The following is a 57,671-nucleotide window of genomic DNA, read 5'->3' on the forward strand; positions in this document are numbered from 1 at the left end:
ACATTGAAATTATCAATTTAATGATTAATATGGATGGGAAAGATTATTTAGATGATATGGGAGAAACGTTTGACCGTAATGCCTTCTTTGAAGCATTAAAAAATGGCGCAAGGGCAACGAGTTCTCAAGTTAATATTGGTACGTTTTTAGAAGTATTTAAAAAATATGTTGAAATAGGGCAACCTGTTCTATTTTTAGGACTATCTTCTGCATTAAGTGGCTCTTACAATAATGCTGTGACAGCTGTAGAGATGTTGAAAGAAGAATATGACCAAGTAAATATAACGATTGTAGACTCTAAAGCTGCTTGTTTAGGAGAAGGTCTTTTAGTGTATGAGGCGGTAAATCGAAAAAAAGAAGGTCAATCATTAGAAGAAGTAGTGGATTGGCTAGAAGAATATAAGATGAAACTTCATTCATGGGTAACAGTTGACGATATTAGACATCTTGAACGCAGTGGGAGAATATCTTCTGTTTCTGCAACACTTGGAAGTGTTCTAAATGTTAAACCGATTATCGTAATGAATGAAAAAGGTGGGTTAGTTCCCTCTGCTAAAGTGCGTGGAAGAAAAAAATCATTGCATTATTTAATCAATAAAACAGTTGAAGGTATGGTGGATCCTGAAAACCAAACGATTTTTATTGGGCACGTTGGTGTTCCCGAAGAAGCTGAATGGATCAAAAAAGAAATTGAATCAAAAATCAAAGTAAAAGATGTACAAATTTATCCTTATGGACCTACCATCGCAGCTCACACAGGATTTGGATCAGTGGCGTTATTTTCTTTTGGGAATGTAAGAAAATAAGCACTATTTTTATTTGAAGAAGTCTTAATAAGAAAAGATAAAATGCCGATATACTAATAAGAATACCTATTACTTTTTTTGTTCATCTGAGTATTTTTTTGTTAGATCTCTTCATAATAAGTCCATAATCAACGGTAGAAAAATATATCGAAAAACGCTTTAAAACGTTGATTATCAAGAGTTTGCGATTGACAATGAGAGAGAGAGATGTTAAAATATATTTAGTTAAATAAAAAAAAGGTTGGGCATTTGCTTTCAAGGATGAATTCTTCAAGGGGTGAGAAGAATAGTTCTTAAGTGATGCCTTTTTTTGTATTTTAAGGAGGTGTATGAATGAGCTTAGAAGCAATTGAATACGTTAAAGAAGCAGAAGAAAGAGCCCGACAAGTAGAAATTAATGGAGAAAAAAAAGTGAAAGAAATTAGTCAGTCCATTAAAAAAAGTATTCAAGAAAATGATCACAAAATGCAACAAGAACTCCATGATTATGAGACTAATCAACAAGAACTGTATCGTAATCGTTTAGCAAAAGAAAAGCAAACAGTTGATCAAGAATTATCTATTGAAATAAAAGCAATGCTTAAATCAGTAGAAGATAAGCAAAACAGTGTTGTTGATCATATTGTAAAGGAGGTAAGCACTCACTATGGCAATAGCTAAAATGAAACAAATGACACTTTTAGGTGAACAAGAAAATAAAGATTCTTTATTAAGAGCAGTTCAAGAATTGCAAAAACTTGAACTGGTTGAATTGTCTACTTTAGAAGAATCAGAATTTCTTGATTATTATTCAACAAATACAAAACCTCAGAAACGTGTTGAATATGAAGAAAAACTAAAAGAAAGTCAAGCAGCTTTAAGCTTTTTGAACCAGCATATTTCTCAACCAGGTATGATTGAAAAGCTGAAAAAGGGTCGTGAAGAGTATACTCTCGAAGAACTTGAAAAGCATGTTCTTCATTCCGATTTAGACCAAGTAATCGTTGAACTAGGTGACATTGAAAAAAGGCTAGTTGAGCTTGATCAGAGTAAAAAAAATCTCGGAGAAAAAGAAGACTTTCTTCGGAAATGGCAGAATATGGATTTTAATCCTAATGATTTAAAATCATTTCAATTGATGTCTGGAACAGTTGGAAGTATAGCTTCTAACAATGTAGAAAGTTTCGAAGAAAATGTTGAATCGATAGAAAATAGCTATTTAGAAAAAATATTTCATTACAAAGATGAAGCTTCTTATCTGATTTTGATTCCATCAAAATTGAACTCTCAATTGGACGAAGTTTTTGATCAATTTCAATTATCAAAACTGGTTTATCCATATAATCTGAAACCCAATGATGAGTTGAAGATAACGCTTAGAGAAATTGAAGACCTACAAAAAGAAGAAAATAAATTAAAGAATACAATAAAGACATTTAAAGAAAAAACAAGAGAGTTACAATTAGGTGAGGAATATTACTATAATCTAGTTGAAAGAGAAATTGGGAAAGATCTTTTATTAAATGGTAGCGATCTTTTTATTTTAACTGGTTGGCTTGAAGAGGAAAAAATTCCGGATTTAACGAGTCTGTTAGATGAACATGTTGGTAAAGAAAATTATGTCGTTATTGCAGATGAAATTAAATATAAGAATTACAGTAAGGTTCCAGTTGTTCTAAAGAACCACAAACTGGTTAAACCTTTTGAAAGCATTACAGAAATGTATAGTATGCCTAAGTACGATGATGTAGATCCTACTCCATTAATGATGCCTTTTTACTTTGTCTTTTTTGGAATGATGAGTGCAGATTTAGGGTATGGAATATTACTTTGGGTAGCAACTTTAGTTGGATCTAAAGTGTTCAAGTTTGATAAGGGAATGAAAAACTTTATCCAACTCTTTCACTATTTATCTTATTCAGTAATTGCTTGGGGATTTATTTATGGAAGTTTCTTTGGATACGACTTGCCCTTCCAATTGTTGTCAATTACAAACGATGTCATTACCATTTTGATTTTATCTGTAGTATTTGGTTTTATCCAGTTAGTTTATGGGTTACTTTTAAATGGTGGTATAAAATGGCGTAAACAACAAAGATCATCAAGTTATATTGATGGAACAGCTTGGGCTCTTATCTTATTAGGTATAGGTCTTTTAGTAATCAATATGGTACTTTGGAATAATGATCTTGTTCAAACCATTTCTTTAGTTGTCATCATTGCTAACGTCGTTGGAATTATATTGGTGACTATGTTGGCTTCTGATAATAAAGCTTTAGGGTTTGGCTTAGGACTATACAATATTTATGGAGCAACCAATTATGTTGGAGACTTAGTCAGCTATACTCGTTTAATGGCATTAGGAGTTTCTGGTGGGAGTATTGCGGTAGCGTTTAATTCTATCGTAGACATTTTCCCACCAGTAATGAAATTTACGATTGGTGCACTCCTTTTTATTGTTTTACACGCATTAAATATTTTCTTGACTTACTTAAGTGCTTATATTCATACAATAAGACTTCAGTATGTTGAATTTTTCGGTAAATTTTATGAAGGTGGAGGACGATCATTAAATCCTTTTAAAACCTTTGAAAAACATATTTATTTAAAAAATAGAACCAATAAATAAAAAACGAATTTAAATGGAGGAATTTTATAATGGAAACTTTTACAAGTTATTTAATTGAAAACGGCGGATTAGTATTTGCAGCTTTAGGTATAGCTTTTGCTACATTCTTTGCAGGAACAGGTTCTGCTAAAGGGGTAGGAATTGCAGGGGAAGCAGCAGCTGCCTTAACTACAGAACAACCTGAAAAATTTGGACAATCATTAATCTTAATGCTACTACCGGGAACACAAGGTTTGTACGGTTTCGTTATCGCGTTTTTAATTTTCTTGAATACTGGTTTAGATACAAGTTTAGCTGAAGGTATGTATATGTTTATGGCTTCTCTACCAATTGCATTTACTGGATTAACTTCTGGTGTTGCACAAGGACGTGTAGCTGCTGCAGGTATCCAAATTTTAGCTAAAAGACCAGAACATGCTACTAAAGGGATTGTATACGCAGCGATGGTTGAAACGTATGCAATTTTAGGATTTGTTATTTCATTCTTAATGATATTTAACGCTTAATTAAAACTAGTCCATTTGTAGTGAAAAAAGAAAGACTGGAGGCGTAAAGATGTCAGACTTAAAATTATTAACAGAACGTTTGATTGAAAATAAAAAAGCTGAAGTACAAGAAAAAATCAAAGAAGCCGAAGCTGAAAAAGCACAGTTGCTTGAAGAATCAGCTAGGAATCTAGCTGAAGAAAAAGCGAAACAAATCAGTTTAATTGATTCACGTTTGGCAAGAAAATTCGAACAAGATAAACATACGTTACAGATTAACAAGCGAAATCAAGTGCTTTTTGAAAAGCAAAAGGTATTAACAGTCGTTTTTAATGAGGCTGAAGAACAAATGAACCAGTGGACAAATTCAGAATTCCAACAGTTTTTATTAGCTGTTTTAACACAACATAAAGACAGTGACTCGATTGAATTGATTGTAGGACAAGAGTCGGTCAACAAAATAACAAACGACTGGATCAATAAAGTAGCCAAAGAAGTAGTAAATGTTCAGTTGTCTACTAAAACTATTTCTAAAAAGAATGGATTTGTTCTTAAAAAGAGCGGAATAGAATACAACTATCTTTTTGATGAATTGGTTAAAGATATTAAGGGACAACTTGTTTCATCAGTTTCAAAACAATTATTTGATTAAAAAGGAGAGGAAAAAATGAAATCAACAGACTTTGTTGGCGCAAATACACGCATTCGTGTATATGAAAGTAGTCTCCTTAGAAATGATCAATATGAACGGATGTTACAAGCAAGCAATTTTGAAGAAGCAGTGAATGTTTTAAAAGATACTCCTTATCGAAATGATGTTGAAGAGTTAAAGGAGACTAAAAATTACGATACGCTGTTGATGAATGAATTGCAGTCTGTCTATACTGATTTATTTAAAATTTCTCCTAATCCTAAGTTAATTGAGTTATTTTCATTGCGCTACTCTTATCATAATTTGAAAGTTTTATTAAAAGAAAAGGTTACTAAAAAAGATTTTGATTCATTGCTTATAAATATCGGTAAGGATTCTATATCAGCATTGAGACAGGCCGTTGATACAAAAAAATCGAGTGATTTAGATCAAGACTATTTAATCAGTATACAAGAGGCATCTGACTCATATGAAGAATATAAAGATAGTCAAGCCGTAGATATTATTCTTGATCGTCGGTTCTTCACTCATTTAAGACACATTGCTGAAAAAACGAATGATACAAAAATTTTAGACTTGGTGACTTTTTATATTGATATGAATAATTTGTCTACGTTAACAAGAGCTATTCGTCAAAAAAGAACGCGTAATTTTTTAACAACTATCCTATCTAGCTCTGGGACAATACCTAAAGATCAACTCGTTCAAATTGGGGCAGATAATTTGGTCAATGCAGGTAAAAAACTTGCAGAATCTAAATACAAAAACATTATACTAGCGTCAATTAATGATGAAACAAAAGAGTTATCCCCAGAAAAAATAGATTTAGAAACAGATAATGCTTTTATTAATCGTATAAAAGATGCTAAACTTGAAGTTTTTGGACCATTACCGATTGTCGCTTATCTCTACGCTAAAGAGAATGAAGTAAAAAACTTAAGACTTATTTTAGTGGGGAAAGAAAATAACTTTCCAGCTTCAGCTATCAGAGAAAGGATGCGAATGAACTATGGCTCATAAAATTGGTGTAGTAGGAGATAAAGATTCTATTTTGCCATTTAAAATGTTAGGTTTTGACGTTTTTTTCGCATCTGAGGCTAAAGAAGCCAGAAAAACGATTGATCGATTAGCAACAGAAAATTATGGCATTATTTACCTGACGGAACCTTTAGGCAAATTAATTCCAGATACTATAAAAAGATACGATGAAGAGATTTCATCGGCTATTATATTGATTCCAAACCATATGGGATCATTAGATATCGGGAAAAATCGTATTCAAGAGAATGTTGAAAAAGCAGTTGGTCAAAATATTTTATAGGAGGTCACGGGTTTGAAAATAGGGAAAATCGTTAGTGTTTCGGGTCCTTTAGTTACAGCTGAAGGAATGGAAGAAGCAAATATACAAGATATTTGCAAAGTCGGAAAACTAGGCCTAATTGGCGAAATTATTGAAATGCGCGGCAATGTAGCCTCTATTCAAGTTTATGAAGAAACATCCATGATTGGTCCTGGGGAACCAGTTGAAACAACAGGAGATGCATTATCTGTTGAATTGGCGCCAGGAATGATTGCACAAATGTTTGATGGAATCCAACGTCCATTAGATAAATTCATGGAAAAAACAGAAAGCAACTTCTTAGTTAGAGGAGTTAGCATCAAAGCATTAGATCGTACCAAAAAATGGGAATTTACACCGTCTGTTACAGTTGGACAAAAAGTTTCTACAGGAGATATTGTCGGTTCTGTTCCAGAGACAAAGGTTATTTCTCACAAAATTATGGTTCCACATGGTGTTGAAGGAACCATCAAATCAATTGAACAAGGTCAATTTGATATTAACGAAACGATTTATAGTATCGAAACAGATGATGGTGTAAAAGAATTTACGATGATGCAAAAATGGCCTGTGCGACATGGTCGTCCAACGGCTAAAAAATTGAATCCAGTTGAACCAATGGTAACAGGACAACGTGTTATTGATACATTGTTTCCAGTTGCTAAAGGTGGATCAGCAGCCGTGCCAGGTCCTTTTGGAGCAGGAAAAACAGTTGTTCAACACCAAATTGCTAAATGGGCAGATGTTGATTTAGTTGTTTATGTAGGTTGTGGTGAACGTGGAAATGAAATGACGGATGTAATCAATGAATTCCCTGAATTAATTGATCCAAATACTGGTGAATCGATTATGGAAAGAACGATCTTGATTGCTAATACATCGAATATGCCGGTTGCCGCTCGTGAAGCGTCAATTTATACTGGAATCACGATTGCGGAATACTTCCGTGATATGGGTTACAGTGTAGCTATTATGGCGGATTCTACTTCGCGTTGGGCTGAAGCATTGCGTGAAATGTCTGGTCGTTTAGAAGAAATGCCCGGAGATGAAGGTTACCCAGCTTATTTAGGTAGCCGTATCGCGGAATACTATGAACGTGCAGGTAAAGTGATTACTTTAGGATCGGAAGGCAGAGAAGGTAGTATAACAGCTATTGGAGCAGTATCCCCTCCTGGTGGAGACACATCTGAGCCAGTAACACAAAACACATTACGTGTAGTTAAAGTCTTTTGGAGTTTAGACAATCTATTAGCTCAAAAGCGTCATTTCCCATCCATTGATTGGCTAACTTCTTATTCGCTCTACTCAAATGAATTAAATGCATATGTCGGAAAGATCTTAGATAAAGACTGGGCAGGCATGGTCACAAGAACAAAGGCTTTATTACAAGATGAATCTGAGTTAGAAGAGATCGTGCGTCTAGTCGGAGTAGATTCTTTATCAGAAAAAGACCGCTTAAAATTAGAAACAGCTAAAATGATTCGTGAAGATTTTCTGCAACAAAATGCTTTTGATGATGTAGATACCTACACATCAAGAGAAAAACAATACGAAATGCTAGCTACTATTCTAAGCTTTGAGGATGAATCAAGAGCCGGAATGGAACTTGGTGCTTACTTTGCTGAAATTATGAAGGGTACATCAGCAGCTCGTGAACAAATTGCTAAGTCTAAATATTTCCCGGAAGAACAAATTAGCAAATTTGGAAAATTAAGAACTGATATTAAAACGGCGATTCATGAAGTTGTTTCAAAAGGAGGTATGGAATAAATGCTTAAAGAATATCGTACAATAAACGAAGTTGTTGGGCCACTAATGGCTGTTGAAGGTGTCGAAGGTGTTAAATTCGATGAGTTAGTTGAGATTCAGATGCAAAATGGCGAAAAAAGACGTGGACAAGTTCTTGAAATTGATGGCGATAAAGCTATGGTACAAATCTTTGAAGGGTCAAGCGGAATTAACTTGCAAGACACTAAAGTTCGCTTTCTTGGAAGACCATTATCTTTAGATGTTTCAGAAGATATGGTGGGACGAGTATTTGATGGAATGGGACGCGTGAACGACAATGGTCCAGATTTGATTCCTGAAAAAACATTAGATATTAATGGTGAAGCCATTAACCCAATGGCACGTGACTATCCAGATGAATTTATTCAAACGGGTATCTCTTCTATTGACCACTTGAATACATTAGTTCGTGGACAAAAGTTGCCTGTATTTTCAGGTTCCGGTTTGCCACACAAAGAATTAGCTGCACAAATTGCTAGACAAGCGACTGTTAAAAATTCAGATGAGAAGTTCGCGGTTGTCTTTGCAGCAATTGGAATTACTTTTGAAGAAGCAGAATTCTTTATGGAAGATTTCCGAAAAACAGGAGCAATCGACCGTTCTGTTATGTTTATTAACTTAGCGGATGATCCAGCTATTGAAAGAATCGCAACTCCAAAAATGGCTCTAACTGCAGCAGAATATTTAGCTTATGAAAAAGATATGCACGTATTGGTTATCATGACGGATATGACAAACTACTGTGAAGCGTTACGAGAAATCTCCGCTGCCAGACGTGAAGTTCCAGGTCGTCGTGGATATCCTGGGTATCTTTATACAAACTTAGCTACATTATATGAACGTGCAGGTCGTTTAGTAGGTGGAAAAGGTTCAGTGACGCAAATACCTATCCTAACCATGCCGGAAGATGACAAAACACATCCTATTCCAGATTTAACGGGTTATATTACAGAAGGTCAATTGATCTTATCACGCGAACTATACAATAGTGGTGTTCAACCTCCTATTGATGTATTGCCATCACTTTCTCGTCTGAAAGACAAAGGAACTGGAGAAGGTAAAACAAGAAAAGATCATGCGGCAACAATGAATCAATTATTCGCTGCTTACGCTCAAGGAAAACAAGCTAAAGAGTTAGCAGTTGTTTTAGGAGATTCTGCATTATCAGCAGAGGATAAAATGTTTGCAGAATTTGCAAATCGTTTTGAAAAAGAATATGTAAACCAAGGGAACTACACAAATCGTACAATTGAGGAAACATTGGACCTAGGATGGGAATTGTTATCTATCCTTCCAAGAACTGAATTGAAACGTATTAAAGACGATATGTTAGACGAATACCTGCCGAAAGGGGAGTAAGTCTAAATGGTGAAATTAAATGTAAATCCGACAAGGATGGAATTAGCGTCACTAAAAGGAAAGCTAAGTACAGCAAACCGTGGCCATAAATTATTAAAAGATAAGCAAGATGAACTTATGAGACAATTTATCTTGCTTATTCGTAAAAATAACGAGCTGCGTGCAGAAGTTGAAACAAAATTAACGAAGGCTATGCAATCTTTTGTAATGGCAAAAGCTTTACTGAACGAAAAATTTATTGAAGAATTAGTGGCTATCCCTCCAAGAAGTGTCAGCCTTAATTTACACGAAAAAAACATTATGAGTGTGAAAGTACCCGTAATGAATTTTAATTATACAGATAATGGGAAATCAGACGAATTGAGTTATGGCTACCTTAACTCCAATAGTGAGCTGGATACGTCAATTGAACAAATGGCTGACGTTATGGCGCAACTGTTAGAGTTATCTGAAATAGAAAAAACGTGTCAATTGATGGCAAATGAAATAGAAAAAACGCGTCGTCGAGTAAATGCTCTTGAATATATGACGATTCCTCGTTATGAAGAAACCATCTACTTTATTCAAATGAAATTAGATGAAAGTGAACGAGCAGCGATTACACGTTTGATGAAAGTTAAAGACATGGGTTAAGAAAGTAAACGTTAGATCAAGGATAGGATTCTTGATTTAACGTTTATTTTTAGCGTGAAAAATAAATTAGTATACACAGAAAATGGAAATGAGTAAGTGGAAAAATATGTTTTGCAAATAAAAAGCTATAAGAAAATGGCATTTTATGCTAAACTGGAGAATAAGTTATCTTTAACAGATAAAAATTAGAAGTAGCTAAAGATTGTTGAGGTGTTTATAAATGGAACAAAAATTTTCTTTTGAGATTGTTGAAGAATTAGCCGTACTTTCTGAGAATGCTAAAGGGTGGCGCAAAGAATTAAATTTAGTTTGTTGGAACGGAAACCCGCCTAAATTTGATATTCGTGAGTGGAGTCCTGACCACGACAAGATGGGAAAAGGCCTTACATTCACAAATGAAGAAATGGACACTCTTAAACAATTTTTAACAACTTAAACAAGTTGGAATTTGTTAGATTTTGATAATAGGCAACGAATAGTTGAACATTTTGATGATAGGAAGGATTTTGACATGACTGAACGTGGACTTTTAATTGTTCTTTCTGGACCATCTGGGGTAGGAAAAGGGACAGTAAGACAGGCAATATTTGAGAGCGGCGATAATGATTTTGATTATTCGATTTCAATGACAACTCGAAAGCAAAGAGCAGGAGAACGTGATGGAATAGATTACTTTTTCAGGACAAAAGAAGATTTTGAAGCCTTGATTGAAAGTGGAGGATTATTGGAATATGCTGAATATGTAGGAAATTATTATGGAACTCCTCTTGAATATGTTGAAAAAACGCTACAGAGCGGTAAAGACGTATTTTTAGAAATTGAAGTTCAAGGAGCTCTTCAAGTTCGCGAAAAAATGCCTGAAGGAATATTTATCTTTTTAACACCGCCAGATTTAAAAGAATTAAAATCACGTATTGTTGGTCGTGGAACAGATGAAATGGCTATAATCGAACAACGCATGACAAAAGCGATTGAAGAAATTGATTTAATGCGTTATTATGATTATGCGGTTGAAAACGATAAAGTTGAAAATGCTGTTAGGAAAGTCAAACAAATCATTGAAAGTGAACACTTAAAAGTTTCACGTGTTATACAGCGTTATAAAAAAATGATCGAGGAGTTGTAAAAATCATGATGTTAGAACCATCTATTGATAGCTTATTAGAAAAAATTGAATCTAAATATTCTTTGGTTACATTAGCAAGCAAACGTGCACATGAACTGGACGAAGGTTCTATGCCAATGCTAGAAAAATACCGTTCACACAAAAATGTTGGACGTGCATTAGAAGAAATTAATAATGGCGATTTAGTTATTGATCCAATAACAGTTGGACCAGAAGAATAAGCCACATAAACAAAAGTGCTTCAAAGTAATGGTTTTCTTACTTTGAAGCACTTTTGTTTTGAAATCCAGCTATATTAAACAGGATAGATTTATTAATACTAAGAATTGGTGGATAGTTAAGACAAATGCTTTTATTTCTAGTAAAATAAGAAAGAGAAGCAACATTAATTTCACGGTTTTGTCAGGAGGAATGCCAGTTGTTAAAAGGAAAAAAAGTTGCTGTATATGTTACCGGGGGTATTGCGGTTTATAAGGCTTGTGATTTGGTGAGACGTTTAATAAAAGTAGGAGCTACTGTTAGAGTAGCGATGACGGAATCTGCAACAGAATTTGTTACCCCTTTAACGTTTCAAATTCTAAGCAAGCACCATGTATATACAGATACATTTGATGAACGCGAAGGTGACAAAGTCAGTCATATTCATTTGGCGGACTGGTCAGATTTAGCCGTAATTGCTCCAGCAACAGCCAATACGATAGCGAAAATAGCATATGGCATTGGAGATAACTTTGTGACGACTGCATTATTGGCTACCACAGCACCTGTTTTTATTGTGCCTGCTATGAATGAGCATATGCTTAATAATGCAGCAACAATAAGAAATTTTCAATCGTTAGAAAACGATGGGCATTTCATTATGGAACCAGATACAGGTTTTCTAGCTGAAGGATACGAGGGAAAAGGCCGTTTTCCTGAACCAGAAAAGATTGTTGAAACCATTCAAGAATTTTTAATCAAAAAGGAAACCTATTTACCGTTAAAAAATAAAAAAGTTGTGATAACGGCTGGTGGAACTAAAGAAAGAATCGATCCTGTTCGGTACATTACAAATGATTCTTCAGGCAAAATGGGATACAGTTTAGCTCATGCTGCCCGTGATTTAGGAGCAGAAGTTTGTTTAATCTCCACTTCCAAGACACTAAAGACACCTTATGGGGTAGCGCTAGTATCTGTTGAGACTGCGGAACAAATGCATCAAGCAATAAATGCTGAATTTAAAGAGGCAGCAATCGTTATTATGGCAGCAGCAGTGTCTGACTATCGTCCAGATCATGTTGCGAATAAAAAAATCAAGAAAAGTGAACAAGAAATGACACTGACATTGGTCAAGAATACAGATATACTAGCTACCTTGGGGAGTCAGAAAAACGACCAATTTTTAATTGGATTTGCTGCTGAAACGCATAATGTTGAAGAGTATGCTCAAGGGAAATTAAAAAAGAAAAATGCAGATATGATCGTAGCCAATGATGTATCTAAACCCTATGCAGGATTTAATAAAGATACAAATGAAGTAACTATTTTTATGAAAGATGAACAGCCAATAGAATTGAAAGTAAAGAGTAAGCAAGCAATAGCGGAAGAAATTTTAGCAGTTGCTCTTACTAAAATGAAAAAATAAAGGTGTGAGAATGAGTGGTTTCAATTGCTAAAGTAATTGTGGATGTTCCAACAATGCAGACAAACAAACCTTATGACTATCGTATTCCTCCTGAATTCGAACAAGATATTGTTCAAGGAATGCGCGTGGCTGTTCCGTTTGGTCAAGGAACTAGGCAAGTCCAAGGCTTTGTTGTGGAGATTACTCACTCAACAGATTATGAAGGCGAGTTAAAACCCATTGTTGGTCTAATGGACCTAACAGCGGTACTTGATGAAGAAATGCTGTTGTTAGGTAAAGAAATGGCACGCAAAACGTATGCCTTTCAAATAACGTGTTACCAAACGATGTTGCCAGCCATATTGAAAGCAAAATACGGAAAAACAATTAGACTCATTGATGAGATTTCGGAAGACTTATTTTTCGATCTTTTCAAAGGAAAAAATGAAATCAAATGGGAAGAAGCGGAAGAAAGAGCTATATTACCGCAGCTGATTGAATTGAAGAAAAAAGATGCTGTTGAAGTGATATATGAAGTTAAAAACCAAGCAAAGACTAAGAAAAAAAGAATGGTTCGAGCGAATTTATCTTTTGAGCAATTTGAAGATGAAAAACTAACTTTAGGCAAACGTGGTCCAAAACAACACCTTCTTCTAGATGTATTGCAGTCCTTAAATGAGCAAACGGTCAGTGTGAATGAACTCACTAAAAGTACCGAACTTACAGCAACAGATATTCGAACAGGTGAAAAAAAAGGTTGGCTAAAGATTGAAGAAGTCGAAGTTTATCGTGATCCATTTAAAGATAAGACCTTTAGACAAACCGTATCCTTTCAACTGAATGAAGGACAAGAAAATGCTATTCAGCCTATTTTGAAAGCTGTAACAGAAGAAAGAACGGAAGTTTTCTTGCTGAAAGGGGTAACCGGAAGTGGGAAGACAGAAATTTATTTGCAGACTATTGCTCAGACACTTCAGAACAATAAAAGTGCGTTGATGCTTGTACCTGAAATAGCGCTGACTCCACAAATGGTGAATCATTTTAAAGGTCGATTTGGAGAAGAAGTAGCTGTTCTGCACAGTGGTTTGTCTGTTGGGGAAAAATACGATGAATGGCGAAAAATTGAACGTGGCGAAGCTCGAGTAGTCGTAGGAGCTCGCTCATCAATTTTTGCACCGGTTAAAAATATCGGAGTGATAATTATTGATGAAGAGCATGAGGCTACGTATAAACAAGATGAAAACCCTAGGTATCATGCTAGGGATGTAGCAATATGGAGAGCAAATTACCATAACTGTCCTGTTATTTTAGGAAGTGCTACTCCTTCATTAGAGTCGAGAGCAAGAGCGCAGAAAAAGGTTTATACATTGTTGGAGTTGCCAACACGAGTCAATCAAAAAGACTTACCTGAAGTTGAAGTTGTCGATATGAGAGAAGAATTGAAAAACGCTAATCGCAGCAGTTTCTCCATTCTTTTACAAGAAAAGATACAAGACCGAATAGCAAAAAAAGAACAAATCGTTTTGTTATTGAATAGACGAGGTTATTCTTCTTTTGTGATGTGTCGAGACTGTGGATTCGTCTTGCCTTGTCCCAATTGCGATATCTCCTTAACGTTGCACATGGATACAAAAACAATGAAATGCCATTATTGTGGTCATGAAGAAAATATTCCACATACTTGTCCAAGCTGCAGAGGAAGTAAGATACGCTATTATGGAACTGGAACACAGAAGATTGAAGAAGAATTAAGAGCTGTTTTGCCTGAAGCAAAAGTTATTCGTATGGATGTAGATACAACACGTAAAAAAGGGGCACATGAAAAGTTGTTAGCTTCTTTTGGAAATGGCGAAGCGGATATTTTATTGGGCACGCAAATGATTGCAAAAGGGTTAGATTTCCCCAATATTACTTTGGTGGGTGTTTTGAATGCAGATACTGGATTAGGCTTACCTGATTTTAGAGCGAGTGAGCGAACGTTCCAATTGCTGACACAAGTGAGCGGGCGGGCTGGAAGAGCTGAACTAACCGGTGAAGTAATTGTTCAAACTTTTAATCCTGAGCATTATGCGATTCAGCTAGCTAAAGAACACGATTACGATACATTCTATAAACAAGAAATGTTGTTACGACATCGTGGAAATTATCCGCCTTATTTCTATACAATTTTGATCACAACTAGTCATGAAGAAGAAATAAAAGCTGCCAAGAAAATGCACCAAATCGTTCAACAGATTAAGCCACAGTTACAACCGGAAACCATTGTTTTAGGACCAACGCCAAAAGCAGTTGCTCGTATGAACAATCGCTATTATTACCAAACGATTATTAAATACAAAAGCGAACCGCATTTGAAGGCTGTTTTACAAACGATCTTAGTGGAATCTCAAAGAGAAATGGCTAAAGGGTTACAGATTGCTATCGACTCAGAACCAATGAATTTTATCTAGCACCTGTGCTTTATAGCATTAAATAGTTTAAAAGAAAGAGGGTCAATCATGTCCGTATTACCAATAGTAACTTACCCAAATGCACTACTGACTACTCCAACAAAAGAAGTAGAGGAAATTACAGATGAAATTATCCAATTGTTAGACGATATGCATGATACCATGATTGCAAATGATGGTATTGGCATTGCAGCTCCACAAGTAAACAGCAACCTTAGATTAGCTTTAGTAGAAATTGACGAAGAATCAGGATTGTTTGAAATGATCAATCCAAAAATTGTGCAATCAGCTGGTGAAACGATTGATGTAGAAGGTTGTTTGAGTTTTCCTGAAGTATACGGGACAATAAAAAGAGCCGACACTATCGTATTAAGATTTTATGACCGTAATGGAGATGAATTTGAAGTGGAAGCTGATGATTATCTTGCACGTGCATTCCAGCATGAATTGGAACACTTAGATGGAAAGTTATTTACAGATAAGATTATTCAAAAAATTAAACCGGAAGACTTAGAAAGTTATATGGAGGCGAATCTAGAATGATAAAAATCGTATTTATGGGAACTCCTGCATTTTCCGTTCCAATTTTAGAAGCATTGATTGATTCAGAGTATGAAGTGGTTGCAGTAGTCACACAACCGGATAGACCAGTAGGGAGAAAGAAAATCTTAACAGCTTCACCTGTTAAGGCTGCTGCGGTCCAGCACGATTTACCCGTTTTTCAACCAGAAAAAATTTCAGGTTCTCCTGAAATGGAGACACTGATTGCACTTGAACCAGATCTGATCGTTACTGCAGCGTTTGGTCAATTTCTACCACAAAAATTATTATCTGTTCCTAAATATGGAGCAATCAATGTACATGCTTCTTTGTTGCCTAAGTATCGTGGTGGTGCTCCAGTCCACTATGCTCTTATGAAAGGCGAAAAAGAGACAGGTGTTTCTATTATGTATATGGAGAAAAAAATGGATGCAGGAGATATACTCGCACAAAAATCCTTAGATATTACCCGTAACGATGATGTTGGAACGTTATTTGATCGTTTAAGTGCTTTAGGTAAAGACTTATTAATGGACACTTTGCCTAAATTATTGGCTGGAGACATCACGCCAGTAAAACAAAACGAAGAGGAAGTTACTTATTCGCCAAATATTAAACGTGAAGAAGAATTAGTGGATTGGACTAAAACAGCAGCTGAAGTCGATTATCAAGTTCGTGGCTTGCGTCCTTGGCCAGTAGCGTATACTTTATTAGAAGGAAACAGACTTAAGTTATGGGATGTGACACCTACTGAAGAAAAAACAACAGCCGTTCCGGGAACCATTATACGGATTGAAAAAGAAGCAGTCTATATAGCTTGTGGAGATCAGACAGTTGTAAAAATAAATGAAGTTCAACCAGCTGGGAAAAGTAAAATGACTGTCATGGCTTTTTTAAGTGGAGTAGGCAGCCAACTAAAAGTTGGAGAAAAGGTAGGGTCAAATGGAAACTAATCAAACACCTGAAAAAAGAAATGTTAAGAAAACAAGTCGTTATTTAGCGATGTCGATTTTGGAACGAACAGATAAAACGGGTTCGTATTCGAATTTATTAATCAACGAAGCCATTCAAAAAAATAAACTAAGTGCAGCTGATGCGCGCTTATTAACAGAATTGGTATATGGTGTTCTGCAGCGTAAATTAACACTGGACTTTTACTTGTCTCCATTTTTAGATGAAGGCAAGAAAATTGATGTGTGGGTACGAAATCTACTAAGATTGTCCATTTATCAAATGATTTATTTAGATAAAATTCCAGTTCATGCCATTTTATTTGAAGCTGTTGAAGTAGCTAAGAAAAAAGGTCACGTTGGAATCAGTAAATTTATAAATGGAGTTCTAAGAAATGCTGACCGTAAAGGATTCCCTAGCGTTGAAAAAATCGCAGACCCAATTGAACGTTTAAGCATTGAATTGAGCATGCCAAGATGGCTAATAGAGAAATTCACTGCAGATATTGGATTAGAAGAAACGAGAAAAATGGGTGAGTCGTTACTCCGTCCGAGCCATTCAAGCGCACGAGTAAATAAGAAGTTTTTGACCGTTGAAGAAGCGTTAGAAGCTATGGAAGAAGAAGGATTCGATGTTCGTGAAAGTGTTATTTCTCCAGTTGGTATCATCAGTGATGGTGGGCACTTTGCTTCTTCACCATTGTTTCAATCTGGACAATTAACAATTCAAGATGAGTCTTCTCAATTAGTTGCACCAGCTTTACAACTTGAACCACATCATCAAGTATTAGATGCTTGTGCTGCTCCAGGTGGTAAAACAACCCATATCGCTTCTTACTTATCTGCTGAAGAAGGCGGAAAAGTAACGGCGCTTGATCTTCATGAACACAAAGTGGCTTTGATTACAGAAAATGCCAAAAGAATGCATGTAGAAGATGTAGTGACAGCAATGAAATTAGATGCCAGAAATGTAGATCAAGAGTTCTCAGACGAACAATTTGACCGTATACTAGTAGATGCGCCGTGTTCTGGTTTAGGTTTAATGAGACGTAAGCCTGATATCAAGTACACTAAAAAAGAAAAAGATATGTTGAATCTTCAAAAAATACAACTTGGTATTCTAGAACAAGTAGCTCCAAAACTAAAAGTAGGTGGACTTTTAGTTTACAGTACGTGTACAATAGCAAATGAGGAAAATAAAGAAACGGTTGAGAACTTTTTAGCGGCACATGCTGATTTTGAAAAAGTTCCTGTTAGAACTGAAGAATCACTATCAGGTTGCCTGAAAGACGGATTTCTTCAACTTTATCCGCATGATTTTGGAACAGACGGCTTTTTTATTAGCTGCTTAAGAAAAATACAGAACTAAACTTAGGTTAAATCAACGAGAATAAAACAACTAATATTGGGAATGAGAGAACAAATCTTTGGACTTGAATTAGTCGATACAGACTTTCTCTTTACTATTTCAGGGTAGGAGAGGTCTAAAACTGAAAAATGGTTAGTCGATCATTAAGATACAGGTTTGATATTTTCTTTCATTCCCTTTTGTGTTGTCTTTTTTATACTTGTTGTGTGTTTAAATTTCTGTATCATTTCACTAAGGCTTGCTTATTCAAGCCTTAGTGAAATGATACAGATCGTTGATGGTCAGTAAAAAATAATGGAATGATTTATTGAAAGGTATGTGGTGGAACAATGGAAGTTGTATTTCGCAGTGATACCGGCAAGAAGAGGAAAAACAATCAAGATTTCGCCGGTTATTTTATAAATAAACAAAATGTTACATTGGCAATTTTGTGTGATGGGATGGGTGGACATCGAGGTGGAGATGTGGCTAGTGAAATGGCCGTTTCGCATTTAGGTCATTCATGGGAAGAATCTGATGTTCAAAATGCTGAGCAGATCACACAATGGATGTTAACACGCATCAGTCGAGAAAATAAACGCATCCTTGAAAAATCACGCAAATTTTCTGATTTAGAAGGAATGGGAACAACACTTGTTGCTACAGCACTTGTAGAACAAGAATTTGTGATAGCGAATATTGGCGACAGTAGAGGGTACCACTATACTGGAGGGCGTTTAAGCCAAGTGACAGAAGACCATTCATTGGTCAATGAATTGCTTAAAAGTGGAGAAATCTCTTCAGAAGACGCTGAAAATCATCCTAGAAAGAATGTGTTGACTCGTTCTTTGGGTGTTACAGATGAGATAGATATTGATGTAACCATTTTACCAGCCTTACCTAACGACCAAATGTTGCTCTGTTCAGATGGATTGACAAATATGGTTGAAGATGAAGCGATAAAGGAAGTTTTAAGTACTCAAAAATCACTAGATGAAAAGGTTGAAACGCTAATTACTATGGCTAATGAGCATGGAGGTTATGACAATATAACCATTATATTAGTTCATACAAATGCAGAAGGGAGGGGTAGCATTCATGGAAATAGGTAAAAAATTAAACGGACGTTACAAAATAATTGGTACAGTCGGTTCAGGCGGTATGGCAAATGTTTATCTTGCAAGAGATTTGATTTTGGAAAGAGATGTAGCTGTTAAGGTCTTGCGTTTTGATTTCAGAGATGATCAAGATACCATTCGTCGCTTTAAACGAGAAGCACTAGCTGCGACCGAATTGATTCATCCTAATATTGTTAGTGTGTATGATGTCGGGGAAGAAGAAAATAACCAATACATTGTTATGGAATATATTAAAGGAATGGATTTGAAGCACTATATCCACAGCAACTTTCCTATTCCTTATCAAAAAGTTCTTGATATTATGAGACAAATTTTGGCAGCTGTAGCAGAAGCGCATAATAATAGAATCATTCATAGAGATCTTAAACCGCAAAATGTTTTGATCGATGAATCAGGCGTCGTAAAAATAACTGATTTTGGTATAGCAGTAGCGTTGTCACAAACATCGATCACTCAAACAAATTCTTTGTTAGGATCGGTCCATTACCTTTCTCCCGAACAAGCAAGAGGAGGAATGGCAACTAATCAATCCGATATCTATTCATTAGGGATTATTTTATATGAGTTGCTAACAGGAAATGTTCCATTTGAAGGCGAATCAGCTGTATCAATCGCATTAAAACATTTTCAAGAATCTCTCCCTTCAGTGAAGGATTTTGATCATCGAATTCCACAACCTTTAGAAAATGTTGTTCTTAAAGCTACAGCAAAAGAAACAATTGATAGATACCGTTCGGTGCAAGAAATGGCTTCTGATTTAGCGACCTCGTTATCGCCACAAAGAATCAATGAACCAAAATTTGCTCCAGCGAGTTTAATGGAAAAAACAAAAGTATTGGAACCGATTGTTCCAGTAGCCCCTACTAGTCTAGTAGAAGGTAAAAAACTAGAAGATAAAGAGCAACAAATGGATAAACCAAAAAATGAGACGATAAAAGAGAAAAAGCCTAAGAAGAAAAAGAGAAAAATTATTTGGCTGACACTATTATTGCTTTTATTGGTTGTTGCCGGTAGTGTGGTCGCATTTACACTTACAGCTCCAAAAGACGTCTCAGTCCCAGATGTAGTAGGTCTATCGGAAGATGAGGCTGAAGAGGTCCTTTTAGAAGCTAAATTACAAGTCAGTAAGACAATTGTAGAGACAAGTGAAGATGTTGAAGAAGGAATGGTCACTAGAACCGATCCTGAAACAGGTTCTAGTGTTAAAGAAGAGACCGATGTTAATCTATATATCAGTTCTGGAAAAGAGACGGTTTCTTTTAAAGACTATACAGGTGAGCCTTATGAAGAAGTTCGAGCAGAACTGATTGATCAAGGATTCAAAACTGAGCGAGTTGATGCCAGCAGCGATACTTACCCAGAAGGTACGATTATTGAACAAAGTGTAGCTGAAGATGAAGAAGTGGTTCCGAGTGAAACAACTGTGACATTGACTGTAAGTACCGGAGAAGCTATGATTGAAATGATAGATTTGGCTGGGTATTCTGAAAAAGGTGTACAAGTTTATGCTAGTGAAAATGGCTTAACGGTTACGATTAAGGAAGAGTATTCTGAAGAAACATTAGAAGGTCAAGTGATATCACAAAACCCTTCTGCAGGAACATTGTTATCGAACGGATCGTCATTCTCCGTAGTTATTTCGTTAGGAAAAACACCGGAACAAAAATTTTCTAAGACGGTAACCATACCGTATGCTGAACCAGAAACTGAACCAGAAGCAGAAGCAGAAAAAGAAAAATCTGATGAATCAAGTTCTGAAAGTAGTTCGCAAGAATCAAAACCCGTGCCGAATGAAATTGTTATTTATATCCAAGACAAAGAGCATTCTTTGGAAAATGAATTTCAAAAATTCACTATCACCGAAGATTTTGAAACAGTTATACCGTTTGTTCTTCAAGAGGGTGAAGTAGGTACGTATCGAATTGAACGTGATGGAAAAGTGATAGAAGAAAATACCAATGTAACAACACCAGAATAACCAAAAAAGGGCTTGAAAGACTGTTTTTTTCAGTTTTATAAGCCTTTTTTTGCTAGTCATGAAACCTATTAACTAGCATTAAAATCTTGCTTTCTTGGGTTTCATTCAGTAGAGTATAAAAGAGAACACATCATAGGAGGGGTTTTATTGCCGGAAGGTCAAATCAGAAAAGCGTTAAGTGGTTTTTATTATGTCTATTATCAAGGAGAAACCTATCAAACAAGGGGAAGAGGGAATTTTCGGAAAAGGGAACTAACGCCTTTGGTTGGTGACTATGTCTTGTTTGAAAGTGGCAATTTAAAAGAAGGTGTGGTACAGGAGCTCTTACCTAGAAAAAATGAATTGGTCCGTCCACCTGTAGCTAATGTGGACATCGGTATTGTAGTGATGTCAGCTATCGAACCTAGCTTTTCAACAAACTTATTGGATCGTTTTTTGGTCACTTTAGAGAGTAAAGGAATCCAAGCTATCATCTACATAAGTAAAATTGACTTGTTAACGGATGAACTACTGCAACAGCTAAAAGAAAAAGAGCGAGCCTATGAAAAAATTGGGTACCCCATTATCGTTCCTGAACAAACGGACAACAAGAAATCTTTAGAGGAATTAACTTCTTATTTCCCTAATAAATTATCTGTTTTCATGGGCCAATCTGGTGCAGGGAAATCGACATTACTGAACAGTATTGCACCTGATTTAGAACTGAAAACAGCTGAAATTTCAAATTCTCTTGGCAGAGGGAAGCATACGACTAGACACGTTGAATTGCTGCCTTTATACGGCGGATTAGTGGCAGATACTCCTGGTTTTAGTTCAATTGATTTTTTAGAACTAGAACCAGAAGAATTATCTGCATGCTTTCCTGACTTTGTTGAAGTTCAAGATGACTGTCGATTTAGAGGGTGTATGCATAAAAAAGAGCCAGGGTGTCAAGTGAAAAAAGAAGTAGAATTAAATACAATACCAACATACCGTTACCAACACTACTTGCAGTTTTTAGAAGAAATTGAAAGTCGTAAACCAAGATACAACAATAAACATAAGAAATGAGGATGAAAAAATGAAATTAGCACCATCTATTTTAAGTGCAGATTTTGCAAACTTAGCAAGAGACATTCAGTTAGTTGAAGATGGAGGGGCAGATTACATTCATATCGATGTAATGGATGGACATTTTGTACCGAATATTACATTTGGTGCAGATACGGTAGCTGCTATTCGTCCGGTAACGAAATTACCATTGGATTGTCATTTAATGGTAGAGTATCCTGAAAACTACATTAAACAATTTGCTGCAGCAGGTGCAGATATCATCACTGTCCATCCTGAAAGCACACCTCATATTCATCGTGTCATCCAGTTGATAAAAGACCAAGGTGTTAAAGCAGGGATTGCTGTGAATCCAGGAACACCGATTGAAACAATGGAGCATGTATTAGGAATAGTAGATTTAGTTTTAGTAATGACAGTTAATCCTGGTTATGGCGGACAAACCTTTATTCCTGAAATGGTAAAAAAAATAAAAAAAGCAAAAGAAATAAAAGATAGAGAAGGCTATACTTATGAAATACAAGTTGATGGAGGGATAGCTGAGCAGACCGCTAAACAATGTAAAGAAGCGGGAGCGACAGTTTTTGTTGCGGGTTCATACATTTATAATGCAGAAAATCCATTGAACCAACTAAACTTATTAATGGATGCGGTAAGATAAGATGGGACACTTAGCAATTATGGTCGGCGGACCTTATGAGCGCATTCCAGCAATAAAAAATAGGCAGTCAAAAGAACTCATTTGGATTGGTGTTGATAGAGGGGCCTTGCGATTATTGGAGCACGGAATTGTTCCTAAAATTGCCCTTGGAGATTTTGATTCAGTCACAAAGGAAGAATTAAAAACAATAAAAAATGAAGTTGCGGATGTTCGAGTTTACAAAGCGGAAAAAGATGAGACTGATACAGAGCTGGCTGTCCGAATAGCTTTTGATGAATTCAAACCGGATAGTGTTTCTATTTATGGAGCAACAGGTGGAAGAATGGATCATTTTTTAAACAATATCTTTATGGTATTCCAGCCTAAGCTGCTCGATCATGCTGCTAAAATACGTCTAATAGATGTCCAAAATACCATTATGTATTTTTTGCCAGGTAGCCATACCCTATCAAAAGAGCAAGACAAGAAATACCTTGCATTTACTTGTCTATCTCCTGTAGAAAAATTAACTATACAAGACGCTAAATATCGATTAGCTGATGCGGATTTTACTCATCCCATTTCGTTGGCAAGCAATGAGTTTATTTCAGATACCGTAAATTTTTCTTTTATATCTGGAATGATAGCCGTTATTCAAAGTAAAGACTAAAAAAGAATAAACAAAAAAGAACCTTTTCCATGATGTCGGGAAAGGTTCTTTTTTTAGTAAAATTATACGCGTGCAACTTTACCAGATTTAAGTGCTCGAGCAGATACCCAAACTTTCTTAGGTGATCCGTCAACCATGATACGAACTTTTTGTAAGTTAGCACCCCAAGTACGTTTTGTTTTGTTCATAGCGTGAGAGCGGTTATTTCCGCTTCTTGCTTTACGTCCTGTAATTACACATTCTTTAGCCATTAGTCTTTCCTCCTTTGCCGATATATCGAAGCAAAGCTTCAATCAATACTCATACTTCAATAATTTATCACAATTTAGTTGCCTTTGCAAGAACTTCTTTCAAGGAAATTTACTTGACAGTCTTTTATGGTTTTCTTAGTATTAGTTAAAAATGAGGAAACTTAGTTTTTCTTTTCTTATTAGGTCTGCTATGATAAAATGTAGAATAGTAATTTATGGCTTGCTAGCCAAGAGGAGGATTTTTAACATGGCAGTTAAAATCAAAACACAATTTGGAACAATCGATATCTCAAATGAAGTTATTGCGACCGTTGTTGGTGGTGCTGCAACAGAAATTTTTGGAATCGTTGGTATGGCAAGTAAAAGCCAAATACGTGATAATTTAAATGACATACTAAAAAAAGAAAACTATTCACGTGGAGTAGTCGTTCGTCAAGAAGATGACGGTGTTGCAATTGATATTTATATTATCGTTAGTTATGGAATAAAAATCTCTGAAGTTAGTCGGAATGTGCAAGAAATCGTAAAATACAATTTGGAAACCATGTTAGGTGTTACAGCTAACACTGTAAATATTTATGTTCAAGGTGTTCGCGTATTAAACGATTAAAAATGATTAGTCAAAGAAGAAATAGTTACTAAGTAGGTATTAAAAAGTAACTAAGGAGGATATATGTAGTGAAAGTTACAAAATTAGAAGGTAAGCAGTTTCGATTAATGGTAGCAACAGGAGCTAATCGTTTAGATAAGAATGCGGAATATGTGAACTCATTGAATGTTTTTCCGGTTCCAGATGGCGATACAGGTACCAACATGAATTTATCTTTAGCAAGCGGTGCTAAGGCAGTTGCTAATACAACTTCTGAAAGTGTTGGTGATTTGTCAGCGGCCCTTTCTAAAGGATTATTGATGGGAGCTCGTGGAAATTCTGGGGTTATTTTATCTCAATTATTTAGAGGATTCGGCAAAGCTATTGAAAATAAAGAAACGGTATCTTCTAAAGAATTTTCAGAAGCATTCACTAAGGGTGTTGAAACAGCCTATAAAGCTGTTATGAAACCTGTTGAGGGAACCATTTTAACTGTAGCTCGTGAATCAGCTAAAGTTGGTGAAAAAAAGGCAAAAGAAACAGATGACCTTGTTGAAGTTATGGAAGCCATTGTTCGTGGAGCAAAAAAATCTTTAGCTAAAACGCCTGATCTATTGCCAGTACTTAAAGAAGTTGGAGTTGTAGACAGTGGTGGACAAGGACTTTTATTTATCTATGAAGGATTCTTAGAAGTATTGTCTGGTAAAATTGTTGAAGAGGATATTTATCAACCTTCTGCTGAAGAAATGACAGAGTTGGTTAATGCTGAACACCATAGAAGTGTATCAAATCATATTCATACTGAAGACATCAAATTCGGTTATTGTACTGAAATTATGGTTCAAATTGGTAAAGGCGAAACTGTTGATAGTGAATTTGATTATGATAAATTCCGTAATCACTTAAACGAAATTGGAGATTCTTTATTGGTGGTTTCTGATGACGAGATCGTGAAAGTCCATGTTCATACAGAACATCCAGGAGAAGTAATGAATTACGGACAAAAATTTGGTTCATTGCTGAAAATTAAAGTTGATAACATGCGTGTTCAACATGAAACGATTCTTGAAAATGAAACTCCTCAGCCTGTTAAAAAAGCGGCTAAAACGCCTTATGGTATCATCGCAGTTGCAGCAGGAGAAGGTATTCAAAACTTGTTCAAAAGCTTAGGCGTAGATTATGTCATTAGTGGTGGACAAACAATGAATCCAAGTACAGAAGATATTCTTAAAGCAATTGAAGAAGTAAATGCTGAGAAAATTATTATCTTGCCAAACAACAAAAATATTTTTATGGCGGCTGATCAGGCTGCAGAAGTAAGCGAATTGTCAGTGGCAGTTATTCCTAGTAAGACGATTTCTCAAGGTATGACTGCAATGTTAGCATTTAATGAGTTGAATGACTTAGATACTAATAAAGCTGAAATGATGAATGAATTAAAAAATGTTGTTAGTGGACAAGTAACAAATGCTGTAAGAGATACAGAAATCGATGGGATGGCAATCAAAAAAGACGACTTTATGGGGATTATTGAAGGAAAAATCAAAGTATCTCAATCCAACCGTAAAAATGTTACGATTGAAACCTTGAAAAAAATGATATCAGAAGATAGTGAGATTGTAACTATTTTACTTGGAGAAGATGGAGACAAAGCTGAAGCTGCTGAGATTGCCGCTGAGATCGAAAATCTCTTTGAAGAAGTAGAAGTTGAAATTCATGACGGACAACAACCAGTTTATCCGTACATCTTGTCAGTAGAATAATTTAAAAAGACAAAAATAGAACCGGATGTTATTCCTAGCCTATTTTTGTCTTTTTTAGTCAGTTTAAAGAAAATAAATAAAGTAATTATTACGCTAAAGGGAGGTAAGTGACAGATTAAAAAAGCTGAAGCTGTTTAATCTGTTTAAAAAATTATGGCTAAATCAATTTATGATTCTGTTTCGGTCCTCCCTTACGTTGGGGAAAAGCGGTTAGAGGCTTTGCATCAATTAGGTATTCATACTATATCTGATTTGCTTTCTCATTATCCGATTCGTTATGAGGATATTCAAGAAAAAGATTTATTGGAGATAGAAGACCAAGAAAAAGTAACGCTAAAAGGAAATGTGGTTTCAGAAGCAGTAGTCAGTCGTTTTGGACCAAAAAAAAATCGATTGTCTTTTCGTTTAATCATTGAGCATGCAGTAATAACGGTAACTTTTTTTAATCAAGCCTACTTAAAAAGTAAAATCGCTACTGGAGAAGAAATTGCTGTATTTGGAAAATGGGATGCAAAAAGAAAAAGTTTAACGGGCATGAAAATTTTAGGCACCAAATCAGGTTCTGAGCAGGGAGATTTTGAGTCAGTCTACAGTGCAAATAAACACATTAAACAAACTACAATACTGCAATTGGTCACAGAAGCTTTTAAACTCTATCAAGAGCATATTCCAGAGGTTATTCCTGCAGAATTAAGAACAAAATACCGTTTGATCTCTCATCATGATGCTGTTTATGCAATGCATTTTCCAGCTTCAGAAGAACAAAAAAAGCAAGCCAGAAGAGAAGTTGTTTTTGAAGAATTCTTATTGTACCAAATGCGCATGCAGATTGTGCGCAAAAAGCAAAAAGCTATGGGTAAAGGAAATAAACTGAATTATAATGTGAATGATTTGAGAAATTTTATTGAGACCTTGCCTTTTGAACTAACAAAAGCACAAAAAAGAGTAGTGAATGAAATCTGTAGTGATTTAAGGCAACCGATTCACATGCATCGTTTACTCCAAGGAGATGTTGGGAGCGGAAAAACAATCGTAGCTGCGATTGCTTTATACGCTGCCACGAACGTTGGCGTTCAATCGGCCTTGATGGTGCCTACAGAAATTCTTGCTGAACAGCATATGGAGAGTTTAACAGAATTATTCGACCCACTTGAAGTGAGAATTGCATTGTTGACAGGTTCAACAAAAACAAAAGAGAGACGTAATATATTGGAACAATTAGCTAATGGTGAATTAGATGTTCTTATAGGCACGCATGCATTGATTCAACAAGATGTTTATTTTTCTCGCTTAGGGTTAGTTATTACCGATGAACAACATCGTTTTGGCGTAAATCAACGGAAATTATTAAGGGATAAGGGAAAAGATGCGGATGTTTTATTTATGACGGCTACCCCTATACCTCGTACCCTAGCGATTACGACATATGGCGAAATGGACGTTTCCATTATTGATGAAATGCCTGCAGGAAGAATTCCGATTCAAACCACATGGATTAAACCGAAAAATTTTGAAAAAACGCTAGAATTTATTGAAATTCAGTTAAAAAAAGGATCACAAGCCTATGTAATCTGTCCGTTGATTGAAGAATCGGAAAGCATCGATGTTAAAAATGCGACTGATATTTATGAAAAATTGACAGCTTATTATGGTGATCGTTTTCAAGTAGGCTTGTTGCATGGAAAAATGAAGTCAGCCGATAAAGAAAGCATTATGGAAAATTTTAAAGAGAAAAAACTACAAGTTCTTGTTTCTACTACAGTAATCGAAGTAGGTGTAAACGTGCCGAATGCAACGACTATGATTATTTACGATGCAGATCGATTTGGATTGTCTCAATTGCATCAGTTAAGAGGTCGGGTTGGTCGAGGAGATAAAGAATCCTACTGTATCCTTGTTGCAAATCCAAAAACTGAAAATGGAATGGAACGTATGAAAATCATGACGGAAACAACAGATGGTTTTTTACTAAGTGAAAAAGATTTAGAACTTAGAGGTCCTGGAGATTTATTTGGCAATAAACAATCTGGGATACCTGATTTTAAAATTGGAGATATCGTGGGAGATTTTGGAGCTTTGGAAGCAGCTAGACAAGAAGCCGTTCAATTGATCAATCAAAAAGACTTTCTAACAAACGAACTGTATCAACCGATTAGAGAAGCGGTTGGGTTTAATGAACTGGAAGGACTAGATTTTAATTGAGGTTCAATCACGATTAGTGGTAATATCTATTAGGAACGTAAAGTTTAGAAATGTTGGAAGTTAACTAGGGAGGCAAATGATTTGAAAATTGCAGTAGATGCTATGGGCGGAGATAACGCTCCAAAAGCAATTGTTGAAGGTGTCATGATGGCAGCTAAAGAATACAATGATATTGAATTTCTTTTATATGGAAAAGAAGATTCGATAAGAAAATACTTAACAGATGAAACGAATATTACGATTATTCATACAGATGAAAAAATAGCGAGTGATGACGACCCTGTTCGTGCAGTTCGTCGCAAAAAGAACGCTTCTATGGTTTTAGCAGCGCAAGCTGTAAAAGATAAAGAGGCAGATGCTTTATTTTCAGCAGGAAATACAGGCGCATTATTAACTGCTGGATTATTGATTATTGGAAGAATCAAAGGAATTGATCGACCAGGATTGTTAGTTTCATTACCCGTAATTGGAACAGAAAATGGAACATTTAATTTAATGGATGTTGGTGCAAATGCAGACACTAAGCCAGAAAATATTCACCAATATGCGATACTGGGAAGCTATTACGCTCAATTCGTTCGAGGAATCAAAAATCCGAAAGTGGGATTATTGAATAACGGAACAGAAGAAAACAAAGGAAACGATGTAACCAAAAGAGCTTACCAATTGTTGGCAAACAATGCAGATATTAACTTTATTGGAAACGTTGAAGCACGTGAGTTGTTAAGCGGAGCAGCAGATGTAGTTGTTACGGATGGTTTTACTGGAAATGCTGTATTAAAAACAATTGAAGGTACAGCTATGTCCATGATGAAACTTATTAAAAATGCTGTATATGAAAATGGCACAAAAGCTAAATTAGGTGGTCTTTTATTAAAAGATAGTTTTTCGAATATGAAAGATGTTATGGATTACTCAAAACATGGCGGAGCAGTGTTATTCGGAGTTAAAGCTCCAGTTGTCAAGACTCACGGATCAACAGAAAAAGATGCTGTGTACCATACAATCAAGCAAATTCACGAAATGCTGGAATCCCATGTTATTGATGACTTGGTTCACTATTTTGAAGCAAAAGAAACTCTAGCTGAATAAAGATTTTTGAACAAAGAAAAAAGGAAACACTAAAAAATAGTTGGACAATGTTCGTGAATATCGTTAAAATGTATAGAGTAAGAGTCGTTTATCCTTAATTACAAAGTCGAATACGGAGGTGTAACAAATTGTCTACTAATGAAACTTTCGAAAAAATAAAAAAAATTATTGTTGAAAGATTTGGTATTGATGAAGAAAAAGTAACAAAAGAACTTACTTTTAAAGATGATTTAGGTGCTGATTCTCTTGATGTTGTAGAATTAGTTATGGAATTAGAGGATGTTTTCGGAACAGAAATTTCTGATGAAGATGCTGAACAAATCGCTACGGTTGGAAATGCAGTAACGTATATTGATCAACACAAAAACTAACAGTGTTATCCAGAGTCGCTTAACTTATTTTAAGTTTAGCGACTCTTTCTTTTTGGAATAAATGAGAGGAAGAGTTCTTGCTCTTATTAAACGGTAGAGTGTAAACCTAGAAATGGTTTATTTTTATGACTAAACAAAGTATAATGAAAGAGCATGGAGAAATTTTTATAGAAAGGAAGAACACAATGGATGACGCATTTTTAAAACAGTTAAAAACTAAGTTTGATTTGGTTTTTCACGACCTTTCTTATTTAGAAGAAGCATTCACCCATTCATCATATGTGAATGAGCACAGGAATCTTGAATTAAAGGATAACGAAAGAATTGAATTTTTAGGAGATGCGGTACTGGAATTAACCGTATCAAGATTTTTATACGAATTATATCCTAACTTGCCTGAAGGAAAATTAACACGATTGAGAGCGACTATTGTTTGTGAAGCGAGTTTGAGTCAATTTGCAAAAGAATACGAATTCGATCAATTTATCCGTTTAGGCAGAGGCGAAGAACGTATGAATGGACGAAAACGTCCAGCATTACTTTGCGATTTATTTGAATCCTTTATTGGAGCGTTATATTTAGATCAAGGAATAGATAGCGTATTATCTTTTCTTGAACAAACGATTTTTCCAAAAATCAAGTCCGGTGCTTTCTCACATGTGATGGATCATAAAACTAATTTACAAGAGTTTTTACAACAAAAAGGCGAAATTGGCATCGACTATCAATTAGTTGATGAAATTGGGCCAGCACATCAAAAGGCTTTTGTGGTAGAAGTACGTGCTGAAGGGCAAGTACTTGGACAAGGGCAAGGAAAAACAAAAAAAGCAGCTGAACAAGTGGCTGCAGAAAATGCATTACTTGCTTTGCAAGAAAAATAGGACAAGAGAAAGGAGCCAGTAGTTGTGCAATTAAAAAGAATAGACATCGCTGGTTTCAAATCATTTGCGGATAAAACAACAATTGAATTTCATGATGGTGTGACAGCTGTAGTAGGTCCAAACGGAAGTGGAAAAAGTAATATAACAGAAGCCATCCGTTGGGTTTTAGGTGAACAATCAGCAAAGAACCTACGTGGTGGAAGAATGAACGATGTTATTTTTTCAGGATCTGATACAAGAAAACCAGTCAATTTAGCTGAAGTTACGCTAATACTAGAAAATGAAGATCATTTTTTGCCTTTAGACTTTAGCGAAATAAGCATTACAAGACGATTGAATCGAAACGGTGAGAGTGAATTCTATTTGAATAAACAAGCTTGTCGTTTGAAAGATATTGTGGATCTTTTTATGGATTCGGGATTGGGAAAAGAATCTTTTTCGATTATTTCTCAAGGGAAAGTTGAAAGTATTTTCAACAGTAAACCAGAAGAAAGAAGAGCAATTTTTGAGGAAGCAGCCGGTGTACTAAAATACAAAACACGTAAGAAAAAAGCTGAACAAAAATTAACGGAAACCGAAGAAAATCTAAATCGTGTCCAAGATATTGTCTATGAACTGGAAGGGCAAGTTGAACCTTTGAGAGAACAAAGCAGTATAGCGAAAGACTTTTTATCTTACAAGGAACAATTAACCGAAATGGACATTGCTTTAACAGTTGTTGAAATCGAACGTTTGAAAGTGAAATGGGATGAAAGCAAACGCGAAATGAGTTCTTTTGAGAAAAACTTAGTTAAAAAGCAGCTAAGTTTATCCGATTGTGAAACGCAATTGAAGCACAAAAGGAAACAAAAAGCTGAATTGACTGATGAAATTGAAAAAACTCAACAAAATTTGGTTGAAACCATTCAATTATTTGAACAGACTGATGGTCAAAACAATGTTTTATCTGAACGCAATAAGTACGCCACTGAAAATCTGCAACAACTTGAAGCTACTAAAGAGCAAGCAAACCAAAGAGTGGTTCAATTAGAGCAACAATTAGAAGGAATCGATGAAAGCCTTGCTGAGAAAACAAAACAAGAACGACAATTAAGGTCAGAACTTTTAGCTGTTGAAAAAGAAGCTTTGTCTCTTTCTGGAAATTCAAAAGAAACAATTGAAAGTTTGCGAGATGAATATGTTGATTTAATGCAAAAAGAAACTAGTTTGCGCAATGAGCAAACCTATCTTGAGCGAAGCTCTTATCAAATGGCGCAAAAGAACTTAAAATCAACTGCATCAGTCAAGGAACTTGAACAAACGATTGAAAAAATTACAGAAGATTTCACACGTATTGCTGAAGAATTAACGACTACACAACAAGAGATTGCTCAGAAATTGTTGTTTTATCAAGAGAAACAAGCGAGCATTCAAACCAAACGACAAGAATTAGAAGCGAACGAGACACGTATGTATGACGCTTTAAAAGTTGTACAGCAGGCAAAAGCAAAAAAAGAAAGTCTAAAAGAATTAAATGAAGATTATGCTGGTTTTTATCAAGGGGTAAAAGAAGTTTTGAAGCGTAAAAAAGACATTGGTGGAATTATCGGAGCCGTTGCTGAATTGATTGAAGTACCCAAACAAGCTGAGTTAGCTATTGATATTGCACTCGGTGCAGCAAGTCAAAATATTATCGTTCAAGATGAGCAAAGTGGACGTAAAGGTATCCAATATTTAAAACAAAAACGTATTGGTCGAGCAACATTTTTACCTTTAACCACAATAAAAGCTCGTTATCTGCCAACGTCTGTAGAAAATAAGGCTAGCAGTTGTGATGGTTTCTTAGGGATTGCAAGTAAATTGATTGCTTATCCTGAAGCTGTTTCAACAGTTATACAAAATTTATTGGGAACAACCATTGTTGCCAGAGATTTGTCCTCTGCTAATACCATTGCACGTGAAATTCAATTTAAGTACCGTGTAGTGACTCTTGAAGGCGATGTGATGAATGCCGGGGGTTCAATGACTGGTGGAGCGAGTAAGTCTGGTAATCAAGGGAGTCTATTTGCTCGGAAAAATGAATTAACAAATTTAACTAAGCAAATCGCTCAAATGGAAACAACCTTGACAGAAAAAGAAATAGAAGTTCGCACGATGAAACAAATAATAAAAAAAGAAGAAACAACCTTAAACGAATTACGTGAACTTGGAGAAAAACAACGCTTGAAAGAACAAGAATTAAAAAATCAAGCGGAAACATTAGAAGAAAAACAAATTCGGTTAACCAGAGAGTTAAAAGCTGTCCAATACGAATACAAAGAAGCAAAAGAAGAAGTAGAATCCTATGAGTTGAAAAAAATGGAGTTAACGGAATCTTTGCAAACGGTCAAAAAAGAAATGGAACACATCAATCATCAGATTTTACTAGCTTCTTCTCAAAATGAAGAGCGTGAAAAAAATCATACATTGGTTAATGAAAAGCAACAGCAACTACGAACGAGATTGGCTGCTTTAAAAGAGCAATTGCTTAGTTTGAAAAAAGAACAAAAAGCGATTTCGAGTCAATTAGATGAACAACAAAAAGAGATTGCGACCATTATTAGCCGTATGGAACAAATGACGCATTTTGATGGTACACATCAGATGACAAAAAAAGAATTAAGCGATCAGTTAACGCAATTATCAGCTACAAAGCAGACGCTAGAAAACCAATTATCAAAAACAAAAAAAGAAAAAGCGCTTATTGAAGAGCAACTGAATGAGATTGAACAATTAACGACACAAACGAATAATCAAAAGCATTATCTGTTAGAAGAAAAGACAAAAGCTGAAGTTTTAATGAATCGTACAGATGTTTCAATTGAAAACCGCTTAACTTATTTAAATGAAGAATACAGTATGACTTTTGAAGCGGCTAAAGAAAGCCATTTGCTTGAGGTTTCTTTAGAAGAAGCGACACGTAAAGTAAAACTTCTGAAACAAAGTATTGAAGAGCTGGGTTCTGTTAATCTCGGTGCTATCGAAGAATTTGAACGTGTGAATGAGCGGTATTCTTTCCTTGTGGATCAACGTGAAGATTTGATAGAAGCAAAAATTAGTTTATATACCACGATGAATGAAATGGATGAAGAAGTGAAGATTCGTTTTTCTGAAGTGTTTGAAGATATTCGATTGAAATTTTCCGATGTTTTTCCGCAGATGTTTGGCGGAGGATCAGCTGAATTACGGTTAACAGATCCTAAAAACTTGTTAACGACAGGTATTGAAATCATCGCTCAGCCTCCTGGGAAAAAACTACAGCAGTTAAGTCTCTTATCTGGAGGTGAAAGAGCATTTACAGCGATTGCTCTAATGTTTTCTATTATACAAGTCCGACCAGTACCTTTTTGTATTTTAGATGAAGTTGAAGCTGCACTAGATGAGGCTAACGTCATCCGATTTGGACGATATTTAAAGCGATTTGATGGAGATACTCAGTTTATCGTCATTACTCATCGTAAAGGAACAATGGAAGAAGCGAATGTTCTTTATGGCATAACCATGCAAGAATCTGGTGTCTCTAAAGTTGTCTCAGTTCGTTTAGAAGAAATAACAGAAGCTCATGTGGGAACAACCTAGAAACGATAGTGGAGGAAAGGTCGATTAGTGTCGGTCTTTTTTTCCCTTTTATGTAGTTATTAAAAAGATTGGAGTCAAAGCATGATTAAATTAGTTGCAATTGATTTGGATGGAACATTATTAAATGGAAAACATGGCATATCGGATGAAAATAAAGAAGCAATCAAACAAGCAAAAGAACAAGGTGTGAAAGTAGTCCTTTGTACCGGCCGCCCATTGTTAGGAATGATCGCCTATTTAGAAGAGTTGAATTTAAGAGAAGCTGGAGATTATGGCATTACTTACAATGGTGGACTAGTACAACGTACAGATACTGGTGAAGTGTTATCTAAGACAACACTGACAAAAGCCGAAACAGAAGAAATTTTTAAATTAAGCAAACAAATTAATCTCCCTTGTAACTTCATTGATTTAGAAAAAATTTATGAACCTCCATACCCTAAAGGGAGAGAATCGCTCTATCCAACAGTTATGTCAGCATTGCCATATGTTCCAATAGCAATGGAAGAAGTACCAGAAGATATTGCCATTAATAAAACAGTGTTTTGTTACGCTCAAATGGATTTAGATGAAGCCATCAAAAACATCCCCGTTCATTTTTATAAAAAATATACGATAATGAAATCTCGACCAATACTATTAGAGCTAATGCCTAAGGGTGTAGATAAAGGCAGTGGAATAGCTGTTTTAGCTGATTTACTAGGTTTTAAAGCATCAGAGGTAATGGCATTGGGAGATGAAGCGAATGATGCAGCAATGATTGAATATGCAGGTGTGGGAGTAGCCATGGGAAATGCTACGGATGACATTAAATCGATGGCTCAGTACATTACCAAAACAAATGAAGAACATGGTGTGGCACATGCCTTTCAAAAATTTGTACTCAATTAAACAGTGACAATTCTAAGAAAAGAGGGTGTAAAATGGGATTATTCGACAAAATAAAAAAAGCTTTTACAGGTGAAGAGAAAGTTGAAACCACAGAAGTAACTGAAAAATATGAAAAAGGGCTTGAGAAAACGAGGAAAACATTTTCTCAACGCATGAATGAATTGTTTGCTAATTTTAGAACAGTCGATGAAGACTTCTTTGATGAACTTGAGGAAGTTTTAATTGGAGCAGATGTTGGTTTTGAAGCGACAATGGAAATCACAGACGCTTTACGTCAAGAAGTAAAATTGAAAAATGCAAAAGCTTCAAATGAAGTTCAACAAGTGATTATTGAAAAAATGGTTGAAATTTATGAAAAAGGGGATACTGAAAAGCCGGAAGTTCATATAAATCCTGATGGGTTAACCGTGATTTTAGTGGTTGGTGTAAACGGTGTAGGGAAAACCACAACCATCGGAAAAATGGCTCATCTTTACCAACAAGAAGGAAAAAAGGTACTCTTAGCAGCTGGCGATACTTTCAGGGCCGGTGCGATAGAACAGTTGCATGTTTGGGGTGAGCGTGTTGGCGTAGAAGTAGTCAGTGGTAAAGCTGGCGGTGATCCAGCAGCTGTAGTGTTTGATGCAATTAAAGAAGCTAAACGACAAGAAGCGGATATTTTATTCGTAGATACAGCTGGACGTTTACAAAACAAAGTAAACCTGATGAATGAGTTAGAAAAAATGAAACGTATTATAGAACGTGAAATACCAGGTGGTCCACATGAGGTGTTGCTTGTATTAGATGCTACAACTGGACAAAATGCGATGAATCAAGCTAAACAATTTAAACAAACGACTAATGTAACTGGAATCGTATTGACTAAATTGGATGGTACAGCAAAAGGTGGAATTGTTTTAGCTATTCGTAAAGAGTTGGACATTCCTGTGAAATTTGTTGGATTAGGTGAAAGCATGGATGACTTGCAGCTATTTGATCCAAATGAATATATTTATGGATTATTCAGCGAATTAATTCAACAGTCGATTTAATAAAATTGGCTCTTCGTAAAATGGTGTTGATAGAAGAAAATAAAATTTCTTCTGGAATAGACGGGTTTGCTTGTGGAGAGCCAAGGGGAAAGTCTGAAGCCTTAGACATGGCTACAAGCAGCCCTTATTCCTCCAGAAATAACCTGTATTCGATTTAACGAATCCACACTAAAAAGTTTAGAGCCCTAAATTTCTTATAGAGTAGCCTTTTAAGTAAAATTAAAGGGCTGCTTTTTTTATTGAACATGTGTACGTTTACATTTTGAAACTGGTTCACCAATGTGATACTATTGCAAAGTATGCTGTTATTTTACAGACATACAAGCACTTATTTAAATTTTAAGGAGGAAAAAAAGTGAAAGATAAAATTTTTGAAGGTCTGCAAAAAATGGGTAAAACCTTTATGCTGCCTATTGCATTACTTCCAGTAGCAGGTTTGCTATTAGGAATAGGGTCATCTTTTACTGGAGATTCATTTGTAAGTCTATATGACTTAGAGTGGTTACTAGGGGAAGGTACTGTTTTATACGGTATTTTAACAGTGTTAAAAGATTGTGGAACGATTGTGTTTGATAATTTACCACTGCTCTTTGCAGTTGGGGTTGCTTTAGGAATGGCTAAAGCTGCCAAAGAAGTTGCGGCTTTATCAGCTGTTGTAGCGTACTTTATGATGTATGCATCTTTAACAAGTACCATTACAAACTTTGGAAATATAGAAAAGTTGCAACAAACACCAGGTTTAATTGCTTCGGTACTTAGTTTTGATGCCACAATGAATACAGGTGTATTTGGCGGAATCATTATGGGATTAATCGTTGCTGCCTTGCACAATCGCTTTTATAAAATTGAATTACCAGACGCTTTATCGTTCTTTTCTGGAACGCGTTTCATACCAATCGTATCAGCATTTGCAGCTGTAATCGTAGGAATGTTTCTTGCATTTATCTGGCCATATGCGGGTGCCGGGATTGCATGGTTAGGTTCAGTTGTAGCTGAACTTGGGTACATTGGAACTTTCTTGTATGGTTTTATTTATCGTGCATTGATTCCATTAGGTTTACATCACGTATTTTATCTTCCTTTCTGGCAGACAGCACTTGGGGGAACGGCTGAAATTAATGGAACAATTGTTGAAGGAGCTCAAAACATTGTTTTTTCTCAACTGAGAAATGGACAAGTTGTGGATCCTGAAGCGGCTAAATTCTTCTCTGGAATGTTCCCATTCATGATTTTTGGTTTTCCAGCAGCAGCATATGCTATGTATCAAACGGCCAAACCAGAACGTAAAAAAGATGTTAAGGGACTTATGATGTCTTCTTCATTAACGTCAATTTTTACAGGAATTACAGAACCGCTTGAATTTTCATTTTTATTTGCTTCACCGTTCTTATACTTCGGAGTACATTGTGTATTAGCTGCATTCTCATTTGTAATTATGCACTTCTTGAATGTGGGAGTAGGGTTGACTTTCTCAGGTGGCTTACTTGACTTTGTATTGTATGGTATCTTACCAGGACAAGGAATAACCAACTGGATACCAGTTGTCTTAGTAGGAATTGTTTATGCGCTAGTTTACTATTTTGTTTTCCGTTTCTTTATTACAAAATTCGATTTGAAAACACCAGGTCGCGAAGATGAAGTAGCTGAATCAAAAATGTATACAAAAGCAGATTACCAAGCTAAAAAAGCTGGTGGAACTACATCTAATGAACCCGTTCAAGATGAAATGTCACATGATATTATAGAAGGACTGGGTGGAAAAGCAAATTTAGTCGATGTTGACAATTGTGCAACACGCTTAAGAGTAACGATCAAAGATGGTCAGTTGGTTGATCAAGCTAAGTTAAAATCAACTGGTGCAGCTGGAGTCGTTGTAAAAGGAAATAGTGCCCAAGTTATTTATGGACCAAAAGTTTCAAATATTAAATCAAATATAGATGAATATTTAGCTAGCTCAACAAGTAACGCATCTGCATCTCCTGTTAAACCTTCTAATCCTGCTGATGAAATGTCTGCAGATATTATTGAAGGACTTGGCGGAGAAGAAAATCTAATCGATGTTGACAATTGTGCAACACGCTTAAGAGTTACTGTTAAAGATGGTCAATTAGTTGATCAAGCTAAATTAAAATCAACTGGTGCAGCTGGAGTTGTTGTCAAAGGTACTAGTGCTCAAGTCATTTATGGACCAAAAGTAGCAAACATTAAATTAAATATTGAAGAATACCGTAATGGTAAACTTTAATTTATTTCTTAAGTAATTAAACTAGTGAAGAATTCCTTTAACGGACAGTGATTGTCTTGTCGTTAAAGGGGTTCTTTTTGTGTGTTAGGCAATAACCTTATAAGTTAATAATTAAAAATAGTGAAAGCGACTTAATAGATTTAATAAATGTTTGTAAAAACAAGACAAACTATTGATTATTTAGGCAAAAACAGGTACGCTATTAAGGTGTGTAAACGTGTTTTCCTTGACAGTTGTTAAGAAAAGAAAGAAGGGTTACGATTGGAAATTGAAAAAACAAATCAAATGAACGCCTTGTTCGATTTCTATGGCTCTTTATTGACGGACAAACAAAAAAGTTATATGCAATTATATTATGCAGATGATTTTTCTCTGGGTGAGATTGCAGAAGAATTTGAAGTTAGTCGTCAAGCAATTTACGATAACATCAGGCGAACTGAAAACAGCTTAATCGAGTATGAAAAAAAACTACATTTATTAGAAGATTTCAATACAACAAAAGCCGTCATAGAGGACATGTCTAGTTACATTAAAAGTCATTATCCAAAAGATGAGGTACTAGAACAGTTTATTGAGTTATTAAAAAAAGACAGAGATGAGAAATAAAGGAATGGTGAAGTAGAATGGCATTTGAAGGTTTAACTGAACGTCTCCAAAATGCAATGACAAAAATGCGTCGTAAAGGGAAAGTATCAGAAGCTGATGTAAAAGAAATGATGAGAGAAGTACGTTTAGCTTTATTAGAAGCTGACGTTAACTTTAAAGTTGTAAAAGATTTTGTTAAAACGGTGAGTGCTCGTGCAGTAGGTTCTGAAGTATTGGACAGCCTTTCTCCTGGACAACAAGTCATTAAAATTGTTAATGAAGAATTGACCGAGTTGATGGGTGGAGAACAAGCCACAATTCAAATAGCACCTAAAGCACCTACAGTTGTCATGATGGTTGGTTTGCAAGGGGCAGGTAAAACGACTACAGCTGGTAAATTAGCTAGCTATTTACGCAAAAATCAAAACAAACGACCTTTATTGATTGCTGCCGATATCTATCGTCCAGCAGCAATTCAACAATTGGAAACCATTGGTAAGCAATTAGACGTTCCTGTATTTTCTATGGGAGATCAAGTCAGTCCAGTTGAAATTGCAAGACAAGGGATTGAAAAAGCAAAAGCAGAACACTTAGATTTCGTGTTGATTGATACTGCTGGTCGTTTACAAATTGATGAAACATTGATGCAAGAGTTAAGCGATATTAAAGAAACGGCACAGCCAACAGAAATTTTCTTAGTTGTTGATGCAATGACTGGGCAAGAAGCTGCAAATGTTGCTTCATCTTTTAATGAACAATTAGATATCACCGGTGTCATCTTAACGAAATTAGATGGAGATACTCGTGGAGGAGCAGCCCTTTCTATCCGTGCTGTCACTGGTAAACCTATTAAATTTACAGGTTCTGGTGAAAAACTAGATGCTTTAGAACCCTTCTACCCAGATCGTATGGCCAACCGTATTTTAGGTATGGGAGATATGTTAACTCTGATTGAAAAGGCTCAAGAAGATTTTGACGAAAAGAAATCAGAAGAAATGATGACAAAATTACGTGAAAATAGTTTTGACTTTAATGATTTCATTGAACAAATGGATCAAGTCAGCAATATGGGGCCGATGGAAGACCTTTTAAAAATGATTCCAGGCATGAGCAATGTTCCTGGATTAGATAAACTTCAAATCGATCCAAAAGATACTGCTCGAATGAAAGCTATTGTTTTGTCTATGACACCGCAAGAGAGAGAAAATCCTGATCTTTTATCTCAAAGCCGACGTCGCAGGATTGCTCGAGGATCAGCTCGTCCAATAGCCGAGGTCAATCGATTGATCAAGCAATTTAATGAATCGAAAAAAATGATGAGTCAAATGTCTAAAGGAAATATGAACGGTATGGAAAATCTGTTTGGGCAAGGTGCAAAAGGCAAGCTTGGAAAAATGGCTATGAATTCTATGGTTCGTAAAAACAAGAAAAAAATGAAGAAAAAGAATAAAAAAAGTCGCAAATAATATCTTGAAATAGTAAATAACTACTTTATAAAAAAAAAACAAGCTGTAAAGAAAAAACACTTTACAAGCTATAAATAAACTGGTAAACTACTTATTGTGAGATAGTTAATGGAGGTGTAAGAAATATGGCAGTAAAAATTCGTTTAAAACGCATGGGATCTAAAAGAAATCCTTTTTACCGTATCGTAGTTGCAGATTCACGTTCTCCACGTGATGGACGTTTCATCGAAACTGTAGGAACATACAACCCAGTTGTTAATCCAGCAGAAGTAAAAGTGGACGAAGAAGCAGTATTAAAATGGTTAGCAAATGGTGCTCAACCTTCTGATACAATTCGTAACATCCTTTCAAAAGAAGGCATTATGAAAAAATTCCATGAATCAAAAAACATTAAATAAAAAGGATGTTTTCTATGGCTGACATAAAAGATTTAATTCTTACAGTTGTAAGTCCTCTTGTAAGTCATCCTGATGAGTTGACAATTGATGTAGTAGAAACTGAAGAGTTTTTAGAATATCAATTGTCTGTTCACCCTGATGATGTTGGACGAGTAATTGGAAAAAAAGGTCGCGTAGCAAAAGCTATTCGTACAATTGTTTACAGTGTTAGAGTTCTTGGACCCAAACGTGTAAGATTGACAATTGCCAATAGCTAAATTCCGGAAAAGAAATCATTTCTTCAATAAGAGATGGTTTCTTTTTTTATAAATGATTTTATTAGACATCCAGCTAAATAGATACTTAAATGAAAAAAATTAATTGTAAATGAGGGAACGCAATGAAAACATTGTACAATGTAGGAAAAATTGTTAACACACAAGGGATAAAAGGTGAAGTTCGAGTTATTTCAAAAACTGACTTTCCCGAAGAAAGATACAAAAAAGGGTCTACGTTATCCTTATTTCAAGATGGTAAGTTAGTAACGGATTTAACTGTTGCAAGCCATCGTAAACACAAAAACTTTGATATCCTATCTTTTGAAAACCACCCAAATATCAATGATGTAGAAAAATACCGTGATGGCATCCTAAAAGTTAGCGAAGACCGCTTAACAGAATTACCACAAAATGAATTCTATTTGCATCAAATTGTTGGATTGACTGTACAAGACGAAGAAAAAAATACTATTGGAAAAATCAGTGAAGTAATGTCACCTGGTGCTAATGATGTATGGGTAATTGAACGTCCGAAAAAGAAAGATCTGCTGATTCCATATATTGAAGAAGTCGTATTAGATGTTGATTTAGAAAACCAACTGGTGACGATTCATATGATGGAAGGATTAGATGATTAATGAAAATTGATGTTTTAACTTTGTTTCCACGAATGTTTCAAGGACCATTGACCGAATCCATTATTGGAAAAGCAATTGATAAAGACCTGCTACAAGTAAATGTGATGAATTTTAGAGACTATACAGATAACAAGCACCAGAATGTAGATGATTATCCGTATGGCGGCGGTGCAGGAATGTTATTAAAAGCGCAGCCTATTTTTGCTGCCATAGATGCAATCAATGAAGAGGCGCCGGATACTAAAAAGCGAGTCATCTTATTGGATCCTGCTGGTGTTCCGTTTACTCAAGCGGTAGCAGAGGAACTGGCAGAAGAAGAACATCTAGTATTTATCTGCGGACATTATGAAGGTTACGATGAACGAATTCGAACATTGGTAACGGATGAAATTTCGTTAGGGGATTATGTTTTAACCGGTGGAGAACTAGGTGCTATGGTAATGATCGATGCGACAGTACGTCTGTTACCAGAAGTTCTAGGAAATGATCAATCAGCTAAAACAGACTCTCATTCCACTGGATTATTGGAGCATCCTCAATACACTAGACCTGCTGAGTACCGTGGTATGAAAGTTCCTGATGTGATCATTAGTGGAAATCATAAAAAAATAAAAGAATGGCAAGACAAAGAATCAATTAGACGTACGCTGGAAAGACGTCCAGATATGCTTGAAACGGTCTCATTATCAGCTGAACAACAAAACTATTTAAAAGAACTAAAAATGGAGAGAGAAGCTTCTAAAGAATAAAGAAACCAAGTTTATCAGAGTTTTTTCTGAGAAATAAGGAAATTTACTTTACACCCTTTAGTGCTTATGTTAGAATTATTTGGTGAGCGGGTAAAGCCTGCCATTAAAACGATGTTCCGCTGTATCCATATGTGATATATGAAGGTTTGTTGGAAGGAGAAAAACATAATGAGTAATTTAATTGAATCAATCACTAACGAACAATTACGTGAAGACATCCCAGCTTTCCGTCCAGGAGATACTGTACGTGTTCATGCTAAAATCGTTGAGGGTACTAGAGAACGTATCCAATTATTTGAAGGTGTTGTAATCAAACGCCGTGGTGCTGGAGTTAGCGAAACTTATACAGTTCGTAAAATTTCTAATGGAATCGGCGTTGAACGTACATTCCCATTACATTCACCACGTGTTGCTCAAATCGAAGTTGTTCGCTTTGGTAAAGTACGTCGTGCTAAATTGTACTACTTACGTGCATTACATGGTAAAGCAGCTCGTATTAAAGAAATCCGTCGTTAAGATGAATTTTTTTAGTTCTAACTCTCCTGAGTTAGAACTTTTTTTGTTTTCTTAAATACGCTGTTAATTATGAATAGAGTAGGTTATAATTGAAAATGAAAAAGTGATTAGAACTAAAAAAAAGTGGGGTATTGTAGAGTGAATAAAGCATTAGTAAACTTTGAAGCCATCTTGAAGGCGAAGCATGTGCCTTTAGCTAAAAAAGAAATAAAAAATGGACAAATTTTGTATAATGGTAAATTTAAATTAAATGATCAGCAAGCTTTGCCATTTGGGGTTGTTTTTGATAATAAAGAAGAAGGCATCATTGATTTTCAAATTGTGTACCATAAACTAGCTTATGTAACAAACTTTGATGCAAAACAAAAAGTGTTAGAAGTTTTAAATGAATTAAATGAAATGAAAACAGGTTACTATCGTGTTTGTCTTGCTGGAGATGGGGAAATTTATATGAGACTTCTTTCACGGACAACAGAAGATGTAAGAGCAGCTTATGAAATGATGATCGTAGGATCAACAATCGCTAAAAGTATTCTTCCTAAAATAGAAGAAGCTGTAGGGAAAAAATAGATTCAATAGAATCGTTATCATGAAAAGAGAGTAGGGATTTCATGAAAGACCGCAAACCGTTATTTCATGCTGAGATAGTTAACGAAACAGGCGTGAATGGTCAAGCATTTGTAAAAAATGGCGGACTGAATGTTAAACTGTCCAGTCCCTTAAGTGATGAGGAAGGTACAAATCCTGAAGAATTACTTGGATTATCGTTTAGTACATGCCTTAATGCTACGATTCAATCCTTGCTAAAAGCAAGAGGAAAAGAGAATGAAAGCCGCGTTGAAGTTCATGTTGACTATATGCGTGAACCTAGTGGAATCGGATTTTTCTTTAATGTAGAAGCTTTTGCAAAAATTGAGGGACTACCTTTTGAAGAAAGCGAAAAAATCGTAGAAGAAGCTGAAAATCGTTGTCCTGTATCTAAATTATTGGCAGGAAGCCAGACAGTTTCTGTAACAGCAGTTGAACAATTTTAAATAAAAAAAGCTGAAAAGACCTTCAAGTTCATATTTGAAGGTCTTTTGTATTTTACTCACTAAAAAGGTGTTGCACTATCTGTAATTGATAAATTGCAAATCAATTGGGAGATCTGTATCTCTTAATAGAGCAATAACTTGTTGTAAATCATCACGATTTTTACCGGTTACTCGTATTTGATCGTCTTGTATTTGAGTTTTAACTTTAATACCAGATTTTTTAATCAGTTGAGTAATCGTTTTTGCGTGTTCTTTATCGATTCCATTAATTAAGTCAGCGAATTGACGAACATTTCCACCAAAAGCTTTTTCAGTTGCAGAATAGTGGAGATTTCTTGTGGGAACGCCTCTTTTAACTAATTTGTTAGACAATACGTCTTTTACTTGCTCTAATTTAAAATCATCATCTGAAATTAAAACCAATTTTTCTTTTTCTAATTTGATCTCGCTGATGGAGCCTTTAAAATCAAAACGATTGGCGATTTCTTTTGTTGCCAACTGGATGGAATTTTTTATCTCTTCCATATTCATTTCTGAAACGATATCAAAACTTGCTTCTTTTGCCATAATTGTTTCCTCCTTCTACATTGTGCTCTTAAATTGTACCACAAAGACGTGTGCAGGAGAAGGAAACGGATACAAATGAGAGTGTAATGAATAAAACTATTTTTTGCTTTCTTTATAAAGAAAAAATTGTTATCCTTGTTTGATTAAGTAAGTAGGGAGTTGCCAAATGACAAAATTAAAAACACCAAATTTTTGGATCGAACACATAAAAAAAATCTTTTTTATCTTTTTTGCAGCTATTACAAGTGCAGTGGCATTAAATAATTTTTTAATACCTTCTAACATTTATGCTGCTGGTATTAATGGAACTTCGCAATTATTATCAGATGTTCTTAGCAACAATTCAGGAATTCTAATTGATACAGGTGTCTTGATCCTTGTGTTTAATATTCCAATTGCAATCCTTGGATGGTTTAAGGTAGGAAGAAATTTTACATTATATAGTTTTTTGACCTCTATATTGATTTCGATGTTTACAGTTATCTTGCCCATTAACCCGCTGAGTACAGACCCGATGATGAATGCTTTGTTTGGAGGCATTATTAGTGGAGCTGGAATTGGTTTCGCGTTAAAATATGGGTTTTCAACTGGTGGAATGGATATTATTTCAATGGTGTTAGCTAAAACAACCGGAAGATCAATTGGAACGTTAACATTTGCCATGAATTTGCTGATTGTTTCGTCAGCTGGTTTTTTATACGGTTGGGAATATGCTTTGTACACATTGGTATCGATTTATGTTATGACTAAAATGATTGATACGATTCATACTAGTCATCAAAAAGTGACGGCCATGATCGTGACCAATGAACCAGATGCTTTAGTAAAAGTCATTCATGAAAAATTAATGAGAGGTATCACCATTATTCCTGCAAAAGGAGCTTATTCAGGAATGGATCGTTCTATTTTAATGGTGGTAATCACTCGCTACGAGATGTACGAACTTGAACAAGCGGTCAGAGAAGCAGATGCTTCAGCATTTGTTAATTTCATGGAAACGAATAAAGTGTTAGGTGAATTTTGGAGTTCTGATCGACAAAAAGAATCTCAATTAAAAAAATAAAGAGTTCTATACTTTTTAGTGTTGATAGCTTAGTTAAATTAAGGACACGAAATTTCTGGAGGAATAAGGTTTGCATGTAGCCATTCAAAGAATTCAATGCGAATTACAAAGCGTTAGCGCTTCAGCGATTACGCTTTGTTTAAGGCTTGAAAGTCTGAAGACTATGAACTTTAGTCTTCAGGCGGTTCCATGGCTCTCCACAAGCAAACCCGTCTATTCCAGAAGAAATTTTATTTTTTCTATTAACACCATTTGACAAAGAGTCAAATAAAGTAAGACAAGGAACCATTCTTAATGAATGACTCCTTGTCTTTTTTTACGCTTAATTAAGGAAGAAACTAAACTAATTTAAAGTAATTTTCTAAATAATGAGCCAAACCTTCTTCGTTATTGGTTTTTTCCGTTATATCATTTGAAATGTGTTTTAAAGTATCAATTCCATTTTTCATGACTACACCATGTCCTGCATATTGAATCATTTCATAATCATTATCTTCATCACCAAAAGCAATAATATCTTTTTGTTTGATACCATATACTTGAGCAATGCGTTCGACACCTAATGCTTTTTGTACACCTGCTGCTACGATTTCTAAACAAGGTGTTTGTCCGCCCCAAGTTCTAATCTCGACTGAATCGCCATAACGAGCTGCAATTTTTTCAATGATATAAGCTTGGTTTTCTTTATCCGTAAAGACACAAACAGCAGTAGGGTCTTCTTTTAAACTAGAAGCTGTTAATTTTGAAGCGCTTTTTTTTCCTTCTGGAAAGAAATCGCTATAAGGGACGAAATAGTTATCTGCAAAAACGGTGTCTCTGAGTTCAGCAGCAATTAAGTGGATGTCTAACTCTTTTTTTAAAGTCAGCATATCTAAGGCAATTTCACGATCTAATGTTTTATGGTATTGCGATTTCCAATTTAATTGGTCTGGCAAATGGCACAACGCTCCATTAAAGTTAACCATAGGCGTTTCCATACCTAATTGAGTATAAAATTGTTTGCTGTTTCTATAAGGTCTGCCTGTTACGATTGAAACAAGGTGACCCGCATTTCTTAAAGTTGTAAGAACCTTTTGTGTTCTTGCTGAAATTTCTGAACGATTGTTCAATGTAGTGCCATCTAAATCAAGAGCAATTAATTTTTTATTCATCAAAATCCTCCGACTATTCTTCATTTGTCTTTATAAAAGCTTCTATGTTTCTTTTGTGCTACACTTACTGCATAGAACCTTTACAAATAGTGTACCACAAAGTTCATAAGAATAAATATAGAAAGAGGTTAGATAGATGATAACGGTAAAACAAGAGAACGTAAATGGTATCCCTATATTAGAAGTTGTTTCAACAGAAAGTATAAATAAAACTTTACCAACTGTTGTTTTTTATCATGGGTGGACAAATTTTAAAGAAAGTTCTTTAGTTCATGGATATGAAATCGCTAGAAAAGGATTTAGAGTACTGATTCCTGAAGCTTATTTACATGGAGAAAGGAGTCAAGGTGCTCCAGTAAATGAAAGAAGTATGGAGTTTTGGGATGTTGTCCAACATAGTTTAGTAGAATTTCCAACTATAATCGATTATTATGTAAAAGCGGGATTAACAGATCAAAATCGCATCGGCGTGTCTGGCCTTTCTATGGGCGGTGTAACAACTTCCGCATTGTTAACGCACTATCCTTGGATAAAAACTGCTGTTGTCTTGATGGGAAGTCCCGCGCCAATTCCTTTTTCTAAATGGTTATTGACCTCTAAATGGCAACAAGGAGTAGAAATTGATTTTGAGTCAGAACAATTTGCTCCTGCTATCGAATCGTTAAAAGCTATTTCACTCGATTTACAACCTGAAAAAATTGATGGTAAATTTGTTCATTTCTGGCATGATGAAGATGATGATTTAGTACCTTATCAACCAACTTTTGATTTTTATAAAAAAATAAAAGATCAAGATTATGGACAATATGTGAGTTTTACAACGACGGAAGGACATGGTCATCATGTCCCTTATATGATTTCGGTTGAAACAGCTGAATATTTCAATAAACATTTATAAAAAAATCACAATCTCTCGTTGAAATGATTTACTTCACCTCTTATAAGAGGTAAAATAAAGTCAAAAATGAGAAGGTGGTTACCCAATGGAACCAACTAGTGAAAATCAAATAGAAGAGCTTAAAGGATGCATAATGACAGCTTTAGAACAAGTTATCGATCCAGAACTGAATATTGACATTGTCAATCTAGGGTTAGTTTACGCTATTGAACTAATGGATGAAAATCACTGTGTGATAAAGTTAACGTTAACAACAATGGGCTGTCCATTAGCAGATACCATTACTAATGATATTATGACAGCTATGCAATCAATCCCTGAAATTACTTCAACCGAAGTTAAGCTAGTCTGGTACCCTGCTTGGGATACCAGCAGAATGAGCCGTTATGCAAGAATTGCATTAGGTATTAGATAAAGAAAAGTTTACTCTGTTAAAAGTTAGAGTAAACTTTTTAAATCTAGTAGTTGAAACAATGTTGAGAGCAAATTCTAATCTCTTAAACCTGCAAATTGAGTTCAAAGATTCAATTGTTTTCGTTTGACCTTTACTGATTAATTGAATATAATAAGATTAGAAAAATCAAGGAGGGGTTCCAATGGATATAGAAAAAATGACCACAACAATGCAGCAAACTCTTGGTGAAGCTCAAAGTATTGCCGTAACGAGAAAGCATCAAGAAATTGATCTTCTCCATTTATGGAAAGTGTTTTTGACTCCTGACCATTTTGCACGTGGACTTTATCAATCTCTCGGAATCGATACAGATGATTTTGAATTTTTTGTAGACCAAGAATTAGACAATTATCCAACTGTGGAAGGCTCAAATGTTCAATATGGACAAGGAATGAGCCAAAATTTATTTCGATTGCTAACGGAAGCTGATACTTTAAGGGCTGAATTTCAAGATGATTTCCTTTCAACCGAAATTATTTTGCTAGCACTTATGAAATTAAAGAACCACAGCTTGACAAAGTATTTAAGCAAAAATGGATTAACTGAAAAAGCATTAAAAGCTGAAATTGAAAAAATAAGAGGAGGAGATCGCGTGACCTCACAAAATCAAGAAGAAACTTATCAAGCACTTGAAAAATATGGAACTGATTTGGTTAAGGCGGTAAGAAGCGGAGACCAAGATCCAGTCATTGGAAGAGATGATGAAATTCGTGATGTGATTCGTATTTTATCTCGTAAAACAAAGAATAACCCTGTACTGATTGGAGAACCCGGTGTTGGTAAAACGGCCATAGTAGAAGGGTTGGCACAACGAATCGTTCGAAAAGATGTTCCCGAAAACTTAAAAGGAAAAACTATTTTTTCATTAGATATGGGCGCGTTGATCGCAGGAGCTAAATACCGTGGTGAATTTGAAGAACGGTTAAAAGCAGTCTTAAAAGAAGTGAAAAAAAGCGAAGGGCAAATCATCTTATTTATTGATGAGATCCACACTATTGTAGGTGCAGGTAAAACAGAAGGCAGCATGGATGCAGGAAATCTATTGAAGCCTATGTTAGCTCGTGGCGAATTGCACTGTATTGGTGCAACCACACTAGATGAATACCGGAAATACATGGAAACGGATAAAGCGCTGGAAAGACGCTTCCAGAAAGTACTCGTTGATGAGCCAACTGTAGAAGAAACCATCAGTATTTTAAGAGGACTAAAGGAACGTTTTGAAATTCACCATAGTGTAAATATCCATGACAATGCTTTAGTTGCTGCTGCAACGTTATCGAACCGCTACATTACGGATCGTTTTTTACCGGATAAAGCCATTGATTTAATAGATGAAGCTTGTGCAACGATTCGAGTGGAGATGAATTCACGACCTACTGAATTGGATCAAGTTTCGCGTCGTTTGATGCAGCTGGAAATCGAAGAAGCAGCGTTGAAAAAAGAGAAAGATGATGCTAGCATCCGAAGATTAGATATCATTCAAGAAGAATTATCTAATCTTCGTGAAGAAGCCAATCAGTTGAAAATGAAATGGGAAACTGAAAAAGAAGAAGTCGCTAAATTGCGTAATAAACGTGCTGAAATTGAAAAAGCGCGTCATGAGTTAGAAGAAGCTGAAAGTAACTATGACCTAGAACGTGCCGCTGTTTTAAGACATGGGCAAATTCCTGCTTTAGAAAAAGAATTGAAAAAGCTGGAAGAGGAACAATTAGCTGCCCAAGGCAATTCAATCAGACTTGTGCAAGAATCGGTAACGGATGAAGAAATTGCTGTCGTTATTGGTCGGATGACGGGTATTCCTGTTAGTAGATTAGTTAAGGGAGAACGTGAAAAATTAATGCACTTAGATACGTCATTAAGTGAACGCGTTATCGGTCAAGATGAAGCGGTACAAAGTGTATCAGATGCGGTTATCCGGGCTCGAGCTGGTATACAAGATCCTAATCGTCCGCTAGGTTCATTCCTGTTTCTAGGACCTACTGGTGTAGGGAAAACCGAATTAGCTAAAGCTTTAGCCGAAAACTTGTTTGACTCGCAAGATCATATGGTGCGAATCGATATGAGCGAATATATGGAAAAACATACTGTTTCAAGATTGATAGGAGCACCTCCAGGTTATGTTGGATATGATGAGGGAGGGCAATTGACCGAAGCGGTAAGAAGAAGTCCGTATACTATTGTCTTGTTAGATGAAATTGAGAAAGCTCATCCGGATGTATTTAATATTTTATTACAGGTATTAGATGATGGACGCCTAACCGATTCTAAAGGCAGAATGGTCGATTTTAAAAATACCGTTTTAATTATGACAAGTAACATTGGTTCTGATTTATTGTTGGAAGGCACGGATGAACAAGGACAAATAAAAGAAGCGACAAAAGAACATGTGATGTCATTATTAAAAACATCCTTTAAACCAGAGTTCTTAAATCGAATCGATGATACAATTTTATTTGCACCACTTAGCATACAAGTTGTGAAGAAGATTGTTCTCAAATTAGTACACAATTTGTCAAAACGTCTAGCAGAACAAGATATTGAACTGACTATTTCAAATGAGGCACAAATATGGATAGCGGAAAAAGCTTATGATCCTATGTATGGTGCGAGACCGTTGAAGAGATTTATTACTAAAGAAGTGGAGACACCTTTAGCTAAAGGAATCATTTCTGGAGAAATCCCACCAAAATCTAAAGTAACAATTACACTAAAAGAGGATCAACTATCTTATGAGACAGTGATGTTAAATGATTAAACAAAAAAAAGACATTCATTAGAATGTCTTTTTTTTGTTTATAAAAGCTTATTTAGTTGCATGTCCATGTTTTTGATCAGGAAAAGACTTGGCAATTAAAATAACCATAACGCCAATAAATAAGCCAATAGCGGATGCCATAACAAAGTTATACGAACCGCTTGATAATGAGCTACCAATGTAATTTACAGCTTGTCCTATAAGGAATCCCCAAAATAATGTCACTAAATATTTCATGATATAACCTCTCTTCTTTTACACGTTCATTTTAGCACTTTCAAAAACTTTGTAAAGCAAAAGTAAGTAGAACTTTTTTTATTGTAGGTTACTTTGGATTATTGCAACAAGAATAAAAAGTTCTTTTTAGAAGGTTTGCGTATACGAATCTTAGAAGGGTATAATAGATAGTAATGAGTTAGAATGGGGTGACAAAATGTCATTTGTACAATTGCAAGTTATTAGTTCATATAGTTTATTACAAAGTACAACTTCAATTGAAGAATTAGTGGTCAAAGCAAAAGAACGAGGTTATCAAGCGATTGCTTTAACCGACCACAATGTCTTATATGGAATGGTTGACTTTTATAAAATGTGCAAAAAACATCAGATCAAGCCCATTTTAGGGTTAACGTTAGATGTTGGGGGCACTGTAAATAGCGAAGAGACTTATTCAATTATTCTATTAGCTAAGAATGCTAAAGGATATGAAAGTTTGATGGCTCTTTCAAGTGAAAAAATGTTATTACTTGAAAATGAACGTCTTACATTTAAACAAATAAGTCAATACAGTCAAAATTTAATCGCAGTCACACCTGGGGAAAATGGAGAAGTAGAAACTCTTTTACTTCAAGATGAAAAAAAATCAGCAGCAACAGTAGTCAAAGAATGGCAAACGGCTTTTCCTGAGCAACAATTTTATCTTGGCATACAGCTGCATCAAAAACTAATGACCATCAAAGATGCATTAAATAAACTAGCAAATGAAACGGCCACTTTAACAGTTGCTTTGCAAGATATACGGTACATTGATGCAGTTGACGACTTTAGTACTACAGTATTAAGAGCGATTAATAAGGGCGAGACTCTCTCCCCTCAACAGCCTACTGAAGAAGGCGAGTATTATTTGCCTGAAAGCAATCAGGTAGAACAGTTATTTAAAGATAATGACTTGGAACAAGCTGCTCAACGAACCAACGAGATAGCTGAAATGATTGATGCGGACATATCCTTGCATCAACAATTATTGCCAAAATTTCCTTTATCTAAAGACACAAAGACAACGGAGTTTTTAAAAGAACAGTGCTTAAAAGGGTTAGCAGTGAGAGTACCTCAATCAGATGAACGATACACAAAGCGATTAGATTATGAGTTAGCCGTTATTCAAAAAATGGGGTTTGAAGATTACTTTTTAATTGTGTGGGATGTCATGGCGTATGCTCATAAAGTGAAAATTGTTACAGGTGCAGGTAGAGGTTCAGCAGCTGGATCTTTGGTGGCTTATTTACTAGAAATCACAGACGTTGATCCGATTGAGTACAACTTATTATTTGAACGATTTTTGAATGAAGAAAGGTATACAATGCCTGATATCGATTTGGATTTCCCTGATAATAGACGTGAAGAAATTTTGCTTTATGTAAAAAATAAGTATGGTCAAAATCATGTTGCTCAGATAGCTACTTTTGGAACGTTAGCAGCTAAGATGGCTCTAAAAGATGTAGCAAGAGTATTTGGGTTAAGTCCTTCAGAAGCAAATGTGTGGTCAAAGGCCATTCCCAAAATATTGGGCATCACTTTAGAAAAAGCCTATAAAGAATCAGCAACGCTCAGAAAACTAGTTGAAGAAAATGATAAAAATAGTTTGCTCTTTAAAACAGCCAAAAGAATTGAAGGATTGCCTCGTCATATATCGACACATGCAGCCGGAATTGTTATCAGCGATAACCCACTAACTCAGTATGTCCCTTTGCAAAAAGGTGGAGGAGAAATTCTGTTAACGCAATACCCGATGGGAAATGTAGAAGAAATTGGCTTGTTAAAAATGGATTTTTTAGGGTTGAAAAATTTAACAATCATTGACAACACGCTAAAACTTGTTCAAAGGAAAACTGGAAAACGCTTGGATCTTTTGACTATTCCAATGCAAGATCAAAAGACTCTGCAATTATTCCGTCAAGCAGATATGGTGGGAATTTTTCAATTTGAATCTTCTGGAATAAAAAACGTTCTTCGCAGATTAGAGCCTTCTTCAATCGAAGATATCGCGGCCGTAAATGCTTTGTATCGCCCGGGCCCGATGGAACAAATTGATACGTTTATCAAAAGGAAACAAGGTATCGTTCCCATAGAATACCCTCATGAAAGCTTATCAGAAATTTTAGCGGTCACTTATGGTGTAATGGTTTATCAAGAACAAGTCATGCAGGTAGCTGCCAAAATGGGTGGGTACACATTAGGTCAAGCAGATATTTTAAGACGAGCGATCGGGAAAAAACAAAAAGCCATTATTGATAAAGAGAGACACCATTTTATTTCTGGTGCGAACCAATTAGGCTACACTAAAGAAGTAGCCATGCAAGTTTATGATTATATCGAACGATTTGCGAATTATGGGTTTAACCGTTCCCATGCAGTAGCGTACTCATTCATTGCCTATCAGATGGCTTATCTAAAAGCACATTACCCCAATGCTTTTTTTGTGGCGCTATTAAATTCAGCTCTAAACAGTTCTGCTAAAATGAAAGAATACATTATTGAAGCGAAGAAAAGGAAAATAAAAGTTATTCCACCTAATATCAATACGAGTTTCAGTGGATTTACATTAACTGAAAATAATATTTTATTTGGCTTCAATTCAATCAAAGGTCTAAGAAGAGATATGATTGTCGAAGTGATCCAAAATCGGAAAAATGATGGGAGATACTTAGATTTGATTGATTTTCTCAAAAGATTGGATAAAAAATGGTTGAAGCCGGAATACATTAAACCTTTAATTTACGCTGGAGCCTTCGATCAATTTGATTACTCTAGAGGCGCTCTTTTAGCATCGGTTGATGGAATTGTTCAAAGTATAAAAATGAGCGGAAACAATATTGATTTGTTTGAATTATTAAAACCCAAATATGAATTCGCCCCAGATTTAACGCTTGAAGAAAAACTAGAAACAGAAGAACAATACTTAGGTACCTATTTGTCAGGTCATCCAACTGAAAAATATGATCAGCTGAGACAATGGAAACAAGTTGAGTATACGAGCGAGTTGGCTGTTGGAAATACAAGTAGAATAATCGGGATGATAAAAAATGTGCATAAAATCCGCACGAAAAAAGGCGAATCTATGGCTTTTGTAACGATCAGTGATACTTCTGGAGATTGTTCGCTCACACTTTTTCCAACAAAATATCGACAATTCATTGATTTGCTTAATAACGGAGGCACTTTATACGTTTCTGGAAAAGTCGATTCAAAGCGAGAAGATATTCCTCAAATGATTGTCAGTCAAATGGAAGATATTAAGAAAGTAATGGACGGTTATACTACTAAGAAATGTTTTATACGGATACAAGAGGTACAAAATACCAATGATACATTAGAAAAAATGAAGAAAATAATGATGAAAGCAAAAGGCAATATACCGGTCGTTCTTTACTATGTACAAACAAATAAAAAAATTGTTTTAGCAGAAGAAAATTGGATCCATGATACTCCCGAGTTGATGGAACAATTGGAAGAATTACTGGGGAAAGAAAATGTTGTGATTAAAAATAGTTAAATATAGGAATTTTTTAATAAAACTGATTTTTAAAAAGACAAAACGTTATAAAAATGGTAGAATAGCAGTTGAGCTTATGTTTGTAAGTTTGAACCAAGAAGTATTTGTGATAGAATGTATAAGTGTAATGAGTAAAAGATTTTTTAGATGATACTAGTTATGAGTTGTTTAGAAGAGCTGTTTACTTTAATCTATTTTATGAGGTGAAGTCAATATGAAACGTATTGCTGTTTTGACAAGTGGTGGAGATGCTCCAGGAATGAATGCAGCTATTCGAGCTGTTGTGCGTAAAGGTCTTTACGAAGGTATGGAAGTCTATGGTATTAACTATGGTTATGCTGGCTTAGTAGCTGGTGATATACGTAAATTAACTCGTAGAGATGTAGGTGATAAGATTTCGAGAGGTGGAACTTTTCTCTATTCTGCTCGTTATCCTGAATTTGCTACTGAAGAAGGTCAACTAAAAGGTATTGAACAACTAAATAAATTTGGGATTGAAGGTTTAGTCGTTATTGGTGGAGATGGTTCTTATATGGGAGCTTCTGCTTTAACGAAACACGGCTATCCAACTGTAGCTTTACCAGGTACGATCGACAACGATATTCCAGGGACTGATTTCTGTATCGGATTTGATACGGCTATTAATACCGTATTAGATTCTGTTGATAAAATCCGTGATACTGCAACAAGTCACGTGCGTACTTTCATTATTGAAGTTATGGGACGTAATGCAGGAGATATTGCATTATGGACTGGTGTAGCAGGAGGAGCAGAACAAATTATTATTCCTGAAACAGAATTTAATATGGAAGAAATTGCAAGCACGATTCAAAAGGGTCGTGAACGTGGTAAAAAACATAGTATCATAATTTTAGCTGAAGGCGTAATGAATGGAAACGACTTTGCAGATGAATTATCAAAACATGGTGATTACCAAGCTCGTGTTACGGTTCTAGGACATGTTCAGCGTGGAGGTTCTCCAACTGCTCGTGACCGAGTATTATCAAGTGTTTTTGGTGCGAGAGCTGTTGATTTACTAAAAGTTGGTAAAGGCGGATTATGTATAGGAATCGTAGACAACAAAATTGTTGAAAATGATATTGTCGAAACCTTAAAAACAAAAAAACATATGCCAGATGTCAGCTTATATAAATTAAATCAAGAAATATCTTATTAAACGAATTACAAACTTTAAAAAAATTGTAATAAAAAATTGCTGTTGGGAGAGATAATAGAATGAAAAAAACGAAGATTGTATGTACGATTGGTCCAGCAAGTGAAACAGTTGAACAACTGGTTCAAATGATAGATGCAGGTATGAACGTAGCCCGCTTAAATTTTTCACATGGTGATTTTGAAGAGCATGGTGCACGTATCAAAAATATTCGTGAAGCCTCAAAACGTACTGGCAAAATGGTAGGAATTCTATTAGATACAAAAGGTCCTGAAATGCGTACGCATAACATGAAAGACGGTCGTGTGGATTTTGAAGCAGGAGACATTGTTCGTATCTCAATGACAGAAATTGAAGGAACAAAAGAAAAATTCTCAATCAGTTACCCTGAATTAATCAATGACGTAAACCCAGGAACTCATATTTTATTAGATGATGGTTTAGTAGATCTTGAAGTAACAGACTTAGACCATGCAAATGGTGAAATTGTTGTTTTAGTTAAAAACCCAGGAACATTGAAAAACAAAAAAGGTGTTAACGTACCAGGCGTATCTGTTAACTTACCAGGTATCACTGATAAAGATGCTGCTGATATTCGTTTTGGTTTAGAAAATGATATTGACTATATTGCTGCAAGTTTCGTACGTCGTGCAAGTGATGTATTAGAAATCACACAAATTCTTGAAGAAGAAAACATGACACACGTTCAAATCATTCCTAAGATTGAAAACCAAGAAGGCGTAGATAACATTGACGAAATCTTAAAAGTTTCAGACGGATTAATGGTTGCACGTGGAGACTTAGGAGTTGAAATTCCTACAGAAGAAGTTCCTATCGTTCAAAAAGCACTTATCCAAAAATGTAATCAAGCTGGTAAACCAGTTATCACAGCTACACAAATGTTAGACTCAATGCAACAAAACCCACGTCCAACTCGTGCGGAAGCAAGTGACGTTGCAAATGCTATTTTTGATGGTACAGATGCTATTATGCTTTCTGGAGAAACTGCTGCTGGGGATTACCCTATTGAAGCTGTACAAACGATGGCACGTATTGCTGTTCGTACAGAAGAAGCATTAGTAAATCAAGATGCATTTGCATTAAAAGCTTACAGCCAAACAGATATGACTGAAGCTATTGGTCAATCAGTAGGACATACTGCTCGTAACTTGAACATTCAAACAATTGTTGCAGCAACTGAATCTGGACATACTGCACGCATGATTGCAAAATACCGTCCAAAAGCTAATATTGTTGCGGTTACATTTACAGAACGTCAAATGCGTGGGTTAGCATTAACATGGGGTGTTTCTCCAGTCGTTTCTGAAAAACCTGCTTCAACTGATGATATGTTTAATCTTGCTACTAAAATCGCTCAAGAAACTGGATTTGCTTCTGCAGGAGATTTAATTATCATTACTGCTGGTGTACCAGTTGGAGAACGTGGAACAACTAACTTAATGAAAATCCAATTAATTGGAACTAAATTAGCTAGTGGTCAAGGTGTAGGATCAGATGCTGTTATTGGTAAAGCAACTGTCGCAACAAGTGCTGAAGAAGCAAATAAAAATGCTGTTGAAGGTGGAATTTTAGTTGTTAAAACAACAGATAAAGACTACTTGCCAGCAATTGAAAAATCATCAGCTTTAGTAGTAGAACAAGGCGGTTTGACTAGTCATGCAGCTGTTATTGCTATTGCAATGAGCATTCCTGTAATTGTGAATGTTGAAAATGCAACAACACTTATTACAAATGATGAATTAATTACTGTTGACTCACGTCGTGGAATTGTTTATCGTGGAGCTACAACAGCAATCTAATCACAATTAACTAAACAAAACTCTCTTGAGGATTGATTTTAGATCCGATGGGGAGTTTTTTTTGAGTAATTTATTTGTTAGTTTACATAAAAAAAATATGGTAAACTTGCTTTGGATAAATTGTTCCTTACTTTCCATCTCCTTCTTTTTCTTATAAAATGTAGGAGATGGATCAGTAGAACAAAAATGCAACGATTATTTTGAAACTTATGGAGGAAAAAATATGAATCAATCATTAGGAAAAGTTATTACAGGTCTTGTTACAGATGTAAACGAGGATGCGTTTTTTGTACAAAA

At 35.5% G+C, this 57,671-nt stretch carries 54 protein-coding genes and 1 other annotated feature (2 of these 55 running past the window's edge); of the genes, 50 read left to right on the top strand and 4 right to left on the bottom strand.

Annotated elements, in window-relative coordinates; all coding sequences use genetic code 11:
- The 23 genes from BLT48_RS02035 to BLT48_RS02145 form a co-directional block, all read left to right on the top strand.
- Positions 1-806, top strand: partial view of a DegV family protein gene (locus BLT48_RS02035; protein WP_035022485.1) — the 3' portion only. Its footprint begins 64 nt before the window's first position; only the last 806 of its 870 coding nucleotides appear in the window; the start codon falls outside the window, past its left edge; it ends in the stop codon at positions 804-806.
- A gap of 239 nt (positions 807-1,045) precedes the next feature.
- Positions 1,046-1,093: a sequence feature (sodium ion sensor (DUF1646 type); this cis-regulatory element may regulate processes involved in with the transportation of sodium ions), on the top strand.
- 46 nt (positions 1,094-1,139) lie between these two features.
- Positions 1,140-1,466: a hypothetical protein gene (locus BLT48_RS02040; protein WP_089974782.1), complete on the top strand. Its 327-nt coding sequence runs from the start codon at positions 1,140-1,142 to the stop codon at positions 1,464-1,466.
- On the top strand, positions 1,453-3,414 hold the full coding sequence (locus BLT48_RS02045) for a V-type ATP synthase subunit I (RefSeq protein ID WP_089974785.1): 1,962 nt from the start codon (positions 1,453-1,455) through the stop codon (positions 3,412-3,414). The genes BLT48_RS02040 and BLT48_RS02045 overlap by 14 nt, the downstream gene beginning before the upstream one ends.
- Positions 3,415-3,443: 29 nt before the next feature.
- On the top strand, positions 3,444-3,920 hold the full coding sequence (locus tag BLT48_RS02050; RefSeq protein ID WP_034536496.1) for a V-type ATP synthase subunit K: 477 nt from the start codon (positions 3,444-3,446) through the stop codon (positions 3,918-3,920).
- A 49-nt stretch (positions 3,921-3,969) separates the two neighbouring features.
- Positions 3,970-4,551 carry a V-type ATP synthase subunit E gene (locus BLT48_RS02055; protein ID WP_089974788.1) on the top strand — a complete coding sequence of 194 codons (582 nt, stop codon included), beginning with the start codon at positions 3,970-3,972 and terminating at the stop codon, positions 4,549-4,551.
- Positions 4,552-4,566: 15 nt separating this feature from the next.
- Positions 4,567-5,571, top strand: coding sequence for a V-type ATP synthase subunit C (locus BLT48_RS02060; RefSeq protein WP_035022493.1), 1,005 nt, complete (start codon positions 4,567-4,569; stop codon positions 5,569-5,571).
- Positions 5,561-5,872: a V-type ATP synthase subunit F gene (locus BLT48_RS02065; protein WP_089974791.1), complete on the top strand. Its 312-nt coding sequence runs from the start codon at positions 5,561-5,563 to the stop codon at positions 5,870-5,872. Before BLT48_RS02060 ends, BLT48_RS02065 begins: the two co-directional genes overlap by 11 nt.
- A 12-nt stretch (positions 5,873-5,884) precedes the next feature.
- Positions 5,885-7,660: a V-type ATP synthase subunit A gene (locus BLT48_RS02070; RefSeq protein ID WP_089974794.1), complete on the top strand. Its 1,776-nt coding sequence runs from the start codon at positions 5,885-5,887 to the stop codon at positions 7,658-7,660.
- Positions 7,661-9,037, top strand: a complete 1,377-nt coding sequence (locus BLT48_RS02075; protein ID WP_035022498.1) for a V-type ATP synthase subunit B — start codon at positions 7,661-7,663, stop codon at positions 9,035-9,037.
- Positions 9,038-9,043: 6 nt separating this feature from the next.
- Positions 9,044-9,670 carry a V-type ATP synthase subunit D gene (locus BLT48_RS02080; RefSeq protein ID WP_035022500.1) on the top strand — a complete coding sequence of 209 codons (627 nt, stop codon included), beginning with the start codon at positions 9,044-9,046 and terminating at the stop codon, positions 9,668-9,670.
- 220 nt (positions 9,671-9,890) lie between these two features.
- Positions 9,891-10,106 (top strand): YdbC family protein, encoded by a 216-nt coding sequence (locus BLT48_RS02085; protein ID WP_035022504.1) that lies wholly within the window; start codon positions 9,891-9,893, stop codon positions 10,104-10,106.
- 75 nt (positions 10,107-10,181) lie between these two features.
- A complete protein-coding gene (gene gmk / locus BLT48_RS02090; RefSeq protein WP_035022507.1) occupies positions 10,182-10,796 on the top strand; it encodes a guanylate kinase in 615 nt (204 codons plus the stop codon).
- A 5-nt stretch (positions 10,797-10,801) separates the two neighbouring features.
- Positions 10,802-11,017 (top strand): DNA-directed RNA polymerase subunit omega, encoded by a 216-nt coding sequence (rpoZ, locus tag BLT48_RS02095; protein WP_007723774.1) that lies wholly within the window; start codon positions 10,802-10,804, stop codon positions 11,015-11,017.
- A 197-nt stretch (positions 11,018-11,214) separates the two neighbouring features.
- Entirely contained in the window at positions 11,215-12,420 is a 1,206-nt protein-coding gene (gene coaBC / locus BLT48_RS02100) for a bifunctional phosphopantothenoylcysteine decarboxylase/phosphopantothenate--cysteine ligase CoaBC (protein ID WP_089974796.1), read from the top strand.
- A gap of 14 nt (positions 12,421-12,434) precedes the next feature.
- Positions 12,435-14,849: a primosomal protein N' gene (priA, locus tag BLT48_RS02105; protein WP_089974799.1), complete on the top strand. Its 2,415-nt coding sequence runs from the start codon at positions 12,435-12,437 to the stop codon at positions 14,847-14,849.
- A gap of 48 nt (positions 14,850-14,897) precedes the next feature.
- Entirely contained in the window at positions 14,898-15,392 is a 495-nt protein-coding gene (def, locus tag BLT48_RS02110) for a peptide deformylase (protein WP_089974802.1), read from the top strand.
- Positions 15,389-16,342 carry a methionyl-tRNA formyltransferase gene (gene fmt, locus BLT48_RS02115; RefSeq protein ID WP_089974805.1) on the top strand — a complete coding sequence of 318 codons (954 nt, stop codon included), beginning with the start codon at positions 15,389-15,391 and terminating at the stop codon, positions 16,340-16,342. The genes def and fmt overlap by 4 nt, the downstream gene beginning before the upstream one ends.
- The gene (gene rsmB / locus BLT48_RS02120; RefSeq protein ID WP_089974808.1) at positions 16,332-17,708 is read left to right on the top strand and encodes a 16S rRNA (cytosine(967)-C(5))-methyltransferase RsmB; all 1,377 of its coding nucleotides are present in this window, start codon (positions 16,332-16,334) and stop codon (positions 17,706-17,708) included. The genes fmt and rsmB overlap by 11 nt, the downstream gene beginning before the upstream one ends.
- 329 nt (positions 17,709-18,037) lie before the next feature.
- Positions 18,038-18,799, top strand: a complete 762-nt coding sequence (locus tag BLT48_RS02125; protein WP_035022522.1) for a Stp1/IreP family PP2C-type Ser/Thr phosphatase — start codon at positions 18,038-18,040, stop codon at positions 18,797-18,799.
- Positions 18,786-20,804 (top strand): Stk1 family PASTA domain-containing Ser/Thr kinase, encoded by a 2,019-nt coding sequence (pknB, locus tag BLT48_RS02130; RefSeq protein ID WP_089974811.1) that lies wholly within the window; start codon positions 18,786-18,788, stop codon positions 20,802-20,804. The genes BLT48_RS02125 and pknB overlap by 14 nt, the downstream gene beginning before the upstream one ends.
- 147 nt (positions 20,805-20,951) lie before the next feature.
- The gene (rsgA, locus tag BLT48_RS02135) at positions 20,952-21,854 is read left to right on the top strand and encodes a ribosome small subunit-dependent GTPase A (protein WP_035022528.1); all 903 of its coding nucleotides are present in this window, start codon (positions 20,952-20,954) and stop codon (positions 21,852-21,854) included.
- A gap of 10 nt (positions 21,855-21,864) precedes the next feature.
- Complete coding sequence (gene rpe / locus BLT48_RS02140; protein ID WP_035022531.1) at positions 21,865-22,515, top strand: ribulose-phosphate 3-epimerase; 651 nt, start codon at positions 21,865-21,867, stop codon at positions 22,513-22,515.
- Between the two features lies 1 nt (position 22,516).
- Positions 22,517-23,164, top strand: a complete 648-nt coding sequence (locus BLT48_RS02145) for a thiamine diphosphokinase (RefSeq protein ID WP_035022534.1) — start codon at positions 22,517-22,519, stop codon at positions 23,162-23,164.
- A 62-nt stretch (positions 23,165-23,226) separates the two neighbouring features.
- Here the strand turns inward: BLT48_RS02145 and rpmB are convergent, their stop codons facing one another.
- Complete coding sequence (gene rpmB, locus BLT48_RS02150; protein WP_035022537.1) at positions 23,227-23,415, bottom strand: 50S ribosomal protein L28; 189 nt, start codon at positions 23,413-23,415, stop codon at positions 23,227-23,229.
- A 247-nt stretch (positions 23,416-23,662) separates the two neighbouring features.
- Here rpmB and BLT48_RS02155 point away from each other — a divergent pair, with 247 nt between their 5' ends.
- From BLT48_RS02155 to BLT48_RS02245, 19 genes are all read left to right on the top strand, one after another.
- Positions 23,663-24,025 (top strand): Asp23/Gls24 family envelope stress response protein, encoded by a 363-nt coding sequence (locus BLT48_RS02155; protein ID WP_035022540.1) that lies wholly within the window; start codon positions 23,663-23,665, stop codon positions 24,023-24,025.
- A 68-nt stretch (positions 24,026-24,093) separates the two neighbouring features.
- Entirely contained in the window at positions 24,094-25,767 is a 1,674-nt protein-coding gene (locus BLT48_RS02160; protein WP_035022543.1) for a DAK2 domain-containing protein, read from the top strand.
- 153 nt (positions 25,768-25,920) lie between these two features.
- Entirely contained in the window at positions 25,921-27,969 is a 2,049-nt protein-coding gene (gene recG / locus BLT48_RS02165) for an ATP-dependent DNA helicase RecG (protein WP_089974813.1), read from the top strand.
- Positions 27,970-28,050: 81 nt separating this feature from the next.
- Entirely contained in the window at positions 28,051-29,061 is a 1,011-nt protein-coding gene (plsX, locus tag BLT48_RS02170; RefSeq protein WP_089974816.1) for a phosphate acyltransferase PlsX, read from the top strand.
- A 128-nt stretch (positions 29,062-29,189) separates the two neighbouring features.
- Entirely contained in the window at positions 29,190-29,432 is a 243-nt protein-coding gene (locus BLT48_RS02175; protein ID WP_035022551.1) for an acyl carrier protein, read from the top strand.
- A 185-nt stretch (positions 29,433-29,617) separates the two neighbouring features.
- Entirely contained in the window at positions 29,618-30,313 is a 696-nt protein-coding gene (gene rnc / locus BLT48_RS02180; protein ID WP_035022555.1) for a ribonuclease III, read from the top strand.
- 24 nt (positions 30,314-30,337) lie between these two features.
- Entirely contained in the window at positions 30,338-33,910 is a 3,573-nt protein-coding gene (smc, locus tag BLT48_RS02185; protein WP_089974819.1) for a chromosome segregation protein SMC, read from the top strand.
- Between the two features lie 81 nt (positions 33,911-33,991).
- Positions 33,992-34,801, top strand: a complete 810-nt coding sequence (locus BLT48_RS02190; RefSeq protein WP_035022561.1) for a Cof-type HAD-IIB family hydrolase — start codon at positions 33,992-33,994, stop codon at positions 34,799-34,801.
- Between the two features lie 32 nt (positions 34,802-34,833).
- The gene (ftsY, locus tag BLT48_RS02195; protein ID WP_089974822.1) at positions 34,834-35,832 is read left to right on the top strand and encodes a signal recognition particle-docking protein FtsY; all 999 of its coding nucleotides are present in this window, start codon (positions 34,834-34,836) and stop codon (positions 35,830-35,832) included.
- A 355-nt stretch (positions 35,833-36,187) separates the two neighbouring features.
- Positions 36,188-38,077, top strand: coding sequence for a PTS transporter subunit EIIC (locus BLT48_RS02200; RefSeq protein WP_089974825.1), 1,890 nt, complete (start codon positions 36,188-36,190; stop codon positions 38,075-38,077).
- Positions 38,078-38,338: 261 nt separating this feature from the next.
- Positions 38,339-38,683, top strand: a complete 345-nt coding sequence (locus tag BLT48_RS02205; protein WP_089974827.1) for a putative DNA-binding protein — start codon at positions 38,339-38,341, stop codon at positions 38,681-38,683.
- A 17-nt stretch (positions 38,684-38,700) separates the two neighbouring features.
- On the top strand, positions 38,701-40,128 hold the full coding sequence (ffh, locus tag BLT48_RS02210) for a signal recognition particle protein (protein ID WP_089974830.1): 1,428 nt from the start codon (positions 38,701-38,703) through the stop codon (positions 40,126-40,128).
- A gap of 125 nt (positions 40,129-40,253) precedes the next feature.
- Positions 40,254-40,526 carry a 30S ribosomal protein S16 gene (gene rpsP, locus BLT48_RS02215; RefSeq protein WP_013710630.1) on the top strand — a complete coding sequence of 91 codons (273 nt, stop codon included), beginning with the start codon at positions 40,254-40,256 and terminating at the stop codon, positions 40,524-40,526.
- 14 nt (positions 40,527-40,540) lie between these two features.
- Positions 40,541-40,783, top strand: coding sequence for an RNA-binding protein KhpA (khpA, locus tag BLT48_RS02220; protein ID WP_035022574.1), 243 nt, complete (start codon positions 40,541-40,543; stop codon positions 40,781-40,783).
- Between the two features lie 122 nt (positions 40,784-40,905).
- Positions 40,906-41,421, top strand: a complete 516-nt coding sequence (rimM, locus tag BLT48_RS02225; RefSeq protein WP_089974833.1) for a ribosome maturation factor RimM — start codon at positions 40,906-40,908, stop codon at positions 41,419-41,421.
- On the top strand, positions 41,421-42,170 hold the full coding sequence (gene trmD / locus BLT48_RS02230; protein ID WP_035022579.1) for a tRNA (guanosine(37)-N1)-methyltransferase TrmD: 750 nt from the start codon (positions 41,421-41,423) through the stop codon (positions 42,168-42,170). Before rimM ends, trmD begins: the two co-directional genes overlap by 1 nt.
- 168 nt (positions 42,171-42,338) lie before the next feature.
- Positions 42,339-42,686, top strand: coding sequence for a 50S ribosomal protein L19 (rplS, locus tag BLT48_RS02235; protein ID WP_013710634.1), 348 nt, complete (start codon positions 42,339-42,341; stop codon positions 42,684-42,686).
- Positions 42,687-42,824: 138 nt separating this feature from the next.
- Complete coding sequence (locus BLT48_RS02240; RefSeq protein ID WP_035022582.1) at positions 42,825-43,256, top strand: hypothetical protein; 432 nt, start codon at positions 42,825-42,827, stop codon at positions 43,254-43,256.
- 41 nt (positions 43,257-43,297) lie between these two features.
- Entirely contained in the window at positions 43,298-43,720 is a 423-nt protein-coding gene (locus BLT48_RS02245; protein ID WP_089974836.1) for an OsmC family protein, read from the top strand.
- A 75-nt stretch (positions 43,721-43,795) separates the two neighbouring features.
- Here the strand turns inward: BLT48_RS02245 and BLT48_RS02250 are convergent, their stop codons facing one another.
- Positions 43,796-44,287, bottom strand: a complete 492-nt coding sequence (locus BLT48_RS02250; RefSeq protein ID WP_035022586.1) for a YajQ family cyclic di-GMP-binding protein — start codon at positions 44,285-44,287, stop codon at positions 43,796-43,798.
- Between the two features lie 166 nt (positions 44,288-44,453).
- Here BLT48_RS02250 and BLT48_RS02255 point away from each other — a divergent pair, with 166 nt between their 5' ends.
- Complete coding sequence (locus tag BLT48_RS02255) at positions 44,454-45,350, top strand: YitT family protein (protein ID WP_089974839.1); 897 nt, start codon at positions 44,454-44,456, stop codon at positions 45,348-45,350.
- A 338-nt stretch (positions 45,351-45,688) separates the two neighbouring features.
- Here the strand turns inward: BLT48_RS02255 and BLT48_RS02260 are convergent, their stop codons facing one another.
- Positions 45,689-46,501, bottom strand: a complete 813-nt coding sequence (locus BLT48_RS02260; protein ID WP_089974841.1) for a Cof-type HAD-IIB family hydrolase — start codon at positions 46,499-46,501, stop codon at positions 45,689-45,691.
- A gap of 136 nt (positions 46,502-46,637) precedes the next feature.
- Between BLT48_RS02260 and BLT48_RS02265 the strand changes: the two genes are divergently transcribed.
- The 3 genes from BLT48_RS02265 (at position 46,638) to clpB (ending at position 50,608) form a co-directional block, all read left to right on the top strand.
- A complete protein-coding gene (locus BLT48_RS02265) occupies positions 46,638-47,399 on the top strand; it encodes a prolyl oligopeptidase family serine peptidase (RefSeq protein ID WP_089974843.1) in 762 nt (253 codons plus the stop codon).
- 85 nt (positions 47,400-47,484) lie between these two features.
- Positions 47,485-47,814: a metal-sulfur cluster assembly factor gene (locus BLT48_RS02270; protein WP_089974845.1), complete on the top strand. Its 330-nt coding sequence runs from the start codon at positions 47,485-47,487 to the stop codon at positions 47,812-47,814.
- Positions 47,815-47,995: 181 nt separating this feature from the next.
- Positions 47,996-50,608: an ATP-dependent chaperone ClpB gene (gene clpB / locus BLT48_RS02275; RefSeq protein WP_089974847.1), complete on the top strand. Its 2,613-nt coding sequence runs from the start codon at positions 47,996-47,998 to the stop codon at positions 50,606-50,608.
- A 48-nt stretch (positions 50,609-50,656) separates the two neighbouring features.
- Here clpB and BLT48_RS02280 read toward each other — a convergent pair whose 3' ends face one another.
- Complete coding sequence (locus tag BLT48_RS02280) at positions 50,657-50,845, bottom strand: YjzD family protein (protein ID WP_035022601.1); 189 nt, start codon at positions 50,843-50,845, stop codon at positions 50,657-50,659.
- A 196-nt stretch (positions 50,846-51,041) separates the two neighbouring features.
- Between BLT48_RS02280 and dnaE the strand changes: the two genes are divergently transcribed.
- The 4 genes from dnaE to BLT48_RS02300 form a co-directional block, all read left to right on the top strand.
- Positions 51,042-54,380, top strand: coding sequence for a DNA polymerase III subunit alpha (gene dnaE, locus BLT48_RS02285; protein ID WP_089974849.1), 3,339 nt, complete (start codon positions 51,042-51,044; stop codon positions 54,378-54,380).
- 214 nt (positions 54,381-54,594) lie between these two features.
- Positions 54,595-55,557, top strand: a complete 963-nt coding sequence (gene pfkA / locus BLT48_RS02290) for a 6-phosphofructokinase (protein ID WP_035022608.1) — start codon at positions 54,595-54,597, stop codon at positions 55,555-55,557.
- A 59-nt stretch (positions 55,558-55,616) separates the two neighbouring features.
- Positions 55,617-57,374 (top strand): pyruvate kinase, encoded by a 1,758-nt coding sequence (gene pyk, locus BLT48_RS02295; protein WP_089974852.1) that lies wholly within the window; start codon positions 55,617-55,619, stop codon positions 57,372-57,374.
- Positions 57,375-57,597: 223 nt separating this feature from the next.
- Positions 57,598-57,671, top strand: partial view of a CvfB family protein gene (locus tag BLT48_RS02300; RefSeq protein ID WP_089974855.1) — the start only. Its footprint extends 835 nt past the window's final position; the window shows 74 of its 909 coding nt (coding positions 1-74); it begins with the start codon at positions 57,598-57,600; the stop codon falls past the right edge of the window.

The sequence above is a fragment of the Carnobacterium viridans genome (assembly GCF_900102725.1).
Lineage (GTDB): Bacteria > Bacillota > Bacilli > Lactobacillales > Carnobacteriaceae > Carnobacterium_B > Carnobacterium_B viridans.

What these genes read in the sequence shown, in the direction of transcription:
- BLT48_RS02040 (WP_089974782.1), top strand. Translation starts at nt 1,140, where the DNA reads ATGAGCTTAGAAGCAATTGAATACGTTAAAGAAGCAGAAGAAAGAGCC.
- BLT48_RS02045 (WP_089974785.1), top strand. Translation starts at nt 1,453, where the DNA reads ATGGCAATAGCTAAAATGAAACAAATGACACTTTTAGGTGAACAAGAA.
- BLT48_RS02050 (WP_034536496.1), top strand. Translation starts at nt 3,444, where the DNA reads ATGGAAACTTTTACAAGTTATTTAATTGAAAACGGCGGATTAGTATTT.
- BLT48_RS02055 (WP_089974788.1), top strand. Translation starts at nt 3,970, where the DNA reads ATGTCAGACTTAAAATTATTAACAGAACGTTTGATTGAAAATAAAAAA.
- BLT48_RS02060 (WP_035022493.1), top strand. Translation starts at nt 4,567, where the DNA reads ATGAAATCAACAGACTTTGTTGGCGCAAATACACGCATTCGTGTATAT.
- BLT48_RS02065 (WP_089974791.1), top strand. Translation starts at nt 5,561, where the DNA reads ATGGCTCATAAAATTGGTGTAGTAGGAGATAAAGATTCTATTTTGCCA.
- BLT48_RS02075 (WP_035022498.1), top strand. Translation starts at nt 7,661, where the DNA reads ATGCTTAAAGAATATCGTACAATAAACGAAGTTGTTGGGCCACTAATG.
- BLT48_RS02080 (WP_035022500.1), top strand. Translation starts at nt 9,044, where the DNA reads ATGGTGAAATTAAATGTAAATCCGACAAGGATGGAATTAGCGTCACTA.
- BLT48_RS02085 (WP_035022504.1), top strand. Translation starts at nt 9,891, where the DNA reads ATGGAACAAAAATTTTCTTTTGAGATTGTTGAAGAATTAGCCGTACTT.
- gmk (WP_035022507.1), top strand. Translation starts at nt 10,182, where the DNA reads ATGACTGAACGTGGACTTTTAATTGTTCTTTCTGGACCATCTGGGGTA.
- rpoZ (WP_007723774.1), top strand. Translation starts at nt 10,802, where the DNA reads ATGATGTTAGAACCATCTATTGATAGCTTATTAGAAAAAATTGAATCT.
- def (WP_089974802.1), top strand. Translation starts at nt 14,898, where the DNA reads ATGTCCGTATTACCAATAGTAACTTACCCAAATGCACTACTGACTACT.
- fmt (WP_089974805.1), top strand. Translation starts at nt 15,389, where the DNA reads ATGATAAAAATCGTATTTATGGGAACTCCTGCATTTTCCGTTCCAATT.
- rsmB (WP_089974808.1), top strand. Translation starts at nt 16,332, where the DNA reads ATGGAAACTAATCAAACACCTGAAAAAAGAAATGTTAAGAAAACAAGT.
- BLT48_RS02125 (WP_035022522.1), top strand. Translation starts at nt 18,038, where the DNA reads ATGGAAGTTGTATTTCGCAGTGATACCGGCAAGAAGAGGAAAAACAAT.
- pknB (WP_089974811.1), top strand. Translation starts at nt 18,786, where the DNA reads ATGGAAATAGGTAAAAAATTAAACGGACGTTACAAAATAATTGGTACA.
- rpe (WP_035022531.1), top strand. Translation starts at nt 21,865, where the DNA reads ATGAAATTAGCACCATCTATTTTAAGTGCAGATTTTGCAAACTTAGCA.
- BLT48_RS02145 (WP_035022534.1), top strand. Translation starts at nt 22,517, where the DNA reads ATGGGACACTTAGCAATTATGGTCGGCGGACCTTATGAGCGCATTCCA.
- rpmB (WP_035022537.1), bottom strand. Translation starts at nt 23,415, where the DNA reads ATGGCTAAAGAATGTGTAATTACAGGACGTAAAGCAAGAAGCGGAAAT.
- BLT48_RS02155 (WP_035022540.1), top strand. Translation starts at nt 23,663, where the DNA reads ATGGCAGTTAAAATCAAAACACAATTTGGAACAATCGATATCTCAAAT.
- recG (WP_089974813.1), top strand. Translation starts at nt 25,921, where the DNA reads ATGGCTAAATCAATTTATGATTCTGTTTCGGTCCTCCCTTACGTTGGG.
- rnc (WP_035022555.1), top strand. Translation starts at nt 29,618, where the DNA reads ATGGATGACGCATTTTTAAAACAGTTAAAAACTAAGTTTGATTTGGTT.
- BLT48_RS02190 (WP_035022561.1), top strand. Translation starts at nt 33,992, where the DNA reads ATGATTAAATTAGTTGCAATTGATTTGGATGGAACATTATTAAATGGA.
- ftsY (WP_089974822.1), top strand. Translation starts at nt 34,834, where the DNA reads ATGGGATTATTCGACAAAATAAAAAAAGCTTTTACAGGTGAAGAGAAA.
- ffh (WP_089974830.1), top strand. Translation starts at nt 38,701, where the DNA reads ATGGCATTTGAAGGTTTAACTGAACGTCTCCAAAATGCAATGACAAAA.
- rpsP (WP_013710630.1), top strand. Translation starts at nt 40,254, where the DNA reads ATGGCAGTAAAAATTCGTTTAAAACGCATGGGATCTAAAAGAAATCCT.
- khpA (WP_035022574.1), top strand. Translation starts at nt 40,541, where the DNA reads ATGGCTGACATAAAAGATTTAATTCTTACAGTTGTAAGTCCTCTTGTA.
- rimM (WP_089974833.1), top strand. Translation starts at nt 40,906, where the DNA reads ATGAAAACATTGTACAATGTAGGAAAAATTGTTAACACACAAGGGATA.
- trmD (WP_035022579.1), top strand. Translation starts at nt 41,421, where the DNA reads ATGAAAATTGATGTTTTAACTTTGTTTCCACGAATGTTTCAAGGACCA.
- rplS (WP_013710634.1), top strand. Translation starts at nt 42,339, where the DNA reads ATGAGTAATTTAATTGAATCAATCACTAACGAACAATTACGTGAAGAC.
- BLT48_RS02245 (WP_089974836.1), top strand. Translation starts at nt 43,298, where the DNA reads ATGAAAGACCGCAAACCGTTATTTCATGCTGAGATAGTTAACGAAACA.
- BLT48_RS02250 (WP_035022586.1), bottom strand. Translation starts at nt 44,287, where the DNA reads ATGGCAAAAGAAGCAAGTTTTGATATCGTTTCAGAAATGAATATGGAA.
- BLT48_RS02255 (WP_089974839.1), top strand. Translation starts at nt 44,454, where the DNA reads ATGACAAAATTAAAAACACCAAATTTTTGGATCGAACACATAAAAAAA.
- BLT48_RS02260 (WP_089974841.1), bottom strand. Translation starts at nt 46,501, where the DNA reads ATGAATAAAAAATTAATTGCTCTTGATTTAGATGGCACTACATTGAAC.
- BLT48_RS02265 (WP_089974843.1), top strand. Translation starts at nt 46,638, where the DNA reads ATGATAACGGTAAAACAAGAGAACGTAAATGGTATCCCTATATTAGAA.
- BLT48_RS02270 (WP_089974845.1), top strand. Translation starts at nt 47,485, where the DNA reads ATGGAACCAACTAGTGAAAATCAAATAGAAGAGCTTAAAGGATGCATA.
- clpB (WP_089974847.1), top strand. Translation starts at nt 47,996, where the DNA reads ATGGATATAGAAAAAATGACCACAACAATGCAGCAAACTCTTGGTGAA.
- BLT48_RS02280 (WP_035022601.1), bottom strand. Translation starts at nt 50,845, where the DNA reads ATGAAATATTTAGTGACATTATTTTGGGGATTCCTTATAGGACAAGCT.
- dnaE (WP_089974849.1), top strand. Translation starts at nt 51,042, where the DNA reads ATGTCATTTGTACAATTGCAAGTTATTAGTTCATATAGTTTATTACAA.
- pfkA (WP_035022608.1), top strand. Translation starts at nt 54,595, where the DNA reads ATGAAACGTATTGCTGTTTTGACAAGTGGTGGAGATGCTCCAGGAATG.
- pyk (WP_089974852.1), top strand. Translation starts at nt 55,617, where the DNA reads ATGAAAAAAACGAAGATTGTATGTACGATTGGTCCAGCAAGTGAAACA.